The organism is Muricauda brasiliensis, assembly GCF_003057865.1.
Classification (GTDB): domain Bacteria; phylum Bacteroidota; class Bacteroidia; order Flavobacteriales; family Flavobacteriaceae; genus Flagellimonas; species Flagellimonas chongwuensis.
Map to the genome: position 1 here is coordinate 1 of NZ_QBTW01000006.1, position 56,752 is coordinate 56,752.

59 protein-coding genes (1 of these 59 cut by a window edge) are annotated in these 56,752 nt (G+C 41.8%); 27 read left to right on the forward strand and 32 right to left on the reverse strand.

Translation table 11 applies throughout. The annotated features are described in order from the left end of the window. Positions 1-327 (reverse strand): fasciclin domain-containing protein (locus DCK90_RS04375; RefSeq protein ID WP_199912647.1); only part of this gene is annotated, 327 nt, incomplete at its 3' end. A 204-nt stretch (positions 328-531) separates the two neighbouring features. Here DCK90_RS04375 and mnmA point away from each other — a divergent pair. The 3 genes from mnmA to DCK90_RS04390 are packed head-to-tail and all read left to right on the forward strand — an operon-like array spanning position 532 to position 3,238. Further along, positions 532-1,722: a tRNA 2-thiouridine(34) synthase MnmA gene (gene mnmA / locus DCK90_RS04380; protein ID WP_108244977.1), complete on the forward strand. Its 1,191-nt coding sequence runs from the start codon at positions 532-534 to the stop codon at positions 1,720-1,722. Positions 1,723-1,775: 53 nt separating this feature from the next. Further along, entirely contained in the window at positions 1,776-2,717 is a 942-nt protein-coding gene (locus DCK90_RS04385) for an NAD(P)H-dependent flavin oxidoreductase (protein WP_108244978.1), read from the forward strand. A gap of 47 nt (positions 2,718-2,764) precedes the next feature. Beyond that, entirely contained in the window at positions 2,765-3,238 is a 474-nt protein-coding gene (locus DCK90_RS04390) for a hypothetical protein (protein ID WP_176621418.1), read from the forward strand. On the opposite strand, the gene DCK90_RS04395 is transcribed toward DCK90_RS04390, so the two are convergent. The 6 genes from DCK90_RS04395 to DCK90_RS04420 are packed head-to-tail and all read right to left on the reverse strand — an operon-like array spanning position 3,231 to position 9,325. After that, positions 3,231-4,562: a DUF58 domain-containing protein gene (locus tag DCK90_RS04395; RefSeq protein WP_108244979.1), complete on the reverse strand. Its 1,332-nt coding sequence runs from the start codon at positions 4,560-4,562 to the stop codon at positions 3,231-3,233. The two genes, DCK90_RS04390 and DCK90_RS04395, sit on opposite strands and share 8 nt — an antisense overlap. Positions 4,563-4,564: 2 nt before the next feature. Further along, positions 4,565-5,548, reverse strand: a complete 984-nt coding sequence (locus tag DCK90_RS04400) for an AAA family ATPase (RefSeq protein ID WP_108244980.1) — start codon at positions 5,546-5,548, stop codon at positions 4,565-4,567. Beyond that, positions 5,538-6,755 (reverse strand): DUF4350 domain-containing protein, encoded by a 1,218-nt coding sequence (locus DCK90_RS04405; RefSeq protein ID WP_108244981.1) that lies wholly within the window; start codon positions 6,753-6,755, stop codon positions 5,538-5,540. The genes DCK90_RS04400 and DCK90_RS04405 overlap by 11 nt, the downstream gene beginning before the upstream one ends. Beyond that, positions 6,748-7,479 (reverse strand): DUF4129 domain-containing protein, encoded by a 732-nt coding sequence (locus tag DCK90_RS04410; RefSeq protein WP_108244982.1) that lies wholly within the window; start codon positions 7,477-7,479, stop codon positions 6,748-6,750. Before DCK90_RS04410 ends, DCK90_RS04405 begins: the two co-directional genes overlap by 8 nt. Then, complete coding sequence (locus DCK90_RS04415; RefSeq protein WP_108244983.1) at positions 7,480-8,370, reverse strand: hypothetical protein; 891 nt, start codon at positions 8,368-8,370, stop codon at positions 7,480-7,482. It lies immediately after the preceding gene. Next, positions 8,354-9,325, reverse strand: a complete 972-nt coding sequence (locus DCK90_RS04420; protein ID WP_108244984.1) for a stage II sporulation protein M — start codon at positions 9,323-9,325, stop codon at positions 8,354-8,356. The genes DCK90_RS04415 and DCK90_RS04420 overlap by 17 nt, the downstream gene beginning before the upstream one ends. A 33-nt stretch (positions 9,326-9,358) precedes the next feature. Between DCK90_RS04420 and DCK90_RS04425 the strand changes: the two genes are divergently transcribed. The 4 genes from DCK90_RS04425 to DCK90_RS04440 all read left to right on the forward strand — a co-directional run bounded on the left by DCK90_RS04425 (position 9,359) and on the right by DCK90_RS04440 (position 14,695). Next, positions 9,359-10,075, forward strand: coding sequence for an RDD family protein (locus DCK90_RS04425; RefSeq protein WP_108244985.1), 717 nt, complete (start codon positions 9,359-9,361; stop codon positions 10,073-10,075). Positions 10,076-10,077: 2 nt separating this feature from the next. Then, on the forward strand, positions 10,078-10,692 hold the full coding sequence (locus tag DCK90_RS04430) for a trimeric intracellular cation channel family protein (protein WP_108244986.1): 615 nt from the start codon (positions 10,078-10,080) through the stop codon (positions 10,690-10,692). 192 nt (positions 10,693-10,884) lie between these two features. Beyond that, positions 10,885-12,030: a hypothetical protein gene (locus DCK90_RS04435; RefSeq protein WP_108244987.1), complete on the forward strand. Its 1,146-nt coding sequence runs from the start codon at positions 10,885-10,887 to the stop codon at positions 12,028-12,030. Positions 12,031-12,043: 13 nt separating this feature from the next. Then, on the forward strand, positions 12,044-14,695 hold the full coding sequence (locus DCK90_RS04440; RefSeq protein WP_108244988.1) for a TonB-dependent receptor: 2,652 nt from the start codon (positions 12,044-12,046) through the stop codon (positions 14,693-14,695). Positions 14,696-14,845: 150 nt separating this feature from the next. On the opposite strand, the gene DCK90_RS04445 is transcribed toward DCK90_RS04440, so the two are convergent. Next, a complete protein-coding gene (locus DCK90_RS04445) occupies positions 14,846-15,568 on the reverse strand; it encodes a dienelactone hydrolase family protein (protein ID WP_108244989.1) in 723 nt (240 codons plus the stop codon). Positions 15,569-15,622: 54 nt separating this feature from the next. Further along, on the reverse strand, positions 15,623-16,339 hold the full coding sequence (locus DCK90_RS04450; RefSeq protein ID WP_108244990.1) for a peptidylprolyl isomerase: 717 nt from the start codon (positions 16,337-16,339) through the stop codon (positions 15,623-15,625). A gap of 4 nt (positions 16,340-16,343) precedes the next feature. On the opposite strand from DCK90_RS04450, the gene DCK90_RS04455 reads away from it, so the two are divergent. Both DCK90_RS04455 and DCK90_RS04460 read left to right on the forward strand, forming a co-directional pair. Continuing rightward, the gene (locus DCK90_RS04455; protein ID WP_108244991.1) at positions 16,344-16,985 is read left to right on the forward strand and encodes an NUDIX hydrolase; all 642 of its coding nucleotides are present in this window, start codon (positions 16,344-16,346) and stop codon (positions 16,983-16,985) included. A 41-nt stretch (positions 16,986-17,026) separates the two neighbouring features. Then, positions 17,027-17,848, forward strand: a complete 822-nt coding sequence (locus DCK90_RS04460) for a lysophospholipid acyltransferase family protein (RefSeq protein WP_108244992.1) — start codon at positions 17,027-17,029, stop codon at positions 17,846-17,848. Here the strand turns inward: DCK90_RS04460 and DCK90_RS04465 are convergent. The 3 genes from DCK90_RS04465 to DCK90_RS04475 all read right to left on the reverse strand — a co-directional run bounded on the left by DCK90_RS04465 (position 17,845) and on the right by DCK90_RS04475 (position 20,488). Then, positions 17,845-18,489, reverse strand: coding sequence for a hypothetical protein (locus DCK90_RS04465; RefSeq protein ID WP_108244993.1), 645 nt, complete (start codon positions 18,487-18,489; stop codon positions 17,845-17,847). The genes DCK90_RS04460 and DCK90_RS04465 overlap by 4 nt on opposite strands. Positions 18,490-18,491: 2 nt before the next feature. Beyond that, positions 18,492-18,986 carry an RNA polymerase sigma factor gene (locus DCK90_RS04470; RefSeq protein ID WP_108244994.1) on the reverse strand — a complete coding sequence of 165 codons (495 nt, stop codon included), beginning with the start codon at positions 18,984-18,986 and terminating at the stop codon, positions 18,492-18,494. A 74-nt stretch (positions 18,987-19,060) separates the two neighbouring features. Beyond that, a complete protein-coding gene (locus DCK90_RS04475) occupies positions 19,061-20,488 on the reverse strand; it encodes an amidohydrolase (RefSeq protein WP_108245109.1) in 1,428 nt (475 codons plus the stop codon). A gap of 101 nt (positions 20,489-20,589) precedes the next feature. Between DCK90_RS04475 and DCK90_RS04480 the strand changes: the two genes are divergently transcribed. After that, on the forward strand, positions 20,590-21,897 hold the full coding sequence (locus DCK90_RS04480; RefSeq protein ID WP_108244995.1) for an NAD(P)/FAD-dependent oxidoreductase: 1,308 nt from the start codon (positions 20,590-20,592) through the stop codon (positions 21,895-21,897). On the opposite strand, the gene xerD is transcribed toward DCK90_RS04480, so the two are convergent. Next, on the reverse strand, positions 21,894-22,799 hold the full coding sequence (gene xerD, locus DCK90_RS04485; RefSeq protein ID WP_108244996.1) for a site-specific tyrosine recombinase XerD: 906 nt from the start codon (positions 22,797-22,799) through the stop codon (positions 21,894-21,896). The genes DCK90_RS04480 and xerD overlap by 4 nt on opposite strands. 228 nt (positions 22,800-23,027) lie before the next feature. Here xerD and DCK90_RS04490 point away from each other — a divergent pair, with 228 nt between their 5' ends. From DCK90_RS04490 to aroQ, 3 genes are all read left to right on the forward strand, one after another. Then, the gene (locus DCK90_RS04490) at positions 23,028-23,552 is read left to right on the forward strand and encodes a hypothetical protein (RefSeq protein ID WP_108244997.1); all 525 of its coding nucleotides are present in this window, start codon (positions 23,028-23,030) and stop codon (positions 23,550-23,552) included. A 71-nt stretch (positions 23,553-23,623) separates the two neighbouring features. Further along, entirely contained in the window at positions 23,624-24,085 is a 462-nt protein-coding gene (locus tag DCK90_RS04495; RefSeq protein ID WP_159075759.1) for a hypothetical protein, read from the forward strand. Between the two features lie 68 nt (positions 24,086-24,153). Continuing rightward, complete coding sequence (gene aroQ, locus DCK90_RS04500; protein WP_108244999.1) at positions 24,154-24,570, forward strand: type II 3-dehydroquinate dehydratase; 417 nt, start codon at positions 24,154-24,156, stop codon at positions 24,568-24,570. On the opposite strand, the gene DCK90_RS04505 is transcribed toward aroQ, so the two are convergent. The 6 genes from DCK90_RS04505 to DCK90_RS04530 form a co-directional block, all read right to left on the reverse strand. Further along, on the reverse strand, positions 24,562-24,843 hold the full coding sequence (locus tag DCK90_RS04505) for a DUF3817 domain-containing protein (RefSeq protein WP_108245000.1): 282 nt from the start codon (positions 24,841-24,843) through the stop codon (positions 24,562-24,564). The two genes, aroQ and DCK90_RS04505, sit on opposite strands and share 9 nt — an antisense overlap. Positions 24,844-24,846: 3 nt before the next feature. Next, complete coding sequence (lpdA, locus tag DCK90_RS04510; RefSeq protein WP_108245001.1) at positions 24,847-26,238, reverse strand: dihydrolipoyl dehydrogenase; 1,392 nt, start codon at positions 26,236-26,238, stop codon at positions 24,847-24,849. A 119-nt stretch (positions 26,239-26,357) separates the two neighbouring features. Next, positions 26,358-26,894, reverse strand: a complete 537-nt coding sequence (locus tag DCK90_RS04515; protein ID WP_108245002.1) for a DUF1572 family protein — start codon at positions 26,892-26,894, stop codon at positions 26,358-26,360. Beyond that, a complete protein-coding gene (msrB, locus tag DCK90_RS04520; protein ID WP_108245003.1) occupies positions 26,895-27,299 on the reverse strand; it encodes a peptide-methionine (R)-S-oxide reductase MsrB in 405 nt (134 codons plus the stop codon). A gap of 15 nt (positions 27,300-27,314) precedes the next feature. After that, entirely contained in the window at positions 27,315-27,806 is a 492-nt protein-coding gene (gene msrB, locus DCK90_RS04525; protein WP_108245110.1) for a peptide-methionine (R)-S-oxide reductase MsrB, read from the reverse strand. 111 nt (positions 27,807-27,917) lie between these two features. Further along, positions 27,918-28,496: a collagen-like triple helix repeat-containing protein gene (locus tag DCK90_RS04530; protein WP_108245111.1), complete on the reverse strand. Its 579-nt coding sequence runs from the start codon at positions 28,494-28,496 to the stop codon at positions 27,918-27,920. Positions 28,497-28,655: 159 nt separating this feature from the next. Between DCK90_RS04530 and glgB the strand changes: the two genes are divergently transcribed. The 4 genes from glgB (at position 28,656) to DCK90_RS04550 (ending at position 35,340) form a co-directional block, all read left to right on the forward strand. Further along, positions 28,656-30,551: a 1,4-alpha-glucan branching protein GlgB gene (gene glgB / locus DCK90_RS04535; RefSeq protein ID WP_108245004.1), complete on the forward strand. Its 1,896-nt coding sequence runs from the start codon at positions 28,656-28,658 to the stop codon at positions 30,549-30,551. A gap of 96 nt (positions 30,552-30,647) precedes the next feature. After that, positions 30,648-33,047 (forward strand): glycoside hydrolase family 31 protein, encoded by a 2,400-nt coding sequence (locus DCK90_RS04540; RefSeq protein ID WP_108245005.1) that lies wholly within the window; start codon positions 30,648-30,650, stop codon positions 33,045-33,047. A gap of 39 nt (positions 33,048-33,086) precedes the next feature. Further along, positions 33,087-33,896 carry a M48 family metallopeptidase gene (locus DCK90_RS04545; RefSeq protein WP_108245006.1) on the forward strand — a complete coding sequence of 270 codons (810 nt, stop codon included), beginning with the start codon at positions 33,087-33,089 and terminating at the stop codon, positions 33,894-33,896. A gap of 112 nt (positions 33,897-34,008) precedes the next feature. Next, positions 34,009-35,340 (forward strand): MFS transporter, encoded by a 1,332-nt coding sequence (locus DCK90_RS04550; protein ID WP_108245007.1) that lies wholly within the window; start codon positions 34,009-34,011, stop codon positions 35,338-35,340. Positions 35,341-35,404: 64 nt separating this feature from the next. Here the strand turns inward: DCK90_RS04550 and DCK90_RS04555 are convergent, their stop codons facing one another. The 4 genes from DCK90_RS04555 to DCK90_RS04570 are packed head-to-tail and all read right to left on the reverse strand — an operon-like array spanning position 35,405 to position 38,364. Continuing rightward, on the reverse strand, positions 35,405-36,130 hold the full coding sequence (locus tag DCK90_RS04555; RefSeq protein WP_108245008.1) for a head GIN domain-containing protein: 726 nt from the start codon (positions 36,128-36,130) through the stop codon (positions 35,405-35,407). 35 nt (positions 36,131-36,165) lie between these two features. Further along, the gene (locus DCK90_RS04560; protein WP_108245009.1) at positions 36,166-37,263 is read right to left on the reverse strand and encodes a DUF4097 family beta strand repeat-containing protein; all 1,098 of its coding nucleotides are present in this window, start codon (positions 37,261-37,263) and stop codon (positions 36,166-36,168) included. Then, positions 37,244-37,804, reverse strand: a complete 561-nt coding sequence (locus DCK90_RS04565; protein WP_108245010.1) for a hypothetical protein — start codon at positions 37,802-37,804, stop codon at positions 37,244-37,246. Before DCK90_RS04565 ends, DCK90_RS04560 begins: the two co-directional genes overlap by 20 nt. 2 nt (positions 37,805-37,806) lie before the next feature. After that, positions 37,807-38,364 carry an RNA polymerase sigma factor gene (locus DCK90_RS04570; protein WP_108245011.1) on the reverse strand — a complete coding sequence of 186 codons (558 nt, stop codon included), beginning with the start codon at positions 38,362-38,364 and terminating at the stop codon, positions 37,807-37,809. Between the two features lie 217 nt (positions 38,365-38,581). On the opposite strand from DCK90_RS04570, the gene lon reads away from it, so the two are divergent. Together lon and cmk are read left to right on the forward strand one after the other, a co-directional pair. Then, on the forward strand, positions 38,582-41,032 hold the full coding sequence (gene lon, locus DCK90_RS04575) for an endopeptidase La (protein WP_108245012.1): 2,451 nt from the start codon (positions 38,582-38,584) through the stop codon (positions 41,030-41,032). Between the two features lie 49 nt (positions 41,033-41,081). Continuing rightward, entirely contained in the window at positions 41,082-41,780 is a 699-nt protein-coding gene (gene cmk / locus DCK90_RS04580; protein ID WP_108245013.1) for a (d)CMP kinase, read from the forward strand. A 163-nt stretch (positions 41,781-41,943) separates the two neighbouring features. Here cmk and DCK90_RS04585 read toward each other — a convergent pair whose 3' ends face one another. From DCK90_RS04585 to DCK90_RS04620, 8 genes are all read right to left on the reverse strand, one after another. After that, positions 41,944-42,402 (reverse strand): energy transducer TonB, encoded by a 459-nt coding sequence (locus DCK90_RS04585; protein WP_108245014.1) that lies wholly within the window; start codon positions 42,400-42,402, stop codon positions 41,944-41,946. A 249-nt stretch (positions 42,403-42,651) separates the two neighbouring features. Next, positions 42,652-43,134, reverse strand: coding sequence for an SRPBCC family protein (locus DCK90_RS04590; RefSeq protein ID WP_108245015.1), 483 nt, complete (start codon positions 43,132-43,134; stop codon positions 42,652-42,654). Beyond that, positions 43,131-43,451, reverse strand: coding sequence for an ArsR/SmtB family transcription factor (locus DCK90_RS04595; RefSeq protein ID WP_108245016.1), 321 nt, complete (start codon positions 43,449-43,451; stop codon positions 43,131-43,133). The genes DCK90_RS04590 and DCK90_RS04595 overlap by 4 nt, the downstream gene beginning before the upstream one ends. Before the next feature lie 131 nt (positions 43,452-43,582). Then, positions 43,583-43,942 carry a bleomycin resistance protein gene (locus tag DCK90_RS04600; protein ID WP_108245017.1) on the reverse strand — a complete coding sequence of 120 codons (360 nt, stop codon included), beginning with the start codon at positions 43,940-43,942 and terminating at the stop codon, positions 43,583-43,585. Between the two features lie 87 nt (positions 43,943-44,029). Beyond that, the gene (locus tag DCK90_RS04605) at positions 44,030-45,235 is read right to left on the reverse strand and encodes a serine hydrolase domain-containing protein (protein ID WP_108245018.1); all 1,206 of its coding nucleotides are present in this window, start codon (positions 45,233-45,235) and stop codon (positions 44,030-44,032) included. 101 nt (positions 45,236-45,336) lie between these two features. Then, positions 45,337-46,986: a hypothetical protein gene (locus DCK90_RS04610; protein ID WP_108245019.1), complete on the reverse strand. Its 1,650-nt coding sequence runs from the start codon at positions 46,984-46,986 to the stop codon at positions 45,337-45,339. A gap of 55 nt (positions 46,987-47,041) precedes the next feature. Next, the gene (locus DCK90_RS04615) at positions 47,042-47,533 is read right to left on the reverse strand and encodes a hypothetical protein (RefSeq protein WP_108245020.1); all 492 of its coding nucleotides are present in this window, start codon (positions 47,531-47,533) and stop codon (positions 47,042-47,044) included. A 250-nt stretch (positions 47,534-47,783) separates the two neighbouring features. Then, positions 47,784-48,164: a LysM peptidoglycan-binding domain-containing protein gene (locus DCK90_RS04620; protein ID WP_108245021.1), complete on the reverse strand. Its 381-nt coding sequence runs from the start codon at positions 48,162-48,164 to the stop codon at positions 47,784-47,786. Positions 48,165-48,425: 261 nt separating this feature from the next. Between DCK90_RS04620 and rpsA the strand changes: the two genes are divergently transcribed. The 8 genes from rpsA to ppk1 all read left to right on the forward strand — a co-directional run bounded on the left by rpsA (position 48,426) and on the right by ppk1 (position 56,380). Next, positions 48,426-50,261, forward strand: coding sequence for a 30S ribosomal protein S1 (rpsA, locus tag DCK90_RS04625; RefSeq protein ID WP_108245022.1), 1,836 nt, complete (start codon positions 48,426-48,428; stop codon positions 50,259-50,261). A 115-nt stretch (positions 50,262-50,376) separates the two neighbouring features. Further along, positions 50,377-50,913 (forward strand): bifunctional pyr operon transcriptional regulator/uracil phosphoribosyltransferase PyrR, encoded by a 537-nt coding sequence (pyrR, locus tag DCK90_RS04630; protein ID WP_108245023.1) that lies wholly within the window; start codon positions 50,377-50,379, stop codon positions 50,911-50,913. A 6-nt stretch (positions 50,914-50,919) separates the two neighbouring features. Then, a complete protein-coding gene (locus DCK90_RS04635; protein ID WP_108245024.1) occupies positions 50,920-51,846 on the forward strand; it encodes an aspartate carbamoyltransferase catalytic subunit in 927 nt (308 codons plus the stop codon). A 2-nt stretch (positions 51,847-51,848) separates the two neighbouring features. Then, a complete protein-coding gene (locus DCK90_RS04640) occupies positions 51,849-52,181 on the forward strand; it encodes a ribonuclease Z (protein ID WP_108245025.1) in 333 nt (110 codons plus the stop codon). Further along, positions 52,178-53,089, forward strand: coding sequence for a ribonuclease Z (locus DCK90_RS04645; RefSeq protein WP_108245026.1), 912 nt, complete (start codon positions 52,178-52,180; stop codon positions 53,087-53,089). The genes DCK90_RS04640 and DCK90_RS04645 overlap by 4 nt, the downstream gene beginning before the upstream one ends. A gap of 66 nt (positions 53,090-53,155) precedes the next feature. After that, positions 53,156-53,803 (forward strand): pyridoxamine 5'-phosphate oxidase, encoded by a 648-nt coding sequence (pdxH, locus tag DCK90_RS04650; protein ID WP_108245027.1) that lies wholly within the window; start codon positions 53,156-53,158, stop codon positions 53,801-53,803. Positions 53,804-53,815: 12 nt separating this feature from the next. Beyond that, positions 53,816-54,304, forward strand: a complete 489-nt coding sequence (locus DCK90_RS04655) for a SixA phosphatase family protein (protein WP_108245028.1) — start codon at positions 53,816-53,818, stop codon at positions 54,302-54,304. Further along, the gene (ppk1, locus tag DCK90_RS04660; RefSeq protein WP_108245029.1) at positions 54,305-56,380 is read left to right on the forward strand and encodes a polyphosphate kinase 1; all 2,076 of its coding nucleotides are present in this window, start codon (positions 54,305-54,307) and stop codon (positions 56,378-56,380) included. Positions 56,381-56,397: 17 nt separating this feature from the next. Here the strand turns inward: ppk1 and miaE are convergent, their stop codons facing one another. Further along, positions 56,398-56,752, reverse strand: the 3' portion of a protein-coding gene (gene miaE / locus DCK90_RS04665) for a tRNA-(ms[2]io[6]A)-hydroxylase (RefSeq protein WP_108245030.1). The gene runs 227 nt beyond the window's last position; 355 of the gene's 582 nt are visible here — the last part of the coding sequence; its start codon lies off the right edge, out of view — the gene reads right to left on this strand; its stop codon occupies positions 56,398-56,400.

Below are 56,752 nucleotides of genomic sequence, written 5' to 3' on the forward strand. Positions count from 1 at the left end.
AAGCAATACGTTGGTCAAAACGTCAACAGGGATGTCATCCAAAGCTGCGCCATCGAGGAATGTCTCGAATGCTTCGTCCGTGGGAGCAAATACGGTAAATGGTCCTTCACCGCTAAGAGCTGTGATCAAATCGTTGTTGGCACTTTCATCTGCCTTTTGAAGCGCAGCAACCAAAGTACTTAATTCAGAAGTTGCTTGGGCTGCCTCTACAATATTGGCATCCTCTTCCATTGGTGGTGTTGGGCCGTTGTCGTCATTGGAGCAAGAGGTCACACCAATAAATAAGAGCAATAATGTCAGTCGGCTTAAGTGTTTTAGAGTTTTCATGTTGTTTAAAGATGTTTGTTTAACAATTTAAAAATAACATTAAACAAAATAAAAACAACAATGTTTAACATTTTCACTAAAAACTTTAACAAAAATTATGGTCTTGACATTGTGTGGGTTATAATTACCGTTTATACGCTTTAAGACAGATTTACAATTTTTAATGAATGTCAATTTGTATTTTTGTAGCCTTAATCAAATGCAATGAAAAAGGTTGTTGTTGGACTTTCGGGAGGAGTGGATTCGAGCGTGGCCGCTTACTTGCTCAAAGAACAGGGATATGATGTGATTGGTCTTTTCATGAAGAATTGGCATGATGATTCCGTTACCATATCCGAAGAATGTCCTTGGCTAGAAGACAGTAACGATGCTTTGATAGTTGCTGAAAAGTTGGGCATTCCTTTTCAGACTGTGGATTTGAGTGTAGAGTACAAAGAGCGTATAGTGGATTACATGTTCAATGAATATGAAAGAGGAAGGACTCCCAATCCGGACGTGCTGTGCAATCGTGAGATAAAATTTGATGTTTTCATGAAAATAGCACTGCAATTGGGTGCGGATTATGTAGCAACCGGTCATTACTGTAGAAAGGGAACCATCCAAAATGAAGATGGAACTGAAACCTACCAGTTGTTGTCTGGTAAGGACCCCAATAAGGACCAGAGCTATTTCCTTTGTCAATTATCGCAAGAACAATTATCCAAAACCTTATTCCCGATTGGAGAATTATTAAAGCCGGAAGTACGAAAGATTGCAGCTGAAAATAATTTGATCACTGCAGATAAAAAAGATTCGCAGGGTTTGTGTTTTATAGGAAAAGTACATTTGCCAGAGTTTCTTCAACAAAAATTAAAGCCCAAAAAAGGGGTTATCGTAGAAGTTCCAAGTAATGCAACACAGTTTTCCGCAGTGGTTCCCGATTTTCAAAGTGAAAGAGAGAAACTTACCTTTCGTGCGGAGAAACCAGTTTACAACGAATCGGATGGAAAGGTTGTTGGAGAGCATCAAGGCGCGCACTATTTTACCATTGGCCAGCGAAAAGGCCTAAATGTTGGCGGAACAAAGGAACCATTGTTCGTTATCGATACCGATGTGGACAAGAACATTATCTATACCGGTCAGGGAAAAGCACACCCTGGTCTGCTTAGAAATACATTGTTCATTAAAGAGGACGAACTCCATTGGGTACGCCCTGATTTAGCCTTGAAGGTAGATGAAACCATTGAGGTGATGGCACGTATTCGGTACCGACAGCCCTTGCAACCCGCAACCCTTTATAAAGTAGAGAATGGTCTGTTCGTTGATTTCAAGGACAAGCAATCCGCTATAACCGAAGGTCAGTTTGCGGCTTGGTACCTTGATGACGAACTGGTAGGCTCTGGGGTAATATCCTAAAGGAATTCCTTATTTATTTTCATTATTTTGGTGGAAACTAGAATCAAATTTCCATGCAGAATAAAATCACACGACTTTTCGGAATCGAACACCCCATCATTCAAGCAGGTATGGTATGGGCCAGTGGTTGGCGTTTGGCTTCAGCGGTTTCCAATGCAGGTGGATTGGGATTGTTGGGTGCGGGCAGTATGTATCCCGAGGTGCTGGAGGAGCATATCATCAAATGTAAAAAAGCAACCAGTAAGCCTTTTGGGGTGAATGTCCCCATGTTATATCCCGACATTGAAAAACTGATGGATATTATTGTAAAGCACGAGGTGAAGATAGTGTTCACTTCAGCTGGAAATCCTAAAACCTGGACTTCATTTCTTCAAGAAAAGGGAATCACCGTTGTACATGTTGTCAGTAGCGTAAAGTTTGCTTTAAAAGCCCAGGAAGCTGGAGTGGATGCTGTTGTGGCAGAAGGTTTTGAAGCTGGGGGTCATAACGGTCGTGACGAAACTACGACCATGGTATTGATTCCATCCGTAAAGGAAAAAATTAATATCCCATTGATTGCCGCGGGTGGTATTGCTACGGGAAGAGCCATGTTGGCGGCCATGGTACTGGGTGCGGATGGTGTTCAGGTAGGAAGTAGGTTTGTAGCCTCACCAGAAGCATCTTCCCATGAACTGTTCAAAAAATGGGTAGTGGATGCCAAAGAGGGCGATACCCAGCTAACACTAAAGGAGCTTGCACCCGTTCGATTGCTCAAAAACAAATTCTTCGACGACATTCAAAAGGCTTATGCTAGCGGAGCGACAAAAGAAGAATTGATTAAACTATTGGGAAGAGCAAGGGCAAAAAAAGGCATGTTCGAAGGTGATATGGAAGAAGGTGAACTGGAAATCGGACAAGTTTCCGGTTTGATTCATAACATAACTCCGGCAGCAGAAATTGTTCGTGAATTGATGGAAGAGTATCATCGGGCAAAAACTGAAATGCAAGAGTATTAGGTGGTTAGCAAAATTTTGAGAAACTTTTAATATATTTAGCCTGCGCAATGAGAACACTTATCCCCACACTACTCTTTCTTTTGCTCGCTTATAATTGCCATGCGCAAATAGGGCGGGACAAAGTGCTTCATTTTGTTGGCGGGAGTCTTTTTGGTCTTGCCGGGGCAGGAATTGCAAAGCATGCAACCGAGGGGAACCGGGTTTGGACCTTCGTTGGTGCCGTTACAGGAAGCGCCATAGCGGGTGTGGCAAAAGAAGCGATTGATGCCGGACAGCAGGACAATGGATGGGACAATGAAGACTTGGCAGCTACCATTCTAGGCGGTATTACTGTAGGTATCGCAATAGATTTATTTTCCAAGAAAGATAGCAACGGACGTTTGCGAGGTCGATATTCGACATTTAATTTTAACAAGAAACAATACCCAGCCCTACGAACATCAAAATTGGTGGTTTTGGATGGCGTGCCTCCATCCTTAAATACTTTGGGACTTTCCAACTACGAGCTTACCGCTAAATAATTCCCCTAGCTTTTATCTCCAAATATTTATTAATCGTATTTACCGTCAGTTCCTCAGGTTTGGTCAAGATGGTCTGTATACCATACTTTTGGAGTTCTTTTTGCATGAGTCTTTTCTCCAATGAAAACTTTTCGGCAATCGTCTTATGGTAAATGGATTGTAAATCCTCGGCATCGGTTGCAATCAAGGATTCCAATTCTGTGTTTTCAAAGAAAATGACGACCAAAACGTGTTTTTTTGCCATCGCCAAAATAAAGGGCAATTGTCGTTTTAAGCCCGAGATATGCTCAAAATTGGTGTAGAGTAGCAAGAGGCTGCGCTGGTTTATTTTTCGTTTTACATGGGCATAGAGCAATCCAAAATCCGAATCCGAATAGTCTGTGGATATATTGTACAGACTCTCCATTATGGTGTTCAAGTGCGTTATTTTTTGAACAGCAGGAACAAAAGTCTCTATCTTTTTGGAGAAGGTAAGCAATCCCGTTTTGTCATTTCTTTTTAGGGCGACATTGGAAAATGCCAATGCCGAATTGATGGCGTAATCCAATAAGCTCAATTCGTTAAAGGGCATTTTCATCACTCTTCCCGTATCAATAATCGAGTAAATAGGTTGGGACTTTTCATCTTGATATTGGTTTACCATTAATTGGCTCCTTTTTGCCGTGGCCTTCCAATTGATGGTTCGAACATCATCCCCCTTAATATATTCCTTGATCTGCTCAAACTCTTGGGTATGCCCGATACGTCTTATTTTTTTGAGTCCAAACTCTGTTAACCGATTGCTTGTGGCCAAAAAATCGTACTGTTGCATCTGAATGATGGACGGGTAAACGGGCACCATTTGGTCCTTTTGAAAGGTATATTTTCTTTTGATGATACGAATTGGCGAAGAGGCAAAAACAATCAGGTTGCCAAAAACGTATTCTCCACGCTCAACGGGACGAACCGAGTATTCAAAAAAATGGGGCTCTCCTTTTTGTAAATGGGTCCTATGTTCAAAATCCCTTTTTTGGAATTGTACGGGTAATTCATCGATTATAAATGCTTCCGTTCTAAATGGATATTTGGAGGTAAAGTGTACGGATAATATATTTTCATCGCTATTGGATAGTTTTTGTGGCGGATTTCGGTGTGCCTGAATGCCATTCTTTGTTGCATACATTAAATAGAGGTCCAAAAAGAAAAGCGCCAATAATACATAAACCAATAACCAAGCGATGGGGTACAGATTCGGTACCCAATAGGAAATTACAAAGCATGCGGAGAGCACGGCGATATACCTAAAGAAACTATTGTGTATGTACAGTGACCGGAGGAATGCCATACTTAACGCGGAATTTCAACGGATTCCATGATCATGGTAACCACACTTTCGGTGGTCATGCCTTCCATTTCCCGCTCAGGTGTTAAAATGACCCTGTGGTTCAGTACCGGTACCAAGGCTTTTTTTACATCTTCGGGAATTACAAAATCCCTTCCGGAAATCGCAGCAAAAGCTTTGGCCGCTGTCAACGTTGCTATGGATGCCCTTGGCGATGCACCTAAATATAAATGCGGGTGATTTCGGGTCTGTGTGATGATGTTTGCGATATAATCCAGTATTTTTTGTTCCACCACCACTTCATGAATATTCTTTTTGAACTCTGCCAGTTTTTTTGGGGTCAGTACCGCTTTTATTTGATCTTGTGGTTTTTCACCTTTCCGTTCGTGATGGTTCTGTAGAATGATCACCTCTTCCTCGACAGAGGGGTAATCCACCTTAATTTTAAACAGGAAACGATCCAATTGAGCTTCCGGCAGGGCGTAAGTGCCTTCTTGCTCAATGGGATTTTGGGTGGCCAAGACCATAAATGGCTCTCCCATTTTGTAAGTGGTGCCGTCCACGGTGGCTTGTCTTTCTTCCATGGTCTCAAAAAGTGCGGACTGTGTTTTGGCAGGAGCTCGGTTGATTTCATCAATCAAGATGATATTGGAAAATATGGGTCCTTTTTTAAATTCAAACTCGGTTGTTTTGGAATTGAAGACGGAAGTACCCAAAATATCACTTGGCATAAGGTCCGGGGTAAATTGGATACGGTTGAACTCCGTTTTCAATGTTTTGGCGAAGAGTTTGGCAGTCACCGTTTTTGCAATCCCGGGTACGCCTTCTATCAAGGCATGCCCATCGGCCAAAATGGAAATGATCAAAAGTTCTATAAAACCTTTTTGCCCCACGATTATAGTGGATAGTTCTTTTTTTACCTGTTCTACAGTGTCCCTTAATTCTTCTAAGGGAACCCTGCTATCAAAGTTCAAATCATTATTTTCCATCAACGTTTGCTTTAAATGCTTCTATTTTTTTATTGAGATTTTTCAGTTCTTCTTCGGTGACCTGTTGTTTTGCCCTGAGTTTGATAATCATTCCTATTAAATTTTTCACCTCCTCTAATGTTGAGTTGCTTCGTAGGGCCACATTCCTCAAAAATGTTTCGCTGTCCAAATCTTGCGTTGTAACATGCAATTTGGATCTGAGATACTCCAAAAAGTAATCAATTTTATGTTTGGTGATCAGCGGCAGTTCCTTTTTTTCGAAATACATATCGGCAATGGTACGGGTAAATGCCAAGGTCTGATTTTTTACAGGAGGTACAACCGGAATGGCACGTTGTTTTCGCTTTCCTTCAAAAATAATGTAAATAATTGCCCCGATAAGAATGAGGTAGTAGGCCCATTTAAATTCTTCGGTATTCAGGAACAAGTACATGGGTGAAGTATAAAATGATTTGCCGGATTTATGGAAATTATCCATGTAAATGGTTCGGTTACGGTCCAAATAGGACAACAGTCCCGACGTGTATTCATTATTATCCTCCTTCAACATAAAGTAGTTGGTGAAAGCTTTTGGGAAGCTGGACAATATAATTTCTCCATCGCCAAAGGGTTGCTTTATAGTATTTACATGTTTTGTCAAGGCCCCTGTACTATCCGCACTGGTATAAACTTGACCGAGAACCGTCGTCCGAAGGGTATCTAACTTGTCGAAGCTCGGCATATAATAGTCCTTGGTGAATTTCACTTTTTTATTTTTGAATGCTGGATTGACCAATTCAAAATAAAAAATGGGCTCCAATTGGCCGTCATTGTAAACAAAGCGCTGTCCTAAATTTAGGGTGTCCAATAATTTTGTCTCAAAAGAACTTGAGGCTACAAACAATTGGTTGCCCTGTTCTACCCATTGCAAGATTGTATTGAGCTCAGCTTCTTCAAAAGAAACGTTTTCGTTCACAAAAAAATAGGTGCCTTTGATGGAGTCGGTACGGCTCAGGAATTCAAAAGGTGGTTTCTGGATTTGCTGGACTGCATCTGGAAAATGCTTTTCCATTACATCGTTCAGTACATAAGTCCCATAAGGTATTTTGTGGTGGGATACATAAGACGGAAACCAGTTGATTTTTTTTGGCTTGTTGTATTCCAAGGCAAACATAGCCGCCAAGGTCAAAATACCTATTGATATGTATATCCATCCTTTTCTAGACATCTGCTATCGATTTTTTTAAGGATGAAAATACAAGTTCGGCCTTTTGGTAGCGCTCAAGGTTCAGCTCAAATTCCCCGTACCAAACGTAATCGTACAGTAGGGTGGCTTTTACGAAATCATTTTTAAAGGGACTATCGGATATCTCGGCCATGTAGTCATCGTTCGTCTTCTGTTGTTGCCAATCTATCAATTCCCGTTCCGACAGCAATTGAAGGATGTAGAGATAGTAATATCGAATGGCCAGTCTATAGTTTTCATCGGCCAGTGCCTTTTTTATCAGTTCCTGAATGTCCTCGTTCTTAATAATGTGTTCTTCCTCGGAGAGGGTCACCACATTTGGATTTTTCTTGTTCTTGCCCATGCCCAGAATACTGGATTTTACAAAAAACCGAATCACCAGATACAGAAACAATGCAAGTAACAGATAGGGCAATATTTTTAAAAAAACAGCCAAGTAGCCCTCTGCATTGCCCACACCAAAAATCCATTCGAAAAAACGCCGTAGAATGTTGTAGAACCAGTTGACGATATCCGTCCACCAACCGTTTTCGGTTTTTACTTCTTCGTAGTTGAAGTCGCTATCATTTCTGTAAGAGTCCAGTTCTTCCGAACTCAGCTCGATAGGTTGTAGGTCCGATTCATCATACTTGACCACGGAATCGTTCTGGGCAAAAATGATTGTCCACGATAACAGTAGGTATGATAAAATCAGTTTTTTGAGCATTTATTCCTCCGAGGATTTTCCGAGACTTTCAATACGTTCAAAAGTACCGGTAAAATTTTTCTTCTCGTTAAGATTGAAGAAAATCAACGAGGTGGCCACTAAAAAGATAATGTTCATCAGAAACTGCACCAATGTGCTCAAAATGTTCAGTATCAAATAAATGGGGTCGTTGAAAACATTGAAGTTCTCGGCATCCATCTCACCCGAGAAAACGCCCATTTTTATCCAGCTGTATATGATGGTCGGTAAACTAAACGCATACGAAGCTACGGCCACAATAATATAGATAACAAATAAAGTGGCGAAGGTAATCCACCAATTTTCTTTGATCAAGGTGAAACTGTATTGGTAAGATTCCATAGTATCCTTTTTAAGAAAAACCAGAATGGCAAAGGAAACCGATAAGGGAACAGCCAAATAAATGCCAGGGATTAAACAGAACATTGCTCCGATAAATACGGACAATCCCACAATAATGCCCAGGCCTATCAAAGACCAAAAGGAACCGTAAACACCACTTCGTATTTCATCATAATTTGTAGAACCCCTATGGGAAATGTATGATTTTATATAATGTAACACAGTGCCCTGAGCCAATACGTATGCAGCTATCGAGCTCAAGAGCAGAGCAACCACGGCCAAAACCATAATCAATGGGGAATATGTGGAAACGGTGGTGTTTCCAATGGCGGTAAGATTAAAGATATCGCCAATGGTGTACATATAGAACCCCATAGAAACCAGCATGACCACTATATATGGACCTACGATTTTTAGGATGGTTCCCAAAAAGGGTTTGAACTCGTTTCGGATAAAAACAAAAGAATCGGAGAGGATTTCTCCCAATTCGCGCTGTTTTTTAAACTCGATATAGTTATTCGGTGTCTGCATGTGTGGTTTTTCTATGGATTTGGTATGGATAAATGATATAATAAAAAACGATTAGGGATAGCGAGGTCAGAATGATAAAAATGGCAAGCCAGTCGGGCATTTCGGTATGTCTTGTAACAAAACCCTCCAAAAAGCCGGCAATGATAAAAAAAGGGACCGTGCTCACCATTATTTTTAGTCCGTTTTTGACTCCTCTTTTAAAAGATTCCAAACGGGTGTACGTACCTGGGAATAGAATACCATTGGCCAGTACCAGCCCTGCACAACCAGCGATGATGATTACCGAAATCTCTATAGTGCCATGAATCCAGATGGTCCTTGCGGATTCCCATAGCAGCCCTTTTTCATAAAAAAAGTACTGAAAACTACCCAGCATAATACCGTTCTGCAACATGATATAAAGTGTTCCCACACCCAAAAAAATACCAAAAGCAAAGGCATAAATGGCCACTTTGATATTGTTTATGGTGATGCCCAAAAACATATTAAAGGCACCTTGCTCTTTATATACCGCCATTGGGTCGCCTTTTTCAATATTTTCCAAGGTCATATTAACATAACCATTGCCCAAAATGGAACGGACGAAGTCACCTTCATTGGCCGAGGAGAAGGCTCCCACGATAACAAAAAAGGAGAACACTAGAAAGGAAATCAATAATTCGCGGTGATGGTCTTTGAACATGGTAGGGAACTCCGTTTTCCAAAAATGGACAATACGGTTTCTTGATTCCCGTTTGGTCTTATATATTTTTTGGTGCGCTTGGGAGGCAAGCGTGTTCAAGTAAATTTGGGTGTTGCTGCCAGGATAGAAGGTCTTTGCGTAACTTAGGTGGTCGGTAATCTCAATGTACAGATCCGAAAGCTCATCTGGATGAAGTTGGCCCTTATTGATCAGGGCATTTTCAAAAGCGGCCCATTTATCCTTATTTTGCCTTACAAAAGCGGCCTCGCGCATTCAATTAATGGTTTGTAGTAAAGAAACTAAAATATGGAACAATTTCAAATAGAAACGGCCCAAAATATAACCATCAATCAAAATACATCCCATCTCGGTGAACGTATGTTGGCTTACATCATTGATACCTTTATCATTGTGGTCTACACTATTTTGATGTTTGTTTTTTTGGCCTCCCTAGAGATTGATATGGGGGATCAATGGGCGTTCTATCTGATTCTTTCCCTACCGGCATTTTTATATTATCTGCTTTTTGAGACCCTGATGGATGGGAAAACCATTGGCAAGGGAGCCATGAACCTTCGTGTGGTGAAGCTGGACGGGTCCAAGCCCAACTTCGGAAACTATTTTGTGCGATGGGCACTACGGATCATTGATGTGGGAATTACATCAGGAGGTGCAGCCGTTCTTACCATTTTGATTCGGGGCAAAGGACAACGAATCGGTGACATTGCTGCCGGCACCACGGTTATCAGTGAAAAAAAGCACGTATCCTTAAAAGATACCTTGCTTAGGGAATTGCCAGAAGATTACAAACCTACCTTTCCACAGGTTACTGTTTTTAAGGACCAGGAAATGCGAACCATTAAGGAGTTGTACGACAAGGCAAGGCTCAATGGAAACCATAACGTAATTGTTTCTTTGGATAAGCGTATCAAGGAAGTATTGGGAGTGCAGACCGCATTAAAACCCATAGAGTTTGTGGATGTGATCATTAATGACTACAACTATTACACCCAAAAAATGTAGGCATGCTATACCAGACCATTGATATTTTGGGCACTATTGCCTTTGCCATTTCTGGGGTCTTGGTGGCCATGGAAAAACGATTGGATTTGTTCGGTGTGCTCATTATTGCCTTTGTAACCGCTATCGGAGGCGGTACGTTACGAGATCTATTGATAGGAAACACACCAGTAGGTTGGATGCATGACCTTACTTATGTGGTCACCATTTTTATTTCGGTAGTTTTTGCCATCGTATTTGTGAACAAACTCAAATATCTTAGAAAATCTTTGTTCCTGTTCGATACGATAGGAATAGGACTTTATACCATGGTAGGGGTGGAGAAGGGTCTTGAAGCCGAGCTTTTACCTGTTATCTGCGTATTTTTAGGCACGATGACAGCTTGTTTTGGAGGAGTAATACGCGATATTCTATGTAATGAGATTCCCGTCATCTTCCATAAAGAAATCTATGCAACGGCATGTATATTGGGTGCCTTGAGCTACTTTTTGATCATACAGTTCCCGGTCAAGGATGAATATGCCTATATCGCAGCTATTTTAGTGGTGATCTTGCTGAGGTTATTGGCCGTTCGCTTTAAGATAACTCTTCCCAGTATCTACGGTAAACAAATGCCGTAACCTATCTCCTAAGTTTTTTACAACTGTGGTTAGTTGTTGTTTAGCACAATTAACCTATCGTTAATAAATTTTACTTTTTCGTTAGTCGAAACCGCTCGGCCTTACATCTACATTGCCTGCAATCATAAAAATTAACCTTTCGGGAGGTTGTTTGTCATCTTCAATTTCCCCAAACCAATCATTCAATCAGGTATGAGAACATCGCAATCATTAACTTTTACAATTTTGGGATTGATTTCCTTTTTTGGAGTCTATCGGGCAAATGCACAAGGGTGTGTGGCCATCAGACATTTTTCCTCATGTGTGGGAAATACTTTGGAAAACAATCTTTTGGGGCCGGGGGATATCCAAATAGGAAGTAACTACCGGTATTTTAAATCTTTCCGTCATTTTAGGGGAACCCACGAGGAACCCGACCGTGTTTCCAACGAAACTGAGGTAATCAACCATTCACATTCATGGGATTTCTTTTTGACCTACGGGATTTCGGACAGATGGTACGCCAGCATCACCATTCCAACAGTAATCAACACACGTTCTTCACTCTACGAGCATGGTCGTGATGAGCGAAATACGACCTTTTCCCGTGGCTTGGCCGATATAAGGGCAGGAGTCGGTTATTGGCTCTTCGACCTTGAAAAGCACCAGAACGGGAACGTGGCATTGGGATTGGGATTGAAAATTCCAACGGGAAGTTATAATGCTTCTGACATTTTTTACAATGTTGGTCCGGAGGGCGGACCTGAGGTCAGACCGGTGGACCAGAGTATTCAGCCAGGAGACGGAGGTTTTGGAATTACGGTAGATTTTCAGTTTTACCAAAAAATTGCAGAACGCTTTTTTGCCTACGGAGGTGGTTTTTATTTGATCAATCCAAGGGAGGTAAATGGAACGAGGACCTTTAGGGAAACTTTGAGCCCAATTCTCCAAAATGAGGCGATCATGGCCGTTCCGGACCAGTTTTCCGTTAGGGCAGGGGTAAGCCATAGTTTGAGCAATACCATTTCTGCTTCATTGGGGGCTCGGTACGAAGGTGTACCGGTTAAAGACCTGATTGGAGGGAATGAAGGATTTAGAAGGCCGGGAAATGTACTTTCCATAGATCCAGGAATCGCCTTTATGAAAAACAACTTTTCCTTGAACCTCAATGTGCCCTTTGCAGTAAGAAGGGAGCGTCCGCAGAGTGTTACAGATTTGCAGACAGAACAAGCGACGGGAGAACCTCGAATGGGGGATGCCGCATTTGCTGATTATTTGATCAATGTAGGTGTATCCTACCGGTTTACAAACAATAAGGTCAAGGTGAACCCGGAACTTATGAATGAATTCAATAATTAAGCTGTCAACATAAATGCACTTTACAATTGCCCAACAAATAAAAAAGTTATCATTTATATGTATTTTACTCTTTGGTCTTCTGGGAAGGAGTCAGGAAAATCTCATAGGAAAGGTGGTCGATGCCACAGATGGACAGCCTTTGGTCGGAGCACAAATAGTACTGAATTCAAGCCAAAAAGGAACCTTGACTGATGATTATGGAAACTTCCAGATCGATAGTTCCCCCGATGACAGTTCCGTTATTGTGAGGTATTTGGGATACGAAGCGCTGGAGGTTCCCATATCGAGTGGCGATAATTTGGGCACCATAGCATTGAAGAGGTCCAATACCACATTGAGCGAAGTAATTGTAAGTGCATCACCCAAAAATTTTAAAAGTGAATTTAAAGGGAGCAATTTTAGAATCAATCCTATTTCATTAAAAAATAGTAATCCGTTGAGTACCGAGGAAGTACTCCGGACGATTCCCGGTGTTAATATTGTTGGGGACATGGGATTATCCAACCGACCTAACATAAGTATTCGGGGTTCGTGGGGCAGGCGCTCCAAAAAGGTGCTTTTGATGGAAGACGGTACACCGGCGGCACCGGCACCGTACATAGCTCCCGGTGCCTACTATAACCCGGTGAGCGATCGTATCACCTCTATAGAAGTATATAAAGGGGCGGATTTGCTACGGTACGGCCCCAACAATATGTACGGCGCCGTCAACTATATTACCGCACTACCACCTCAAAAGCCAACTTTACGGCTTAAGTTGACAGGAGGTCAGCGTAATTATACCTCCGGCCTGTTTTCATACGGAGGAACTTGGAACGATTTAGGTGGTTTGGTGGAAGGTGTTTACAAGAAGTTTGATGGGTTTACCGATAACTCTTCAGTGGAGATCTTGAACCTGAATGCAAAGATATTCGCCAAACTGTCCGACAGTCAATCACTTTATTTTAAGGTGAGTGGACAGTTCGAGGACAATCAGGCTTCTTTAAGTTCCCAAACACCGTTCACATTTGAAGCTGACCCGACACAAAATCCGTTGGATGCGGACCAATTTACCATGAGGCGCTATGGTGTGGATATTATCCACAAATGGCTGCCCAATGATGATTTGAGTTTCACTACAAAAGTGTACGCCTCGGATTTTGAACGGGATTGGTGGAGACAGGTGACTGCGAAGGTCAGGGCATCGGAAGTCCAAGATTATTTAGGCGATGAAATTTTTACTGATAGATATGGATATTTATCAGGAAGGACCTTTGATGATGAAGACTATGTTATTGTTGGTCGAGTGACCAATGGGCAGGAAAGTACTACGGACAGTAGATGGATCTATCGTGTTTCCGGAATCAAGGAAACGGTCAACGCCGCATGGGAAGCTTTTGGTGCTCCGAGTGCTTTCGAAGGTAGCATCAATCTGCACCGTGAAACCTTTAAGGATGTTTTCCTGGAAGCGGACAACTCCAGATGGGCCAGATATGGAACCGTCACCAAAGATTTGTGGTACAGGTTGTGGTCGGCCAATGGCTATATCCGCAATGAGTTCAATTTTGGAAAAGTTGAGGTAACGCCCATTCTTCGTTTTGAACATGTGGATATGTTTCGGCAAGACCTCTTGGCCTTGGCCCAGCAGCCTGATTTGGAAAGCACGTTAGAAGGCAGGGAACCCAATGTATACAATCAATTTTTGCCAGGAATCACGATAAGTTATGATTATGGTAACAGTGAATTTTATGGTAGTGTGTATCAGGGAATGATAGCTCCTTCCAAAGTATTCGGGTTTTTGGTGGAACAGGATGGTGTGGTGACCAACCCGTTGGCGGGACAGAGCATCAATATTGACCCAGAGTTAAGTTGGAACAAGGAAATTGGTTGGCGAGGCGGCTTGTTGGATAATTTTATCCAGGGGCAATTGACCTATTTTCACAATGCGAGCAGAAATTTTTATGCAGGGGGGCGTAACGAAGTATTTACCGAGTTGGGCGAAATAAATGTTCAAGGAGTGGAAATGGCCATCAATGCCAAACTTTTGAACACCAATGGCCATCAATTGCACTTTTTGGGCAATGTTACCTACATGAAATCCAAAGTTAAATCGGGCAAGTTGGAGGATAGGGACCTATTTGCACAGGTGATACATGGTACCGCTACACAAAATGAGTATGTGTCCATGGTAAATTCCAATAGAAATGCCTACCAGGTATACGTGGACAATGGGGGAGGTGAAACCTTGCTGACTGACCAAACCATTGATGCATCCCAATTTGACAATATTACAAGAAGTGTTGTTACCTATGGCGATGAGGGGCTTTCGGATACCGAGGCACCTTATACGCCCCGTATCAATATGAGTTTGGGACTCAATTACGATTGGAACCAGTTATCGAGCGGGTTTAATGTGCATCATGTGGGCAAGCAATACACGGAGTTCCACAATTTTGAAAATGAATCTGCCGATGGGGCTATTGGTCAGCTGCCTTCTTACACAACCATTGATGCATTCGTGAACTACGATTTGACAATTGGTAAAAAAATCGATGCCACCATTTTTGTGAATGGTAAGAACATTACCGATAAGATATATAGGGCCTCGCGTTTGAACAGGGCGACCTCTGGGGTTTTCGGAGGAGGTTTCCGTCAGATTATATTTGGGATCAACATGAAGATTTAAAATGCTGATATAGGCACCAATTTCAGTGAAAAAATTCCTTTTTGTACCCAGGTATGTGGTTGATTTATTTACGGTTCGGGATGATAGTATCCCGAACCGTTTTTTTATACAGTAAAATACCGGCTTAATGCTTTGTTTTCTTTTTAATCATCAATCTGCGAAGACTTCTTGGAAAAAGTTGGTCATTCTTGTCCAAGAACGATCAGCGGCCAGTGGGCTGTACATCATTCCATCATCCGGGGCATTGGCATTGGGGTTGGTAAAGGCATGTCCTGTTCCGCCAAAAACATCCATTTCCCATACGGCATTTCTATCGGTCATTTCATACCCTAAGGAAACAACATCCTTGGGAAATGCCATGGGGTCTTCCCAACCGTGAAGCACCAATACTTTTGCTTTAATATCCTCCTCTTCCTGTTCCAATCCGTTTGGGTCCAAGAGTCCGTGAAAGGAAACGGCACCCTTGAAGTCAGTTCCGGAACGGGCAAGGTCCAAGGCACATTTACCTCCAAAACAGAATCCGATGATGCCCACTTTTTTTGGGTCGGCCAAATCATGATCCTTAATACTGTTGAATGCCAGCATTATTCGGTCGAGCAACTTTTGACGGTCGGTGGCCACTTCGTTCATAAGTTCTTCCGCTTCGGTGTTGTCTTTTGCTCTTTTTCCCTCGCCGTAAACGTCTATGGCAAACGCTAGATAACCGAGTTTGGCAAGTTCGATGGCCTTATCCGTTTCAAATTGCGATTGACCCGCCCATGTATGGGCCACCAAAACCACAGGTCGTTTTCCCGGAATGCTGTCATCATGGGCAACAATTCCCGAATAGGATTGCCCATCATCTGCATAGCTAAAATTGTTAGTTTGAATCATGCTGAGTTTAGTTATGTATTGAGAGCCATTAAATTATATTATTTTTTGATTCCTTTACAAAACTTCGGCCTTTAGTATGTATATATTTTGCCATGGCCAATCACCGTCCCCAACGCGCACATTATTTATGGCATCCACTACATCCATACCTTCAATTACGCGACCAAATGGGGTATACGAACCGTCCAAATGATAAGATCCTGGGTCTTTCACCACAATAAAGAACTCATAAGGGGAGGCCAATTTATGGGGATTGTCCCTTTCGCTGCTGGGCATGGATATGGTGCCCCTGTGGTGTTTATGTCCCTTGTTGCCATCAGGGGGCAGCAGATATCGCCCAATATCACCTCGTTTACGGGCCGTTTTTCGGTCGTCGGAATTTCCTCCTTGAATTATAAAGTCTTTGACCACCCTATGAAATTGGGTGCTGTCAAAATATTTTTGTCTTGCCAAAAAAATAAAATTGGCTTTATGATAAGGAACATTATCATAAAGTTGCACGGTAAAACTTCCCATGGTAGTGGTTATCTTCACCTTGTCCTTTTTTAGTTTTTTGGAATAATCAAAAAAGAATTCGATGGCATTTTCTTCGGTAAGTTTAAAGGATTCTTCCTCTCCTTCCTCGATTGCGGTGGAATCCAATTCGGTTTTTGGAACGGTGTCCGTGTTTGCAATATTTTCCTGAACTTTGTCCTTCTCCTTTTTAGGGGATTCTCCGCAGGAAACCAATAATAGAAATAATATACTTGTAGCTAAAGCCGATTGTCTCAACAGTATGGATTTTAATGAATTTTACGAACTAGCTTTAAAATTAAAAAATCTTCCACTTCCCGGAGAGGATTCCCATAATAAAATGTCACCGCAGATGCGAATCCAGTGGCTAAAGAACAATAAGGTGCAGGATGCCAACCCCAAGAGAGCAGGTGTAATGGCATTGTTTTATCCGGACGTTGAACAGCAAACCCGATTGCTTTTGATTCTAAGGAAAGTATATCAAGGGGTTCATTCTAACCAAATTGGGTTTCCCGGAGGGAAAGTGGAAAGAATAGATAAAAATTTAATGGAAACCGCTCTACGTGAAACCCATGAAGAGGTAGGTGTGCCACCAGGCGAAGTTGAGGTAATCAAGGAACTGAGCGAAGTCTATATTCCGCCAAGTAATTTTTTGGTTAGACCTTATATCGGACTTTATCCCAATCCTCGACCATTTGTGAAAGAAGATTTTGAAGTAGAAAGCATTGTAGAGGTTTATCTCAAAGATTTTATGGACGATTCCAACCATATTAACGAGGTTTTGACAACTTCTTATGCAAAAAATATAGATGTACCAGCCTTTAAACTAAACGGTTACACGGTGTGGGGCGCTACGGCAATGGTATTGAGCGAGATCAAAGAGCTTTTGCGTCAAGTGCTTTAAGTGCTATTTTGTAAATTTGCCGTCAACAATCAACACATTACATGGGTCTGTTCAAAAAAAATCCCTTTGGTCATATTTTGTTCTTAAAACGATGGCTGATTCGTATTGCGGGCATGATGACGCACCAACGCTACAAAGGATTTAATACTTTAGAGATTGAAGGTTCACAGATAATCCGTGACCTTCCAGAGAGCAATGTCCTCTTTGTAAGCAACCATCAAACCTATTTTGCCGATGTGGTGGCCATGTTCCATGTCTTCAATGCCAGTCTAAAAGGGCGGGACGATAATATCAAAAACTTGGGCTATTTGTGGAATCCGAAACTGAACATTTACTACGTGGCCGCCAAAGAAACAATGGGAAAGAGTCTGCTGACCAAGGTTTTGGCCTATGCTGGTTCCATAAGTATTGAAAGGACCTGGAGGGCAGATGGCCAGAATGTGAACAGACAGGTGAAGTTCAGTGATATTTCCAATATTGGAAAGGCATTGGACGATGGCTGGGTAATTACCTTCCCGCAAGGAACGACCACCCCTTGGAAGCCCTTGCGAAAGGGCACGGCGCACATCATCAAAAAATACAAACCTGTTGTTGTTCCCGTTGTTATCGACGGTTTTCGACGTTCTTTTGATAAAAAAGGCCTTCGTGTGAAGAAGAAAGGAATCCTTCAATCCATGCAAATCAAGGAACCTTTGGATATTGATTACGATAACGAATCCATTGATGCCATTTTGGAGAAATTGGAGTATGCCATTGAGCAACACCCATCGTTCCTAAAAGTTATTCCTCAAAAAGAACTTCTTGCCTATGAGGAGGAAAACCAAAAAAGACGATACAGTTACAAAGGTAAAATTGATGATTAGACCTCGAGTCTTTTGAGCTCGTTGTAGTTTTTTCTTAGTTTTTTGAGAAGGATGCCGTACAGGAGTTTGTAGAACAACCAAATAATCACCAGCACGGCAGTTGTCACTCCGATCGATGTGATGATCAACAATGCCCAAAACTCCGTACTGTCCCCATCTTGGGCAGCTGCATTGACCAATTCCTGTCCTTCCGGTGTGTACAGCAGAACCCCATAGGCGTAAATTATTGCGCTAATGGTGAAGATAATTAGGTTGAACCATACATATTGGGTCACTGTCCGTTTAACTTTTAGTATGGTTCGCATCAAATTTTTGGAGGAATCGGTAAAGGAGATTTTTTTATAATTGGTATAGAATTTATAGATAAAGTAAAGGATGATGGCGTAGTTGATGACATTAAGGGCCATAACTACCTTGTAAATATGCATTTCCTTAAGCTCTTGCATGGTATCGGGGCCATTAAAAATAATATTGATACCTGCCCAGAAAACAAATTCTATGATACTGATATAAAAAATCCATTTTACTATGGACGATGACTTTTTTTTGGTCATCGGGTATATTTGCTCATAGGACAGTTTGGGGAGGTTTGCTTCCCGCTTCTGCCAATCCTTCTTCAAGAGCTCCAGTTCATCCAGCATAATCACGGATTTAATATTGTTCTTAATTTGTTTTTCACCCTACTCATCTTCACTCTTGCATTTACTTCGGAAATTCCCAAAGTTTCGGCTATTTCAGAATAATCCTTGTCTTCCAGATAAAGAAAGACCAAGGCCTTATCAATGTCGCCAAGTTGTTTTACCGCGTCGTACATCAACTTTAATTGTCGTTCCTCGGTATCATCATAATCGGTGGCCTTGATCTTATAGAGGACCGAATCAAAATCCTGGGTCTTTACCCTTTTTTTGGATTTTCTGTACAATGTTATGGCTGTATTCAATGCAACGCGGTACATCCATGTGCTAAACTTGGCATCTCCCCGAAACTTTGGGTATGCTTTCCACAACTGTATAGTGATTTCTTGGAACAGGTCGTTATGCGAATCCTTGTCGTTGGTATATAGACTACACACCTTATGGACAATGTTCTGATTGTCCTCAAGTTCCGTCACAAATTGATGTTCCAGTTCTTTGTTCACTAAACGGTTGGTAAAGTTTGCTTTATCTATTGGTATCGATAAAACAACTTTTGTTACAATGATTGGGTAAAAATTTATTTACGGTAATCCAATGCAGGTTGTCTGTTGCCCAACATGGGAACATATTTAAAGTCCTTGCCACGTCTTTCTTCCAATTCTTTTTTTGCAGCCTCAATGGTTTTTGGACTTTCAAAAATATCCATGGCCGTAAGTGCCAATGTTTTTGCAGCGACCATCATTCCTTTGGAACCAATGCTCATACCGCCAGCGGCAACTGCTTGCCAGCTATGTGCGGGAGTTCCGGGAACCCAGGTCGCAGTACCTAGACCAGCTGTGGGAACAGTATAGCTCACATCACCGACATCGGTGGAACCGTAGGCTTGAGCGGTCTCTTTGTAGGGTTGCACAATCTGTGCGGTGGATATGTCCGGAGCGCCCTTGCCCAAGGTCTCGGATATTTTTTCGGCAAACGCCTTTTCTTCATCATTATAGGTGACACCTCCAACTTTTACCAAATTGTCGTACATGATCTTTTGAACGGTAAGGTTGGGCAAAAGTTCGTGAGTTCCACCGATCATCTCATACTCCATGGTGGTCCCGGTTCCCAATGCGGCGCCTTCAGCGGCTTTTACCATACGGTCAAAGATATCCACAACGACCTCCCTGGTGTTATGTCTTGCATAATAGTACACCTCTGCAAAATCGGGGACTACGTTAGGCGCTTTTCCACCATTTGTGATAACATAATGTATCCTTGCATCCTCTGGGACGTGCTCTCTCATCATGTTCACCATGGCGTTCATGGCCTCCACGCCATCAAGGGCGGAACGACCTTTTTCTGGAGCTCCTGCGGCGTGGGCAGAAATTCCATGAAACCTGAACTTAGCCGATTTATTGGCCAAGGCAGCACCGGCGCTTGCAGCATTTCCGGAACCTGGGTGCCAGTGAAGTGCAACATCTACATCGTTAAAAACTCCCTCCCGGACCATATAAACTTTTCCTGAACCACCTTCTTCAGCAGGGCATCCATAAAATCGAATGGTTCCTTTGATGTTGTTATTTTCCATCCATTCCTTTACCGAAATTGCAGCGGCCGTGGATGCTGTACCAAAAAGGTGATGTCCACAAGCGTGTCCAGCTGCACCGCCAGCAGATTTTTTCTCGGGAACGGCTTCCTGTGAAAGGCCTGGAAGTGCATCGTACTCACCCAAAATGGCAATTACTGGGGAACCCGAACCATATTCGGCCTTAAAAGCCGTTGGAATACCGGCAATACCTTTATCAATACTAAAACCGGCATCGGAAAGAGTTTCTTCCAAAAGCGCGGAGCTTTGTTCCTCTAGATAACCCATTTCAGCAAGACCCCATATTTCGTGGGCGATTTCACTGTATTTTTCAGATTTGGATTCGAGGTCTTTAATGACATTGTCCTTCTTTTTTTGGGCATGGATGCCCATGGTGCACAATAGCAGAAACGCACCCATTGGGAGAAATTTTCTCATTAGTTGTAGTTTTTTTGAGTTAGGCTCTAAAGATAGGAAAAAACCATACTTAACCTCCATTGCACTGCTCTGGATTGATTAAATTTGCTGGTATGTCGAGCATGAACATTCCTCAATCCAGCAATCCAAGAGTCGTGATAGTAGGCGGCGGTTTTGGAGGCATTGCACTAGCCAAAAAATTAAGTAAAAAAGATGTCCAAGTAGTTCTGTTGGATAAGCATAACTACCATAATTTCCAACCCTTGTTATATCAAGTGTCTACGGGTGGTTTGGAGCCTGACTCCATTGCTTACCCAATAAGAAAGGTACTTCAAGGGTATCCAAATTTCTTTTTTCGATTGGCAAACGTACAAGAAGTGAAAACGGAAACGAAAAGGATCAGGACCAATATTGGTGAGATTTTTTATGATTATTTGGTCGTAGCCACCGGTTCTGAGACCAATTTTTTTGGAAACAAAGGAATCGAAACCAAGGGAATGGCGATGAAAACCATCCCACAATCTTTGAACTTACGTAGTTTGATTCTCGAGAATTTTGAACAAGCCCTGTTGACGGACGACCTCCACGAGCGGGATGCCCTGATGAATTTCGTAATTGTTGGAGGTGGACCAACTGGAGTGGAGCTTGCGGGAGCATTGGCCGAAATAAAAAAGGGAATCCTTCCCAAAGATTATCCAGATCTGGATACGCGTAGGGCACAGATAAATTTGGTGCAGAGCGGAGATAGGCTCTTACCTGCGATGAGTCAAAAGGCATCGGAAAAAGCGGAAAAATTTTTAGAAGAATTGGGTGTGAATGTTTGGAAGAGCATTCGCGTTACCGATTATGATGGCAAACGGGTAACTACAAACACCAAAACCATTTTTGAAGCAGAGACCTTGGTGTGGGCAGCTGGTGTAAGGGCCGTGGGATTGAAAGGTTTGGATGGAGAGGAGTTGCTAAGTAGGGGCAATAGGTTGCGGGTTAACGAGTTTCACCAAGTCATAGGTTTAGAAGCTGTTTTTGCAATCGGGGATGTGGCACAGATGGAGACAGAAAAATTTCCCGAAGGCCATCCCATGATGGCCCAACCAGCCATGCAACAAGGAAAGAGCTTGGGAGAGAATCTTGTTCGTATGATAGAGGAAAAGCCCATGAAGCCCTTTGTTTATAAGGATAAGGGCAGTATGGCCACCGTAGGGCGCAACAAAGCCGTAGTGGATTTACCAAAGTTCAGATTCCAAGGCGTGTTCGCTTGGTTTGTTTGGATGTTCGTTCACTTATATTTTCTTATCGGATTTAGGAATAGGCTAGTGGTATTCATCAATTGGGTGTATAATTATATCCGCTTTGACCGCGAGGCCCGTTTGATAATCCGACCCTTCAAAAAGCAAAACAAAGTAGAACGTCATAATTTGATGCGCGATTAGTTTTCCGATTTTCTAGGGTGGAACTCTTTCAATATGTTCGCCAGATGCGAGCGGTTGACATGCATATACACCTCGGTGGTCGTAATGCTCTCATGACCTAACATTTGCTGTATAGCCCTAAGGTCTGCTCCATTTTCCAACAGATGCGTTGCAAAAGAATGTCGAAAAGTGTGCGGACTGATATTCTTTTTAAGCCCAATTTCTTCAGCTAGCTGTTTCACAATGGTGAAAATCATGGCTCGGGTCAGTTGTTTGCCCCGACGATTTAGAAAAACAAAATCTTCATGTTCTTTTTGAATGGGCAAATGTATCCTGACTTCTTTCCAATAAATGTTGATGTATTTCTGGTTGATTTCACTGATAGGAACAAAACGCTGTTTGTTTCCTTTGCCCGTTACTTTAATGAAATCTTCATCAAAATAAAGGTCGGACAGTTTCAAGCTGATAAGTTCCGACACCCGTAGCCCACAACCGTACAAGGTTTCCAAGATGGCCCTGTTCCTTTCTCCTTCAGGTTTGGAAAGGTCAATGGCAGCTATTAATTGGTTTATTTCGTCTTCCGAAAGCGTGTCGGGCAACTTTCTTCCAATTTTAGGAGTTTCAATAAGGTCCATGGGGTTGTCTTCACGGTAATCTTCAAAAACCAAATAATTGAAAAAGCCTTTTAGCCCGGAAATAATGCGTGCCTGTGTTCTGGGGTTTACCTCTTTGGCAATTTCATAGATAAACTGTTGCACAACTTCTTTGTCTATTGCGATAGGTGTATCATCGATGCCTTGTTCATCAAGATAACCGGCAAGCTTTTTAAGGTCCATGGAATAGTTGGAGATGGAATTTGGAGAAAGTCCGCGCTCTATCTTCAAATAATTTTGGTAATCTTTTATTGCTTGCTGCCAGTTCATGAGCTCAAATATAGTGACATAATCACATCACCGTTGTCTAAAAACAGCCATCGGTCAATTCAAAAGGCCCTTTGGTCAATTGATAGGGTTTAAAAATAATTGGTTTCGATATTTTTCGCCTAAGATTGTATAGATAGAGTAAAATGAAAATTCATTTTGTAGGAAATTTATTTCAAGAAGACACTTTTTTTATGAAGCATACGTTTTCTTCTTAGTAAAATTTTAACAATGAAGAAAAAAACATTCGCATTGGTAATCATAGCAATGGTTGCCGTAAGTTTTTCGTCCATGGCACAACAAGTGGACCGAACAAGTTTTAAGGCCGGAGTGCATGCGGGACTTCCTGTTGGAGATGCCTCCGATTATTCAAGTTTTAGTCTTGGGGTCGACTTGGGCTATCATTGGGGAGTGTCCGAGCTTATAGATGCTGGGATTGCAACTGGATTTATTAACGCTTTTGGTGATACATCAACCATTGATATTGGACCAGTTGGCCAAGATGTGGATTTCCCGGATATCCAGTTTATCCCGGTGGCAGGAGCATTTAGGCTGTATCCCACTTACGAATTTAAGCTCGGTGCCGATGTAGGTTACGCGGTCGGCATTAATGAAGGAAATGATGGAGGGTTTTATGTTCGTCCAATGATTGGATACAATATATCCGGTAATACAGAACTTAATGTTTCGTACATCAATATTAGCAATGGCGGTAGTTTTTCCGTCGCTGCCTTGGGACTTCTATTTTTATTTTAAAAAAAGCAACTGTAAATAACCCCAAATCTTACAGTTTAAACCATGAATATTAACCACTAATTACACTTAAAATGAAAAAATTACTTTTAGTTATCGCATTTGTTATGTTGAGCCATTTTGCAGCAAAGGCACAGACCAGTTATAAGGGCGCTCTTGGTTTGGGCATAGATCTTTATGACGAGGCTACCTTTTTTGGGGCTACGGGAAAATATTTTTTCTCGGATAACCATGTGGGTCAAGCGGATTTGGGTTTTGAGGACAATGCGACCATGGCCACATTCCTATATTCCTATCATAAAGGATTTTATAGGGCACCGGGTCTGCGCTGGTATGCTGGAGTTGGACCAAGCATTATTTTTATAAAGGACTTTGACAATATTTTTGCTTTGCGTCCGCATTTGGGGCTTGATTTTAAGATTGACGGAGTGCCTTTTGTACTAAATTTTGATTGGCGTCCATCTGTCGTGTTGAGCGATGTTGGAGATAATGAGGTTGCAGCCTTTGGTTTTGGCCTCCAGTTTGCCATCAATTAAAACAATGCACCATATTATATGAAAGGCGGGTATTCCCGCCCTTTTCTTTTTATTGTATTTTTGATGGTATGAAACTAAAGATCATCAACGGACCCAACTTGAACCTTTTGGGAAAACGTGAGCCCGAAGTGTATGGGAGCATCACTTTTGAAGACTATTTCAAAACACTACAGCAAAAGTTTCCCGATGTGGAACTGGAATATTATCAATCCAACATTGAGGGTGAACTCATAGGAAAAATTCAAGAAGTAGGATTTGATTATGATGGCATTATTCTAAATGCGGCGGCCTATACGCACACTTCGGTTGGAATCGGGGATGCCGTAAAAGCAGTGGAAACCCCGGTAATCGAGGTACATATTTCCAATACGCACCAGCGCGAAGAATACCGTCATGTATCTTTTATTTCGCCAGGCGCCAAGGGAGTCATTCTTGGCTTTGGTCTACAAAGTTACGATTTGGCCATTCAGAGTTTCCTAGGCTAAATCTTTTAAGTATTTTTTGTCGGCATAAAAAGTGCCAAAGGGGAGAAGGGATGCTATAAAAAGGATGATAAACCTTTTGAGCTTCCATTTGCGTTCCCAACAAAAAACTATGGCCACTACTACATATAGAATAAACAATATTCCATGTGCCATACCAACAACTTGGTTCGGTTCAGGAATATCTGCCCAATGCTTCAACGGCATGGTCATTCCGAAAAGGAGTAGATAGGAAATACCTTCTAAAATAGCAGTGGCCCTAAAAATTTTAAGCATACCTTATAGGTGGATTACTTCATCATAAGCATCAGCAACAGCTTCCATAACCGCTTCGCTCATGGTTGGGTGAGGATGCACAGCTTTTAGCACTTCGTGACCTGTAGTTTCTAGTTTACGAGCAACAACGGCTTCAGCGATCATATCGGTAACACCAACGCCGATCATGTGACAACCTAGCCACTCACCATATTTGGCATCAAAAATTACTTTTACAAAACCATCTGGGGTTCCGGCCGCCTTGGCCTTACCACTTGCGGAGAAAGGAAATTTACCTATTTTAAGTTCGTATCCTTTTTCTTTGGCCGCTTTTTCGGTCAATCCAACAGAAGCTATTTCTGGAATACAGTAGGTACATCCAGGGATGTTCCCGTAATCCAAGGCTTCCACGTGCATTCCAGCCAATTTTTCAACACAAAGGATTCCTTCTGCAGAGGCAACGTGTGCCAATGCCTGTCCTGGAGTAACGTCTCCAATGGCAAAGTAGCCAGGGATATTGGTCTGATAGTAATCGTTCACCAAAATTTTATCTCTGTCCGTAGCGATTCCAACATCTTCCAATCCAATGTTTTCGATATTGGTTTTGATTCCCACGGCGGATAGCACGATATCGGCTTCCAAAACCTCTTCGCCTTTTTGAGTCTTAACGGTGGCTTTTACACCATCACCGGAGGTGTCAACTTTAGTGACTTCTGCAGAAGTCTTGATCTTTACCCCAGCTTTTTTGAAGCTGCGCTCCAATTGTTTGGAGATATCTTCGTCCTCAACGGGAACAATGTTCGGCATGTATTCCACAACGGTCACTTCTGTACCCATAGAGTGGTAGAAATAGGCGAACTCCATTCCAATGGCGCCACTTCCGACCACAATCATTTTCTTGGGTTGCTTTTCCAAGGACATGGCCTCGCGGTAACCGATTACCTTTTTTCCATCTTGTGGAAGGCTTGGCAACTCGCGGCTACGCGCTCCTGTCGCAATGATGATATGGTCTGCGGAATATTCAGAAGTTTCTCCGTTTTCCGCTTTTACTTCAACTTTTTTGCCTGGTTTTACCTTTCCAAATCCATTGATGACCTCGATTTTGTTCTTTTTCATCAAAAACTGGACACCTTTGCTCATTCCCTCGGCAACACCACGGCTTCTTTTAACAACGGCACCAAAATCGTGCTCGACATCCTTGGCGCTCAAACCGTAATCTTCGGCATGCTTTAAATATTCGAAAACCTGAGCAGATTTAAGAAGGGCCTTGGTCGGGATACAACCCCAGTTAAGACATACACCTCCCAAACTTTCTTTTTCTATAATGGCTGTTTTGAAACCTAATTGTGATGCCCTTATGGCGGTAACATATCCACCTGGACCACTTCCCAAAACAATTATATCGAACTTGCTCATTAGATTTTGATTTTAGTTGTTAGATTGAAAATATGCCATCGATTGGCAGGTGCAAAAGTACGGAAATCAATCCCCATTTCCCAAGGTGAAAAAAATCAAATGTCGGTTTGTTTGTGAAATCAGGCTTTGCCTGTACCAAACATCTTTTTGTTGAAGGCTTTAGACTCGCCTTTTGGGATGGATAATGACGTCCAATCCAAGCCTTTGATCATTCTTCCGATGAAGACAATTTGTCCTACATGGCTGGCGTAATGTGCCAGTTGACGGTTGATGGCCTCAACAATGCTATGCTCTTCATTCCTTATCTTGATCTTGTTTTCAAAATTAGAGCTGTTGATGCTGTCCAGGGCATCAAAAAGGCATTGCCATCCTTTTTCCCATGCAACGAGCATTTCCGCTTTTTCGGAATAGGGATTTTCGAACTCCAAATCCCGTTCCCGCCAGATTTTTTCACCATCTTCCGTTAAAAAATTGGTCCAACGGCTCAGCATATTCCCTACCATATGCTTTACAATAATGGCTATGGAATTATCGGAACCCGAGTATTTCCAATGAATGTCGGTATCAAGAATTTGAGCAAAGGTTTGGTCTCCCATGCTTTTGTAACGCTGGAACTCGAATCGAACGTTGCTCAAATAATTTTCTTGGAAATCCATTTATTCATTTGGGTCAAAATCAATGCTCACGGAGTTGATGCAGTAGCGTTTGCCGGTAGTTTCTTTGGGTCCATCGTTAAAAACATGGCCTAAATGGCTGCCACAATTGGCGCAAACCGTTTCTGTGCGGATCATGCCATGACTAGTATCGCGAATATATTCAATGGCGCCTTCGACCGCTTGGTCGAACGATGGCCAGCCACAACCACTTTCAAACTTGTGCTCGCTCTCGAACAATTTGGCGTTACAAGCTTTACAATGGTAATCGCCATTTTCAAAATGAAGATCAAACTTGCCAGTGTACGGACGTTCGGTTCCTTTTTGGCGTAGCACATAATATTCTTCTGCGGAAAGTTGTTGTTTCCACTCTTCGTTGGTCTTATCTACGCTATATTTTTTTTCCATTTTTTTTAGGGCAATTTATTGCTTTTCGGGAACAAAATCCAAGGCCACACCGTTAATGCAGTGTCTTTTTCCCGTAGTATTGCTGGGTCCGTCGTTAAAAACATGTCCTAAATGTCCTCCACAAACTGCGCAATGTTCCTCTGTGCGAGCCACTCCGATTTTATAATCGGTATCAAAAGCGACGTTTCCTTCGATTTCCCTATCAAAACTGGGCCATCCGGTTCCTGAATCAAATTTATGTTCACTTTTGAACAATGGGGTACCGCAGCCCGCACAAACGTAGGTGCCTTTTTCCTTGATGTCCAACAAATCACTTGAAAAGGCATTTTCTGTGGCTTCTTTTCGCAATACGTAATATTCCATTTCGGTAAGTTCCGCACGCCATTCGGCATCGGTTTTGTTGACCTTGAAAGCAGCTTCTTTACTATTTTCTTTTTTTTCTTCCTGTGATGTTCCCTTGCATCCGGCAAAGACGACAAGAGCTATCAATAGCAATCTTTTTCCCATGAATCTTTTTTTTAGTATTTGGACGTGATTTGATTCGATTCCTTTCAAAATAAACCAAAAAAAAGTCCCATTGTTGACCAATGAGACTTAAGATACTATTTTTTGTTGGGACTAGTTCAAATCCAATTTCATGACTTCTCCTTCATCTATTTGGAGTTTGGACATTACGCTATTGAGGTTCGCGGCATCAAAATCCGGAGATTCTGCAAACTCGCTGGGTACAAAAACTATTCGGAACAATTGATTGTCCGTAAAGTCAGTGCTAATGGTAGATAGGTCAAAATTTCCGTCGATAAAGAGTTCAACGTCCACAAATGTGTGAGCGAAAACGTATTGCATGGTACCTTCCGGCAAGAAATAATTTTGAGGCAGTTGTGTCCATGCATCGGCGGTGGAACCATCACTAAGGTCGATTAAACCGTCATGTCTGTAAACCAAAACGGCGTCCGATTCAAAAACTTCAAAGTCGGTGACATCGGAAAAAGTAATCAAGGCGGAAAAAAGATTGTCTTCGGCAAAATAATCGAAGTTTACGCCTTCTACCTCGACCACCTGTCCTTGGATACCGTCGGCGCCTGGCGCACCCGGAGCTCCATCAAGTCCATCGAAACCCGGAGGACCTTGGGGGCCTTCGCAAGCTGCAAAGACAAAAACGATTACTGCGCCTAAAATTGTACTAAATTTATTCATGATTTTGGATTTTGAATTTGTGTTCATTTAACTCTTGTTGTAAGGAAATCAAAAAGCGTTCCATTTTTAAAAAAATGTTGTTTCTAATATCAAACCTGTTGTCATAATCGTATTCTTACTTAAAGATGCTTATTATTGTATAGTACTAAACCCGCATATATGTCCAAGGTAGTTCCACACAGTTTTTTTACAGAGTTTGACATCAATCTTTTTAAGGGCGGCAAACATTTTCGGCTCTACAACAAGTTAGGTTCTCACCTAACAGAGGTCGATGGTGTCAAAGGTACGTACTTTGCCGTATGGGCGCCTTCAGCAAAATCGGTCAGTGTTGTGGGTGATTTTAATTATTGGAATGCAAACGAACATCAATTAAATGTGCGCTGGGACAGTAGTGGTATCTGGGAGGGATTTATTCCCGGAGTGGACAAGGGTACCAAGTACAAATACAAAATACACTCCAACAACAATGATATTTGGACGGAAAAAGCCGACCCGTTTGCTCGCTTTTGTGAACAACCACCAAATACAGCCTCCGTGGTATGGGAAGATAACCACAAATGGAAGGATAAGGATTGGATGGAGACCCGGGAAGAAAAGAATGCATTGGACAAGCCATATTCTGTTTATGAGGTGCATTTGGCATCTTGGAAGAAGAAAAATGGTTGGGAATCGCTCAGTTATTTGGAGATGGCGCAGCAGTTGGCGGATTATGTGGAGGAAATGGGTTTTACCCATGTGGAGTTTATGCCGGTCATGGAATATCCGTACGATCCTTCGTGGGGATATCAAATCACAGGATATTTTGCCCCGACCTCAAGGTTCGGGAAGCCTTCGGACTTCAAAGTTCTGGTTGATGCCCTTCATCAAAAGGGTATAGGTGTGATTTTGGATTGGGTGCCTTCCCATTTTCCGGAAGATGCACATGGTCTTGGTTTTTTTGATGGTTCGCATCTCTATGAACATCCGGATAGGAGGCGAGGGTACCATCCTGATTGGAAGAGCCTTATTTTTAACTATGGAAGAAACGAAGTTCGCGCGTTCTTGATAAGCAATGCTGTTTTTTGGCTAGATCAATACCATGTGGATGGTTTACGCGTCGATGCAGTTGCCTCCATGCTCTATTTGGACTATTCAAGGGAAGATAGCGAGTGGGAACCCAATATGTACGGAAACAATGAAAACTTGGAAGCCATGTCCTTTTTAAGGGAAATGAACCAAGAAGTATATGCCAGTTTTAAAGGTGTACAGACCATTGCAGAGGAATCCACGGCCTTTACCGGAGTTACCAAGCCAGTACATTACGGAGGGCTCGGTTTTGGGATGAAGTGGATGATGGGATGGATGCACGACACCCTTGAGTTCTTTAAAAAAGACCCGATACACCGTTCGTACGACCTGAACATGATCAGTTTTGGTCTTACTTATGCCTTTACCGAGAACTTTATGCTGCCATTTTCTCATGATGAGGTGGTATATGGCAAGCAATCCTTGCTCTATAGAATGCCGGGTGACGAGTGGCAACGTTTTGCCAACTTAAGGATGCTTTTCGGTTACATGTTCACACACCCAGGTGGCAATCTATTGTTTATGGGAGGGGAGTTCGGACAATCATCCGAATGGAACTTTCAAGAGAGCCTGCAATGGCATTTAACCCAATATGATTTTCATTCCGGCATACAAGAAGTGGTTAAGGATTTGAACAAGCTGTACAAAAACAGTCCAGCACTGTATCAAAAGCAGTTTAAACCAGATGGGTTTCAATGGATAGAGTACAATGATCAAGAGAACACGGTGATATCGTTTATGAGAAAGGGGAACGACCCCAAGGATGATTTGATCGTTGTTTGCAATTTTACCCCGGTTCCCCGCGAGAATTACCGATTGGGGGTGCCGAAGACTTCCACAATGAAACTGGTATTTAACAGTGATGATAAAAAGTACTCTGGTAGTGGCATGGGCAAGAAAACAGTGAAGCCCTCTAAAACACCATGGAACGGATACGAGCAGTCCGTTTTATTGAACCTGCCACCTTTGGGAGTGGTTGTTTACAAGTAAAAAAGCAACTAAAACGATATAGTTAATTGCTTTTCAAAACATATTTTTAATTATTCAGGCTTTTGTATTTCTTTTGTGAGCCTCAACTGATTACAGATGATAACCAACACGGAAATTGCAACTAGAGGGAATCAGTTCCCCAATCATATCGTAGACTTTAAACAAGAAAACGATAAAATATATTTTACTACCCAAAACGGTGTAATTCTTCAAGTTACTATTCTAAGGGATAGTGTGGTCCGATTCAGGTATGCTACCGAGTATGTTTTTGAACCCGACTTTTCTTATGCCATTAGTGAAGATGTCAACCTTGGGTACAATGAGTTGACTATCAAGGACGAGATACCGGAATATGTCATAACCACTTCCAAAATCAAGATTTACATCAATAAGGCGAACCTAAAAGTACAGATTGCTGATTTGGACAACGTGATTCTGGCCGAGGATGAGCTTGGCTTCCACTGGGAAGAGAACTTTGATTACGGTGGAAATGTGGTAAAAATGAGCAAGGTCTGTCATTCGGGCGAAAGTTATTATGGTATGGGCGATAAAGCATCACATACCAACCTAAAAGGAAAACGTATCAATAACTGGGTCACAGATTCCTATGCCTACGGCAAGGATCAAGAGCCGTTGTACAAGTCCATACCTTTCTATGTGGGACTTAAGGAAAGCAAGGCCTATGGTGTGTTTTTCGATAATTCCTTCAGTACTTATTTTGATTTTGCCGCAGAAAAACGGAACGTAACCAGTTTTTGGGCCGATGGAGGTGAAATGAACTACTATTTTTTCTACGGTCCTCAGATGAAAGAAGTCGTGGAGTCCTACACCGACCTAACCGGTGTGCCAGAACTCCCACCTTTATGGGCGCTAGGATTCCATCAATCCAAATGGAGCTATTTCCCAGAACAAAAGGTGAGGGATATTGCCTCTAAGTTCAGGGAATTGAACATTCCTTGTGATGCCATTTATCTGGATATCGATTATATGGAAGGGTTCCGTTGTTTTACTTGGAATAACCAGTACTTCCCAAATCCCAAAAAGATGATCGAGGAAATGGAGGAAGATGGCTTCAAGGTGATTACTATGATAGATCCCGGTATTAAAATTGACCGTGATTATTGGGTCTACCAACAAGCCATGGATAATGGTTTTTTCTGCCGTAGGGCCGATGGACCACATTTTAAAGGAAAAGTATGGCCAGGAGAATGTAAGTTTCCTGACTTTACGAATCCCGAAGTACGGGAATGGTGGGCTGGACTCTACAAGGAAATGATAGCCGAAATGGGGGTTAGTGGTGTTTGGAACGATATGAACGAACCCGCCGTGATGGAAGTTCCTACCAAAACTGCCAATCTGGATGTGCGTCACGATTATGATGGCCACCCCTGCAGCCACCGTAAGGCACATAATGTTTATGGAATGCAGATGGTCCGTGCCACCTACGAGGGCGTTAAAAAATTTATGTTCCCCAACAGGCCTTTTGTGTTGACAAGGGCAGCCTATTCCGGTACGCAACGCTATTGCGCTACTTGGACCGGTGATAATGTGGCCACTTGGGAACACTTGTGGATCGCGAACGTGCAAATGCAGCGTATGTGCATGAGTGGATACTCTTTTGTTGGCTCCGATATTGGTGGATTTGCCGAACAACCCAATGGCGAACTTTTTGCCCGTTGGATGCAGTTGGCCGTTTTTCATCCATTCTGTAGGGTACACTCCAGTGGAGATCACGGCGATCAGGAACCGTGGTCCTTCGGTGATGAAATTACCGATATCGTGAGGGAGTTTATTGAGTTGAGGTACCAATTGTTGCCTTATCTGTACACCATGTTCTACAACTACATCAAAGAAGGGTTCCCGATGCTTCAATCTTTGGTGTTTTACGATCAAGAGGACCATCAAACACATTTCCGTACGGACGAATTCATCTTTGGTAAGCAAATGTTGGTTTGCCCTGTTCAAGAACCGAATTCCCAAGGACGAAGAATGTATTTTCCGAAGGGAAACTGGTATAATTACTGGACCGATGAATTGACAGAAGGCGGTGTGGAACGCTGGGTTTCTGCTGAGATTCATCGAATTCCTCTATTTGTGAAAGAGGGAGCTATGATTCCAAAATACCCTGTTCAGCAGTACATCGGAGAAAAGGAAATTGAAAAATTGAACATCGATGTGTATTACAAAGCGGGTACGGAAAGATCCCAAGTATACGAAGACCAGCAAGATGGATATGATTATAAAAAAGGTAGGTATAGTCTAAGACGCTTCAAGTTGACGGGAAAGGAGAACGAATTGATTATTCAGCAATTCAAAGATGGGAACTTTATCACCTCCTATGATAATTTTAAAATGTCGTTCCACGGATTGCCCTTTACCATAGATACGGTTGAAGTCGACAACGAGGAAGTGGATTTGGACTCAATCAAATTAAATGGTAACAATTCCATAGAGGTTGGCAAGGATTTCACGGAACTCCATATTTTTGGAAAATAAAATTTCGTAAATTCAATTGCACAAAACACGTATTACCATATGAAAAAGATAATATTAACTGGATTGGTTCTTTTAGCTGTTGCTGCTTGCAAGACCAATCCTTTTACAGGAAAAAGCACATTGAACTTTTATCCGAACAGTCAAGTTTTCCCTACTGCGTTTGCTCAGTACGACCAATTTTTAGAATCCAATAAAGTGGTCAAGGGCACATCGGATGCACAAATGATCACCAAGGTAGGACAGCGTATAGCCTCCGCCGCTGAGCGTTGGCTGAATGCCAATGGATATCCAGGTTATCTGAAAGATTACAAATGGGAATATAATCTGGTACAGGACGAAACTGTAAATGCTTGGTGCATGCCTGGTGGAAAGATTGTTTTCTACACAGGAATATTGCCGATTACCCAAAATGAAACCGGTGTTGCCGTGGTCATGGGCCACGAAGTGGCACACGCTTTGGCCGATCACGGTGCTCAGCGTATGAGCGCAAGTACCATACAGCAACTCGGAGCTGTTGCCGGAAATGTAGCTATCCAGGACGAGAAGACACTCGGGTTGTTCAATCAAGCATACGGGGTTGGTTCCCAAATAGGGGTAATGCTTCCCTTTAGCCGTGGCCACGAAACCGAAGCGGATAGAATCGGGCTTCAAATTATGGCGATTGCGGGCTATGACCCTAGTGAGGCGGCAGAACTTTGGAAGCGAATGAAAGCTAACTCGGGAGGACAGGCGCCACCGGAGTTTTTGAGCACACACCCGTCCAACGATACAAGAATTAACAATTTGACTGCTTGGGCCCCGGCCGCAAAACAAGAGGCGCGAAAATTTGGGGTAACCTCCTTCGAATAGATTTATAAACAAGGAACTGTAAATGTCACTTCGAAACAGACGAAAGATCCAACCGACATCAAAAAGGGTTTTTCACAGGGATTCGAAGTGACATTTTTTTTGCAATAAAGTTATGGTACAGACATTGGCATTAAAGGGAAGTAAAAAACTGTTGAATGCGTGGGCATTTTATGATTGGGCCAATTCGGTTTACAGCTTGGTGATATCCTCGGCCATTTTTCCACTTTTTTATGGACTGTTGTTCAGAACCGCCGGTATTGAGCAAGTCACAATTTTTGGTGGCGAAATAGCAAGGGCCCCTTTGATCAGTTATGTGACATCCTTGGCCTTCGTGTTTATTGCCATAGTAACCCCCTTGATATCTGGCGTAGCCGATTATTTAGGGAACAAAAAGATTTTTCTAAAGTTCTTCTGTTATTTGGGGGCGGCCTCATGTATCGGCCTGTATTGGTTCTCTTTGGAGCATATTTATTTTGGATTGATCTGTTATTTCTTCGGACTTGTAGGTTTTTGGGTGAGCTTTGCCATCAACAATTCGTATTTGCCCGATATCGCTTTTCCGGAGCAACAGGATAGTATAAGTGCCAAGGGGTTTTCTTTGGGATATGTAGGAAGCGTCATTTTATTGGTTTTTAATCTATTTATGGTGATGGAGCCCGATTTCTTTGGCATAACGGACAGTGGTGGAGAAGTTGCCGAAATCAAGGCCATGAAGTATTCCTTTATCTCAGTAGGAATCTGGTGGATTCTTTTTAGCCAGTATACCTTTGCACATCTGCCCAAGGGATATAAAAGGGAAGGGGAGCGGAAGCATGTCATTTTAAATGGTTTTAAGGAATTAAGACAGGTATGGCACCAGCTTGGCGAGAACAGAAAATTGAAGCGATATCTAGGGGCATTTTTCACTTACAGTATGGCCGTACAGACCATTATGCTTATTGCAACCTATTTTGGCGAAGAGGAAATTGTTTGGGGGTCGGACGATGAGCGTACCATGGGATTGATAGTAAGTATTCTCTTGATACAAATTGTTGCCATTTTAGGGGCAACTGTTACCGCAAGGGCATCCAAAGCTTATGGAAATATACAGACACTTATCGTTATCAATGTAATTTGGGGATTGCTATGTGTGTACGCCTATTTTTTACAGACCCCAATGGATTTTTACATTGCAGCCGGTTTGGTAGGAATTGTTATGGGAGGCATTCAGGCACTTTCTCGAAGCACATATTCCAAGTTTTTGCCCGAGACTACAGATACCACTTCGTTTTTCAGTTTTTATGATGTCGCCGAAAAAATAGGCATCATCATAGGTACGCTTATGTACGGCATAGTGGCCCAACTTACGGGTAGCATGCGTAACAGTACCATCTTTTTGGGAATCTTCTTCTTGATAGGCATTTTTCTTCTCCTCAGGGTGAACAAGGTCAAAACACCGAATTAAAGGCATAAAAAAGCCCCGAGGGTTTCAGGGCTTTTTCAGTTTTTGATTGATGATAAACTCGAGTTTATACCTTGGTGATATCTCCAGAACCTGAAGATTTTGAATTTACTTTCTTGGGATTTCCTCTGTATTGAATGTCACCGGAGCCTGAAACCCTAGCTTCAAGCGATTGGTTCGCGGTAACCTTAATATCGGCCGACCCGGAGACCGTAGCTTTTACAAAATCAGCTTCCAAATCGAAAGCCTTGATATCGCCCGAACCTGAAACCGAAACCGTGAAATCCGTTGCCCTTCCGGATAGGTTGATATCTCCCGAGCCCGAAAGAGCGGCATCCATTTCTTCCGCCTCCACAGTAAGGGTAACATCACCAGAACCGGACATTGCGGTGCTGAACTGTCTTGCTTTAATAGTGGTTTTTCCAACCAAATCCCCGGAACCCGATAGGCTCACGGCATCAATGGACTCTATGGGCACAGTAACATAAATGCCACTTTTCCAGTTAGATGGTCTAAGGTTCATGCCTTTCTCTACCTTAATGGTCAATTTGCCATTTTTTACCTCGGTAACAATATGTTCCAATAAATTGGACTCTCCTTTTAACGTTAGTTCTCCCTCGCTACCGGATACCAGCTCTACATCGAACCAACCGGCCATGGCCACCTCGTCATAGTCACCAACGGAACGTTCAATGGTAACTACATCACCGTTCCCTTGTATTTTTCTTCCCCATTGCGCGCAAGAAACTGTAATCATTCCCATTGCAAGCGTAAGCGTGATAAATTTTTTCATGATCTTGTGTTTAATTTAAAGTTTTTGAATTGATGTTAATTTCTGTAAAATGATATTCCTCCGTAGTCACTGGTAATGCTCACCTTATTTCCAGAGTTTGGACTTCCGTAGTAACCACTATAATATTTTTCGGTGGATTTCTCTTTACTGATATTGATTTCGAAATCATCTTTACCGCTTACTCCAGCATATTCGGTGGTAATTTCGAAGTCGAAATTATAGCCCGAATCGTAACCTATTTTGATGCCCGTGTAATCGGTACGTATTTGTACATTTCCGGCATCAGGGGCCAATCTATCTATTTTGATGGAGCCGTAATCGCTGGTGATGGACACATTGCCGTGTACGTTCCCCAGTTTAACTCCGATATAATCTCCGTTGCCATCCACATTTTTCACGTTTCTTACATCAATAGAGCCATAGTCACTGGAATATTGGAGGTTATCCATTTCTTCCACAACACCGTTGGTATAATCGGCCTTAATAGTAAGGTTTCCTGCTTTATCGATGGTGAAACCGGAATAGTCAGCAATGATTTCAGCACTGTTTATGTACCCAAAAGTAGAACGTGAGGTGTAATCGAACCGTAGCTCATTATTGCGGCCGTGTAGCTCACCAATGTCCATTTTACCATAGTCACAACTAATTTTGGCATGACCATCAATCCTATCCAACATGATATTGCCATAGTCGTTACTAAGGTTGACGCTGTTTTTTACAGGAAGCTTTATGGTGTAGTTGACTTGTACACTCACACTTTTTCTTTTGCCCCAACTCCAATTCCAACCACTGTTCCTGTTACCAAAATCCGTGATGGCGGATACCATGCTGGCGCTATTGTCAAAATCTACATTGATTTCCTCCAAGCGTTCCCGTACGCGGTCTTCATCATTCCCATTGGTTTTAATGTGTACCTCGATCATCACTTTGTTTTGGTTCCAAGAGGTGATGTTCAGGTTTCCATAGCTATTGCTGACCTTCAAAAGGGCATCCGAATTAACGTTAAACTCCTTTTTTATAGTTTTTTCCTTGGTGTATTTGCCATTCAATTTATCGTTGTCCACGTGGGCACTAACAAATAGGGGAATAAAAGCCAAGGCGAAAAAGATGTGTTTAAATTGTAAAGCTCTCATCATTTTGTGTTTTTAAATTCTTAATATTTTCTATTTGGCTCAAAACTTCTTTTAAAAGGTCGATGCGTGTTTGGAAATTGGTGATCATTGCGCTCAAGATGATCTTGCTGTCACCGCCATCGACCAAATCTTGCTCTAGGGTTTGGTAGTCTTTGTCCAGCTTGGCCAATTGTGCCAAGGTGTCATCCACCAATTGAGCTGTTTCCGGTGTTTTCTCCTCCTTCATTTCCTCTACCTGTTCCTCTATCAAATTCGCAAAATAGAACTCGGTTTGGGATACCTCCGGTGCTATTTCCACTACCTGTTGTTTAATGCTTGGCTGAGGCCCAAAGGCTTGGTAACCAATTAGTGCGACCAAGGCAATGGAAGCTGCAATGGACAACGGTTTCCACCACGATGTTTTCTTTTTATGTAGGGCAATGGTGCCTTGGCCCTGGTTCAATTTTTCCAAAAACCGCTCTTGGTGCCCGCCTTGGGGCTCCTCTACATCAAACTCGCCGTGGAGTCTCTCGAACAGATGATCTAAATTATCCTTCTTCATAACTAAACATTTACGGTCAACTTTTTTCTAAGGCTATCTTTGGCCCTCGAAATCATGGTTCTACAATTAGCGTAGCTTATATTCATTATTTCGCTTATTTCTTCGTAATCGTACCCTTCAATTAAATGTAAGGTCAAAGAAACTCTGTAATTGTCTTTCAAACTTTTCATGGTTTCCATCACTTTTTGAGCCTTCAGTTCTGTGTAACCATTTTGATCCGAAGCAACTCCATCATTATCTTCGACCTTGTACATTACATCATCCAAATCGTCAGCACGTTTTTTCTGCTGCTTTTTGTAATGATAGATGCTGTTATTGATCACGATCCGCTTTAACCAAGCTCCAAAGGCGACGTCTCCTTTAAAGGTGTGCAGTTTGGTGAATGCACTCAGGAACGATTCCTGCATTACATCCTCGGCCTCCGCAGTATGCTTTACAATCCTAAAAGCGGTGTTGTACATCGCCTTGTAGTACCGATTGTAAATTTCTAGCTGCGCGCTTTGTTTGCCCTGCATGCACAACTGGAGCAGTGTGTCAATATGTTCATTTTGTTGGCTCAAAAAATGATTGGTTTGTCTTATAGATGAGCCAATTTACCATTTGTTACACTTTTTTCTTAAAATTTGATTTTTAATGGCACAGGAATTGCCAACTATAGGGTGATAATGAGCTTAGGAGTCGCTATAAACATTGATTTTAAGGGATTTGACCTAGCTTAAATGACGAATAAAAATGTGGGTCGATTGTCTTTTATGACAAAATGACCGAAAAGTTGATATGGGAGAGATGAAAATAACCAAATTTGACAATATAGATCTACAGGGGCTCGATGAGGATGCGGAATTGATACCGTTGTTGACCCCGGAAGACGAAGAGCAGATGAACAAGGAGCGCTTGCCGGAAACCTTACCGGTATTGCCTCTTAGGAATACAGTGTTATTTCCGGGCGTAGTGATTCCGATTACGGCCGGCAGGGATAAGTCCATCAATTTGATCAAGGACGCCAATAACGGTTCCAAGACTATAGGCGTTGTGTCCCAAAAGGATGAATCTGTGGAGAACCCGGGACCGGAGGACATCAATACCGTCGGGACAGTAGCCCGTATTTTACGGGTGCTTCAAATGCCGGATGGTAACACTACGGTCATCATTCAAGGTAAAAAGAGGTTCAAAATCGATGCGGTACTTACCGAAAAGCCGTATTTAACGGCCCAAGTGAGCGAAGCAGCAGAGGAGCGTCCCGATGAAAAAGGAAGTGAATTTGAGGCTATCATCGATTCAATAAAGGAATTGGCGTTCAAAATTATCAAGGACAACCCAAATATTCCCAGTGAGGCCACTTTTGCCATCAAGAATATTCAGAGCAATTCGTTCTTGATCAATTTTGTTTCTTCCAACCTTAATCTGGATGTGAAGGACAAGCAGCAGCTTTTGGAAATTGCCAATCTACAGGAAAGGGCATTGGCCACATTGAAATATATGAACATGGAGCTTCAAAAATTGGAGCTTCGCAACGATATACAGAGCAAGGTCCGTAGTGATATGGACCAACAACAGCGCGAATATTTCCTTCACCAACAAATGAAGACCATCCAAGAGGAGCTTGGTGGATTGTCGTATGAGGAAGAGGTGGATGAAATGGCGGAAAAGGCCAAGAAGAAAAAGTGGAGCAAAAAAGTGCAAGAACATTTTGAGAAGGAACTCTCCAAAATGCAGCGCATGAACCCACAGGTGGCCGAGTATTCCATTCAGCGGAACTATTTGGACCTTTTGTTGGATTTACCATGGAACGAGTTCTCCAAGGACAAGTTCGACCTGAAAAGGGCCCAAAAGATTTTGGACAGAGACCATTACGGATTGGAAGATGTAAAACGCCGGATTATCGAATATTTAGCGGTGTTGAAGCTGCGTAACGATATGAAGTCGCCAATACTTTGCCTGTACGGACCTCCAGGGGTGGGTAAAACCTCTTTGGGAAAATCTGTAGCAGAGGCATTGGGCCGCGAGTACGTGCGTATGTCGTTGGGCGGTCTTCGTGATGAGGCTGAAATCCGTGGTCACAGAAAAACCTATATTGGCGCCATGCCCGGTAGGATTATCCAAAGCTTGAAGAAAGCGGGAACATCCAACCCTGTATTTATTCTGGACGAAATCGATAAGTTGGCAAGCAGTCATCAAGGCGACCCGTCTTCTGCCATGTTGGAGGTTTTGGACCCCGAGCAGAACAGCGAGTTCCACGATAATTTCTTGGAAATGGGCTACGACCTGTCAAAAGTCATGTTCATTGCCACGGCGAACAACCTTTCTACTATACAGCCTGCGTTGCGCGACCGTATGGAAATCATAAACGTAACAGGCTACACCATCGAGGAGAAGGTGGAGATTGCCAAACGTCACTTGTTGCCCAAACAGTTGGAGGAGCACGGATTGGCTAAAAAGGATTTGAAAATCGGCAAGCGCCAATTGGAGAAAATCGTTGAGGGCTATACCCGTGAATCCGGAGTGCGTAGCTTGGAAAAACAGATTGCCAAAGTGGTGCGTTATGCAGCCAAATCCATTGCGATGGAGGAGGAGTACAATGTAACCTTGTCCAACGAGGATGTCGAAAAAATCCTTGGACCTGCCCGTTTGGAGCGCGACAAATACGAAAACAACGATGTTGCCGGGGTGGTAACGGGATTGGCCTGGACCAGTGTTGGCGGTGATATCCTGTTCATAGAATCCATTCTTTCCAAAGGAAAGGGAGCCATGAACATTACGGGTAACTTGGGTAAAGTGATGAAGGAATCCGCCACGATTGCCATGGAATACATCAAATCCAATGCTGATGCGTATGGTATCGATTCGGGTGTTTTTGATAAGTACAATGTACATATCCACGTGCCCGAAGGAGCCACTCCTAAGGATGGTCCCAGTGCAGGTATTACCATGTTAACGTCCTTAATTTCATTGTTCACCCAACGTAAGGTGAAGAAGAGTTTGGCCATGACCGGCGAGATTACCCTTCGCGGCAAGGTATTGCCAGTTGGAGGAATCAAAGAAAAAATCTTGGCGGCCAAAAGGGCAAAAATCAAGGAAATCATTTTGTGCGCCGATAATAAAAAGGATATCGAGGAAATCAAGGAGGATTATCTAAAAGGCCTGACGTTCCATTACGTAACCGATATGAGCGAGGTGATTGATTTGGCCATTACCAAACAAAAAGTGAAGAACGCCAAGGAACTTTAGATGATACTTGTCATGTAATCATCATGATATTTCTGCCTATTTTTGGCGTATGGGAAAAATTACGATAGCAATTGATGGATATTCCTCAACGGGAAAAAGTACCATCGCCAAACGATTGGCCGCTGCCTTGGGCTATATTTATGTGGATACAGGTGCCATGTACCGTGCCGTTACTCTTTTTGCATTGAACCATGGGTTCGTGAACGAGAAAGGTGAACTCGATTCCGCTGCTTTGATAGATAAACTTCCTGAGGTCAATCTTAAATTTGTTCCCAACACGGAAACCGGTCGTTCCGATATGTTTTTAAACGATGAAAATGTGGAACAGGAAATCCGTTCCATGCGAGTGTCCGGTTTTGTGAGCCCAGTAGCTGCCATTAAGGAAGTTCGGGAAAAATTGGTGAAGATTCAACAGGAGATGGGCAAGGACAAGGGTATTGTGATGGATGGCCGTGATATTGGTACCGTGGTCTTCCCCGATGCCGAATTAAAATTGTTTATGACGGCTTCCCCCGAAACTCGTGCCGCCCGACGCTACAAAGAACTATTGGAAAAAGGGGAGGAGGTTACCTATGCCGAAGTATTGAAAAATGTTGAGGAACGAGACCGAATCGACTCCACCCGGACCATTTCACCGCTCACCAAGGCCAAGGATGCCATTGAGTTTGATAACAGCGATATGGGACTGGAAGAACAGTTTGAGCGTATCCATGAGTTTGCCAAACGGGTGATTGCGAAGGATGCTTGAGAATTGGGTGGAATTTTAGAGTTGTACATATCGTTTTGAATAAACGCATAGCTACTCCGTCTGTGGTATTGCGAATAAACGAAAGGTACATCTACTGACTGTACAGCCCCGGCCAGAGCGGGATTGAAGCCGACTTGCGCTTATGTGTTGTATTGCTTAGTATTTAATTCAATTTTAAGTTGATTGGAATCGTGTACCTGAGATTTATATACTCTCCATTTAACTTCGCTGGAATCCAACGATCCAACGTCTTAACAACTCGAATAGCTTCATCGTTAAAAATTTCACTTGGAGATTTCACTATCTCTACATTTTCAATCCACCCTTTCGTGGTAATTGAAAATTCAACATATATTTTTCCTTCAATTCCTTTTTCCCTCGCCTCGTCGGGATATGCAAAGTTTTGACCAATGTGATTTAAAATTCCATTCACTCCGTCCGGATACATGGGAGACTTATCAAATTTCTCCCAAAAATAATCTGGGTTACGTTCAATTTCACTTTGTGAAATCACTTCTTTATAGTTTTGATTGTTGATAAATGATTGGGAAGGCCATTTTGAATTAAGAATTCCGCACGAACTGATAAGGATTATAGAAATTAAAAGTAAAATCTTTCTCATTGATTTCTTCGGTTTATAGTAAGTGCAACGACCTGTAAGTCAAGCTAATATTTTCTGGTTAACATTCCATCTTCAATTGACGAATCAACCTTCTGGGTTTATGGATGCCTGTTTTGAATTGATATGGAAACCCCTTCAAACAAAAAAAACGCCCAAAGGCGTTCTTTAATGTCAGGAGAAATAAAAATAGGATTGACCCATACGGTCGGGAAAGTGGTTGATAGCATTTCCAAAAGATTATGGGTTGGTTTAGAGGACAGCTTCCAATTGCTGTAGCGCAGCGGTAAAACCTTCTTTGAAACCCATTTCAATCATTTGTTCCAAACGTTCCAAGGAATCGTTCACGATAACAATATTTACGGTTGTTTTACCATTCTGTTCGCTAAAGCTCAAATCCCAATCTGAGCCTGGCAGGTCAGGATTTGCGTCTTTATCTGCAAAAGCGTTCAGATAGGTAAAATTGGATTTAGGTGTTATGGATTTGTACTTTTGAATGGCCCAATGTTCTTGACCTTCGGGTCCCACCATGGCATAGAACCGCATACCGCCTTCGCGAAAATCCATCTGTTTAGTTTTAGACTTGAATGGTTTTGGGGCCCACCATTGGTCCAGTAGTTCTTTTTTGGTAAAAGCATCCCAGACCAAGGATAGGTCTGCTGCAAATTCTTTGTCCACAAATACTGTTTTGGTTTTCTTGTCTACCTTAAAATCAAAGAGCAAATTGTTTTTCATTTTTTATCCTTTTTTAGATTTGATAATACATTGTCAAGTTGATCGAATCGGGATTCCCATATTTGTCGATATTGTTCGATCCATGCATCTACCTCCTTCAGTTTCTCTATTTTGAGCGAATAATGTATTTCCCTTCCCTGCTGTTCTTGTTTTACCAGGTCGCATTCTGATAGTATTTTCAGATGCTTGGAAATAGATTGGCGTGAGGTATTGAAATTTTCCGCAATGGCATTGGGTGTCATGGCCTGTACCGCAATAAGTGCGATAATTGCCCTTCGTTTGGGGTCTGCAATGGCCTGAAACACATCTCTTCTCATAATCTTAAAACGAAACTGATTGGTTGCAAATATATGCAACTATTTGGTTTCACAAAATTATTTTACAACTTATTCTTTATAAAAGTGAATTTTTGGTTTGTTCTTGAGGTAATGTATTAGTGTGCGGCCCCTTACTGATGGTGTTGTCCAAAAGTCAACAAATTGTTGTCCGGATCCGAAAGTGAAAACTCTTTCTGCCCCCACGGTTTTACTTCTAATTTTCCGTTCGGGTGTATTTTGGTATTGTTTGCCAGCAAGGATTGATAAAGCTCATCGATGTTGTTTGTACGTATATAAACTTGGCCGTAGTTTTCCTTAGGATCAAGGTTACGGAACTCAAAAAAATGGATTTGCACCTGATCTTTCTCCAACATTAAATAACCATCATAATCGGCGTTTCCAAATATGTTGAAGCCTAGTTGATTGCAATAGAAATCACGTGTCGTTTTTTTATTGCGCATGGGAAGTTTTGGATTAATGTGGGTGAGCATGGACTATTGTTTTGTGATGGACAACTAAGAAAAGATCGTGCTTTTTAGCCGTTAATCCAACAAAAAGGTGTTTCCATGAAATCTTTTTCATTCACGCATCCACATTGCAGGCCAATTATATTCCTTAGAAATGGTTCGTACTATTTCGTGGATCAAAGGGAAACCATTGTCGGAGTTAGTCATAATTACCGCTCCACGACCCTTGTTGGCGAAGGATACTGCATAGCAAACAAATCCTGCATTTCCTCCTGTGTGCCTAAAACGGAAAGCGTCCCCATCTCCATCTATCCCAATTCCGATGCCACCTGCTCCGGGTACCCTGGTCATCATTGTCCTTGCTGATTCTTGACTTAATAAACTATGATCTTCTCCACGATATGATTTTCCTAGTGCTAGCATAAACAAGGCTAAATCGGTTGGATTGGTCCAAAGTCCGGCCGCTGCCTTTTCGGGGTAGATATGATAGCCGCCGTCCACAACTTTTCCATTTTCCTTGTAACCATTTGCGGTTAAACTATCCAACTTTTCTGGAAGTGGATAAGCAAAGGAACTGTTCTTCATTCCAGTTGGATCAAGAATCAAAGTGTTTAGCAGTTGGGGAAACGCTTCTCCGGTTACATCCTCCATCAACATTTGCAATACTTCCATTCCACCGCCCGAATATAATTCGGACTCCCCGGGTTTTTGGACAACACGCACCGGTTCTGAATTGGTTATGTCACTTCCTTGTACTATTTCCAATAGTGTAGGGATCGAATCTTTTTTGTTGTAGCCTTGAAACCCGGATGTGCTTAAACCAGAAGTATGGCTCATAATTCTACGGGCTGTTACTTTTTCTATTTTGGTAAATTGATTATCGGGAACTTGCCACCTTTTTAATTTTGAGTTTACATTTTCATTGAGGGAAAACTTGTTTTTTTCAATCAATTTAAATGCCGCAACACTGGCAACTGGTTTGGAAATCGAAGCTGCTTGAAAGAGCGTGCTTTCGTTTACATCTTTCCCTGTTTCCTTATTTTTTTTACCATAGCCTTTTGACCAAAGGATTCCATTGTTGTCAAAAACCGTGATACTGACCCCAGGTACATTTAAGGCTTCCATTCTTGATTCAAGGGTAGTGGCTATGGAATCATTTTTGCCATTTTCGTCTATTTTGTAAATGTTGTTTTCAATCCTTGATTGTATCGAGAGTTCTTTCCCTATTGTGGAATCGACAATTTTATTTTTCTTATTGGAATTGCACGCTAATGTCAAAAGGGAAATTACAATGAAGCCAAAATTAATTCTACGCATTATCTGAAGGTTTTAAGAGATTGATTGATTCAAAGACGGCATTTTTTCTTGAGTGTTGCAAACTCTAATGGAAACCGATAGATAAAGCGATATCCAACAATTTAAAAACGATTAGGCAGAGGTAAGGAACTTTGCTCGTTCAAAAAAGCTAGCAGCGTGTGTTCATCTAGATAGTGGGATAGTTTTAGGTGCTTATTGCATGCAAAGACTCGATCCCAATACCAGGGTAAATCCAAATCCATTTTGCTAAAATCCAAGTCGTTTCTACTTGATAGCAAATTCCAGGAAACATATTTAGGGAATTTTTGTAACAATTCAATACTTATCTCTTTGGATTGAGTCAAAACAGTCCAATCGATTGAATCTGCAAATGCTTCGAGAATGTCAAACTCTAAATCTGTCCGGCGGGAGAATGACCACCAGTCAATATCATCTTTATATTTTTTCAAAAACGCTATGGATACAGTAAAAGCTACGTTGCCTGCCAACCTGGAAATTTCGTATTTGGAGCAATAAGGAAGAAACAGACCCTTGTATTTATCCCATGGAAAGTTCATGTTTTCTACAAGGCTTCCTAGGTTATTTTTTAGTTTTTCCTGATGTTTTTCTATGAAATCGTCTGTCCAAAGGTTTTTCGAATACTCACAAATAAGTTCCCAGTCAATGGTCGCAATGTTATCCTCTTTTTCTTTCTGAAGCAGTAAAGAAAAAAAGTCCACAGACCAATTGTTACCTTTCGCAAAATAGGTCCAGTAGACCCGTTCGCCTTCCTCACCCACCAAATCAATGGTGTCGTATTCCAGATCTCGATTCCATTCTTCTTCCATTTTTAAAAAGAATGCTTCTACTGACAATTTCATTTTTTGATAAAATTCAGGGGTCCAGAGCAATTGTTCACTATTGATTGCCCCACTAAAAGTACCCTCCCAACTACCAAAATCTATGTTTGGATATGCCCATTGAACCTTATCAGGATATTTTGTTGCCAGTTCAGGTAAAAAATCAATTTTGTCTTCATTTGAAATGGAGTTCCAGTTAATGTGATCTTTAAAGGCATCAATTATTTCCATTGTCCAAGGAATATCATAGCTCATCCAGTTCCAATCCCATTTGTCTTCAAACTGTTTCATGAATTCCAAATTCCAGGGCAGGCCTCCATTCCAACTAAGTCGCTTCCAGTCTAACCTATTTTTATGTTTTTCAATAAATTCAACGGTCCAAGGAAACCCTTCCACACCACTAAAGAGATCCCAATGCATGTTTTCGATTTTTTCAATAGCTTCAGGGGCCCAGGTTTCGGCATCATCTGCCCATTTAACATATCTGAAATATTTGTACATTCCTAAATCTGTATATGGACTTAGACTTGTTTTCAAATATTGTCTGGCATTTTTATTCCATTCAGGTAAACACAGTGCTAGTAATTCGGGTTCCTGAAAGATTTGTTCCTGACCAATAAAATCATCCCAAGTCCATTTTTTGCTGTGTATAAATTTTCGTATTAATTCGGGAGACCATGGCAGTGAAGTATTAAAATTCAAGAACCGCCCCTCTTTCCATAACAATCGGTTTTGATACTTTTCAAGTAAGGTGATGTTCCAGTCTATCAAGTGGTTGTCACTGATTCCTTCCCAATCCCATATCGATTGGTATTTTTTCAATAACTCTTCTGATAACGGATAACATTGAGAGATGGCCTTTATGGCGTTCTCTTTTTTGTTTAGTAACTGATTTGTGGTTAGATGTTTCATCAATTTCAATAGAAAAGGCACTTGGATTTATAATTCATAACGGCCCGCCTGAAGCTTAGCCATTGTTTGCTTGCGTTTTTTTTAATTTTTTAGCGTCTTTAAATTTTGTTTTCCAACATTTTTCTAATTCGATGTCTTTAAATTTTATGATTGTGTAGGAACTGTCAAAGCAAATGATTTCAATCTCAGAGTCAGGGAGTAAAAACTTATCAGGTTTAGTCCATATTTCACTGTTCATGTCAGCATATGGAATTTGGTCGTGGTTCAGTTTCTCAATCTTGTTCTTTGTTCCACAGAATACTCCCCAGATGAATTGGATTTTTCGGTTTTCTAAAATGGTCAAGAGTTCCTGTCCACTAAAGTGAATTATTTCAGATTCATGGTCGAGCTTTTCTACCAAACCTTTGTCATTGTAGTCAAGCAGAGTAAATTCTTGGTTTGTTAAAATCCAATTCAGTGATTTCAATTCTTCCTTGAATGGTTCTGTGATTTTACTCAAGTCCGTGTGAAATTCAAGTTGTTTTGTATCGTCAAGGATTAGTGTCATTTTAAATGCAAGCTAACTAGCGGGTTAAATATGAAATAAGCTAGAATTTAATATGAAGAAAAGCAGATTATTAATAATAATCCAGGGGTAATTGATAGATTTAGGTTTTGGGTTGACAGAACACCTTTCCCAATTGACCTGTTAAATACCTAAAACCAAAAAGGCGCCCAAAAGGACGCCTTGTGTATTGTCAGTTCGAGCGCAGTCGAGAACCTAATTACATCTCGACTGCGCTCGATGTGACAGTTACTTACAAATTCGGAATCTTCAGCACTTGGTCTGGATGAATAACATCAGGATTCTTTAATTGATCGGTGTTCGATTCGAATATTTTATTGTATTTCATCGGGTCTCCGTAGTAATGTTTGGAAATCTTGCTCAAAGATTCACCACTTTTAACCGTGTGGTAAGCATATACGGATTCATCCTCTACCGTAATGTTTGCCTTAATATCCGATGGACTTTCTCCACCAATTTCTTTGATTTTGTCCCACAACAAGTTTTTTTCATACTGGGTCTTGGTCATTCCCTTTATTTTTAAAACGTTGCCTTCAACATTTACATCACCGTTTTTCACTTCCAATTTCTCACCTAGGTCCAATACAGGCTGGTACTTTGCTTTTACACTCATAAGGGTACTTTTTTACAGTTAATAATTAGAACTTTCAAGATAGTCAATCTGTCTTTATTTTGCCATTAAATAATTGTAATACTTTTTTTGCGGAAACCTTGCTAGTATGCTTTGTATATCAATAATTTAATTGTATTTTTGCACCCCTTTTGGCAAGGAGGCAAGAGAAAAAAGGGAATCTAGAAAATCATTTTAAAACCACTTCCGCGGTAATTGTTCAACTCTTGTAAAACGTGGAATACAAATTTTAATCAGCAAAGCATGGCTGAAGAAAAACAAAACGTTGAGGTAGAAGAAACTGCCGCAGCACCAGTAAAAGAAGAAACACAACCCCAACAAGATCCAAAGGAATTTCTTGAAAATTTTGATTGGGACAAGTACGAAGAAGGAATCGAGCGTGTTGACGACAACAAGCTTAAGGAATTTGAAACACTTGTAGAGGAAAACTTTGTGGACACTGCCGATGAGGAAGTAGTGGAAGGAGAAGTTGTTCACATGACAGACCGTGAGGCTATCATTGACATCAATGCCAAGTCCGAAGGTGTAATTTCCTTGAATGAGTTCCGATACAATCCAGACCTAAAAGTTGGAGATAAAGTTGAGGTACTTATTGATATCCGTGAAGACAAGACCGGTCAATTGGTATTGTCCCACAGAAAAGCAAGAACTATTAAAGCCTGGGAGCGTGTTAACAATGCTCACGACAAAGAAGAAATCGTTACAGGTTTCGTTAAATGTCGTACCAAAGGTGGTATGATTGTTGACGTATTCGGCATCGAGGCATTCTTGCCAGGTTCTCAAATCGATGTGAAGCCTATCCGTGATTACGATCAGTACGTAGGTAAGACCATGGAGTTCAAAGTAGTGAAGATCAACCACGAGTTCAAGAACGTAGTGGTATCGCACAAAGCTTTGATCGAAGCGGACATCGAAGAGCAGAAAAAAGAAATCATCGGCCAGTTGGAAAAAGGTCAAGTATTGGAAGGTGTTGTCAAGAACATTACATCTTACGGGGTATTTATCGACCTTGGTGGTGTGGATGGATTGGTACACATTACCGACCTTTCTTGGAGTCGAATCAACCACCCGAACGAGGTTGTGGACCTAGATCAGAAATTGAACGTTGTTATCCTTGATTTTGATGATAACAAGTCAAGAATCCAGTTAGGTCTCAAGCAATTGGAGAAACACCCATGGGATGCCCTAGGTGATGAAATCAAAGTAGGTGACAAAGTAAAAGGTAAAGTAGTTGTAATCGCTGATTACGGTGCATTTATCGAAGTTGCCGAAGGTGTTGAAGGATTGATCCACGTTTCAGAGATGTCTTGGAGCACTCACCTTAGATCTGCTCAGGATTTCGTAAACGTAGGTGACGAGGTTGAAGCAGTTGTATTGACCTTGGATAGAGAAGATCGTAAAATGTCACTGGGTATCAAGCAATTGACTCCTGACCCATGGACCGATATTACTTCTAAATATCCTGTTGGATCACGTCACAAAGGAATCGTTAGAAACTTTACCAACTTTGGTGTATTCGTAGAGTTGGAAGAAGGAATCGATGGTTTGATCTATATCTCCGATCTTTCTTGGACCAAGAAAATCAAGCACCCATCCGAATTTGTTACCGTAGGTGATACTTTGGAAGTAGAGGTATTGGAATTGGATGTGGAAGGACGCAAATTGAGCCTTGGTCACAAGCAGACCACAGAAAACCCATGGGACAAATATTCCGATGAGTTTGCTGAAGGTACAATTCACACAGCTGCAATCGCAGAGGTTGTTGATAAAGGAGCTACTATCAACTTCAACGAGGACATCGTTGGGTTTGTTCCACAACGTCACATGGAAAAAGAAGACGGCAAAAAACTTCAAAAAGGAGAGGAAGCTGAATTCAAGATCATCGAGTTCAACAAAGATTTCAAGAGAGTTGTGGCCAGCCACACTGCAATCTTTAGAGAGCAAGAGGACAGAAATGTGAAGGCTGCTGCCAAGAAAAGAGCCACGTCTAGCGACGAAGCTGCTCCAACACTTGGAGATGCCAACTCACAGTTGCAAGCATTGAAAGACAAAATGGAAGCTGATTCCAAGAAAAAGTAATCAGACTTTTCAATGATACGAAGCCCCGCTGGAAACAGTCGGGGCTTTTTTATGTCCCGAAAATTTTAAAGAATTGCTTACTTTTGTATTCAACCGAGTTGGTCGCACATAGCATATGAGTCAAAAAGTTCTGCTTACTTCAAAGGAAATCAACATCATACTGCACCGGTTGGCCTGTCAGCTTATGGAAAATCATTTGGATTTCAAGGACACCGCTTTGATTGGTATTCAACCTAGAGGTGTTTTTTTGGCAGAAAGATTGGTGAAGATTCTCAAAAAGGAATACAAGATCAAACATATTGATCTTGGTTTCTTGGACATCACATTTTTTAGGGACGATTTTGGAAGGGGGGAAATCCTCAAGGCCAATTCCACACAAATGAACTTTTTGGTGGAAGATAAAAAAGTGGTGTTTATTGATGATGTTCTTTATACAGGAAGAAGTATCAGGTCCGCCCTTACGGCCATTCAATCCTTTGGAAGACCGAGCAATATTGAACTTTTGACATTGATTGATAGACGTTTTAGTAGGCATTTGCCCATCCAGCCCACCTACAGAGGTAGACAGGTGGATGCCATTAACGAAGAAAAGGTCAAGGTAATGTGGGAAGAGAACGACGGTGAAGATAAAGTATATTTAGTAAGCAAATAAAACGTAATGAGCGAGTTAAGTGTAAATCACTTGTTGGGAATCAAGTATCTGAACAAAAAGGATATATCGCTCATTTTTGAAACGGCAGACCACTTTAAGGAGGTCATCAACCGTTCCATTAAAAAAGTGCCCACCCTTCGGGATATTACCATAGCCAATATCTTTTTTGAGAACAGCACCCGTACCAAGCTCTCTTTTGAACTCGCGGAAAAACGGCTTTCTGCCGATGTGGTGAACTTTTCGGCAGGGCAATCCTCAGTAAAAAAAGGGGAGACCCTTATCGATACCGTAAACAATATCCTGTCCATGAAAGTGGACATGGTGGTGATGCGCCACCCCAATCCAGGTGCGGGGATTTTTTTGTCACAGCACGTAAAGGCATCTATTGTAAATGCAGGAGACGGTGCCCACGAGCACCCAACACAGGCATTGCTGGACTCTTTTTCCATTAGGGAGAAGTTAGGTGATGTAGGCGGAAAGAACGTGGTGATTGTTGGGGATATTCTACATTCCCGAGTAGCACTGTCCAATATTTTCGCACTGAAATTACAGGGAGCCAATGTGAAGGTTTGTGGCCCAAAGACCCTAATTCCTAAACATATCGAATCCTTGGGGGTTGGAGTGGAGACCAATTTGAGAAAAGCTTTGGAATGGTGCGACGTGGCCAATATGTTACGCGTACAGAACGAAAGAATGGATATCAGTTATTTTCCTTCCACACGCGAGTACACCCAGCAATTTGGGGTCAATAAAGAGCTTTTGAACAGTCTTAACAAGCAAATCGTAATCATGCACCCGGGCCCTATAAATCGAGGTGTAGAAATTACCAGTGATGTGGCCGATTCGGACCAATCCATTATATTGCATCAGGTAGAAAATGGAGTGGCGGTCAGAATGGCCGTACTGTATCTTCTGGCATCAAAAATTAAGTAAAGATGATTATCGACAAGGACGGAACAACGACCATTGTTTTCCAAGAAAAGACCACTTTGAGCGGTTTTTTGGAAAATCTCAATAAAGCATACCCCAAACTTAAACACGACAATATCGTCATCAATCTTTTTTCTTTTGATAAATTGAGCGTCGACAACATCTTGGAGTTTTTGGACCTTTCCAATATCCATAAAGCTGGCGGTCAATCCTTTGTGTTGGTGACCGATAAACTGAGTTATGACGAAGTTCCCGAAGAAATAAGCGTTGTACCTACCATTCAAGAAGCCAAGGACCTTATCGAAATGGAGGAAATAGAACGCGACCTTGGTATATGAAACTTACCGTACTAGGTTGCTATGCCGCTACACCACGCACATTTACCAATCCGACTTCGCAGGTACTCGAGATAAAAAACCACCTTTTTTTAATTGATTGTGGTGAGGGTACGCAAGTGCAGCTCAGAAAGTACAAGGTCAAGTTTTCCAGAATCAACCATATATTTATATCGCATCTACATGGAGACCACTTTTTTGGTTTGCCTGGACTGATTTCAACTTTTAGGCTGCTGGGCAGAGATAAGGAACTTCATATTTATGGACCAAAAGGAATTAAACAGGCCATCACATTATTTTTAAAATTAGGCGATTCTTGGACCAATTACCCTTTGATATTCCACGAACTGGAAACAAGCGAATCAGAGCTCGTTTTTGAAGATGATAAGGTTACCGTTCGAACCGTTCCTTTGATTCATAGAGTATATACCAATGGCTACTTTTTTGAGGAAAAGGAAGCTCCCCGAACATTGGATATTGAGGCGGCCCGAAAATTTGGTGTGGATAGGAGCCAGTTCAACAATATTAAAAAAGGTGTGGATGGTGTTGACGATGTAGGAAGAACCATTCCCAATAAAAAACTCACATTGGCTCCGCCAGCACCCAAAAGCTATGCGTTTTGTAGCGATACCATGTACAACGAAAATATCTTACCTATTATACGGGATGTCACCGTACTGTACCATGAATCAACTTTTTTGGATTCAGAGGAACATCTGTGCCAGAAAACAAAGCACTCTACAGCCAAACAGGCCGCGCTGATTGCCCAAAAGGCGAATGCAAAACTTTTGATACTCGGGCACTATTCAACACGCTACAAATCCATTGAACTGTTCAAAAAAGAGGCCGAAGAAGTATTTCCAGTTGTGGAATTGGCAGATGATGGTAAGGTGTTCGATTTTGATGTCTGAAAAAATTCCGAAACTTTTACAAATCCGTTACTTTGAGGTGACCCTATTTTTGCCGAACTTCACATTATGCAAAAAGACCTTGGAGATTACAGGAAATCTTATGAAAAAAGTGAATTAACCGAAGCATCGGTGAAGGAAAATCCCATGGAACAATTTCAGAAATGGTTCTATGAGACTGAAGCTTCCGATGGAGTGGATGAGCCAAATGCCATGACAGTTTCCACCATTGGTCTGGATGGCTTCCCAAAAAGCAGGGTGGTTTTGATGAAAAAGTTCACTTTTGAAGGTTTTATCTTTTATACCAATTACCATAGTGAAAAAGGTAGGGCCATTGAAGCAAACCCATCTGTTTGCCTATCCTTTTTTTGGCCCAATATGGAACGGCAAGTCATCATAAAGGGCAAGGCCGAAAAAATTGCACCAAACCTTTCGGACGGTTATTTTGAATCTCGACCGCATGGCAGCCAATTGGGTGCGGTGGTTTCAGATCAAAGCGAGGTGGTCCCGTCCCGCGAATATTTAGAGGGTAAGTTGAATAAACTTGAAAAAAAATACTATGGCAAAGAAGTACCTAGACCTGAATATTGGGGAGGGTATCTCGTAAGACCCATTTCCATCGAGTTTTGGCAGGGTCGCCCCAATAGGTTGCATGATAGAATTAGATATTCCCTACAAGAAGATTTTGATTGGAAAATAGAACGATTGGCACCATAAAAACCCACGACGATGAAACAAATTATATTGATGAGGCACGGAAAGTCCTCCTGGGATTACGATGTCTCCGATAAGGACCGTCCTTTGAAGGAAAGAGGCATTAATGACGCCCACATGGTAGCCAAGACCTTTGGATTACATGCACCTTCGATTGATTTTATATATTCGAGTCCCGCCAACAGGGCCTTGCACACCAGCATGATTTTTGTTAGAAACTTGGAATTTGATCTATCAAAATTCAACGTCACCAACAAGCTTTACGATTTTTCGGGTAACAGCGTAGAGCAGTTTGTGAAAAAGCTTGACAATAGTTTGGCCACCGTTGCTATATTCGGACACAATTATGCCTTTACCTCACTTGCAAATACTTGGGGAGATCAGTATATTGAGAACGTTCCCACTGCAGGACTTGTCCATATTACATTTGGTGTGGACGATTGGTCAAAAATATCAAAAGGGACCACTAAACAAATGGTCTTTCCAAAACACTTGAAGAAATAAATGATTAAAACAAAGAACGAGTATATAAATAGGGAAATCAGTTGGTTACATTTTAATGCTAGGGTGTTGCAAGAGAGCAAGGACCCTCGGGTCCCACTGATTGACCGACTTCGCTTTTTAGGGATTTTCAGTAATAACCTGGACGAGTTTTTCAAAGTAAGGTACGCAACGGTAAAGCGAATCGTGGACGCCGGAAAAACAGGTAAAAGCGTTTTGGGTGGTGAAAGAGCAAAAGATCTTTTAGAGGAAATCACCAAAATTGTAATCAACCAGCAGACACGTAGCCTTGAGATTTTTAAACAGATAGATAAGGAATTACGGGAAAAAAATATTTTTATCATTAGGGAAACCGAGGTAAATGAAAGTCAGGCCGAGTTTATTCGGGACTACTTCTTCAAAAAGGTGAACCAGGAATTGATGACCATCATACTGAACGACCTTACGGAGTTTCCTCTTCTAAAGGACACAGCAGCCTATTTGGCCGTTAAAGTGGTGATGAAAAACGGAACTGCGAGAAAAAAGCACAACCGATATGCGTTGATCGAGATTCCTAAGGGAATCGACCGTTTTGTTGTATTGCCCAAAGAAGGGGATAAGGACTATGTGATCATGTTGGATGATTTGATTCGTTTTTGTTTAGACAGTGTGTTTACCATGTTCGATTTTGAATCCATTTCCGCCCACATGATCAAAATAACAAGGGATGCTGAGTTGGATATCGATAACGATTTGAGCAAGAGTTTTATCGAGAAAATCTCTTCCAGTGTGGAGCACAGAAAAATAAGTGATCCCGTACGTTTTGTCTACGATAAAAGCATTGATAAGGACACGTTGCAGTTCCTAAAGGAAAAAATGGATATCATGGGCACGGATAGTGTGATTCCCGGCGGCCGTTACCATAACAGAAGAGATTACATGGGTTTCCCTAGCTTGGGGAGACATGACCTAATGTATGATAAAATTGAGCCACTTCCAGTGAAAGGACTCAGCATGAAAGGTAGTTTGTTGGATATGATTGCCCACAAAGATTATATGATCTATGCGCCTTATCATACGTTTAGTTATGTGACCAAGTTTTTACGTGAAGCTGCTTTGGACCCAAAAGTTCGTAGAATACAGATTACAATTTATCGATTGGCAAGCGACAGCCAGATTGCGTCCGCTTTGGTAAATGCCGTAAAGAATGGTAAGCAGGTTACCGTACAGATTGAGTTGCAAGCTCGCTTTGATGAACAGAACAACATTGAGTATGCCAATTACCTGCAAGATGAAGGCGTAAACCTAATTTTTGGCGTGCCCGGTCTCAAAGTGCATAGTAAAATTTGTTTGGTGGAACGGGAAGAAGATGAAGGTATCAAGCGTTATGGATTTATCAGCACCGGTAACTTTAACGAGTCAACGGCGAAAATCTATACCGACTATACCTTGTTTACCGCACATCAAGGCATTCTTAAGGACATGAGCAAGGTGTTTGGATTTTTTGAGACCAACTATAAAATCAACAAGTATAAGCATCTGATTGTTTCCCCGCATTATACAAAGTCGACCTTTACCAAGTTGATAGATAAGGAAATCGCATTGGCCAAGGCCGGAAAAGAGGCTTATATCAAAATAAAGATGAACAGCCTTACCTCCTACAAAATGGTGGATAAGTTGTATGAGGCCAGTAGGGCAGGAGTAAAAATAAAAATGATTGTACGGGGTATTTGCTGTTTGATTCCCGGAGTTGAAGGCATGAGCGAAAATATTGAGGCCATAAGTATAGTGGATAAGTTCTTGGAACACCCAAGACTGTTCATTTTTGGTAATGATGGTGACCCAAAAATCTATATTTCATCAGCGGATTGGATGACGCGTAATCTCGATTTTAGGGTAGAGGTAGGCTGTCCCATTTACGACCCAGATATTAGGCAAGAACTGCTCGATACGTTTGAGATATCGTGGAAAGATAATTCCAAAGCAAGGATATTTTCCGAAAAGCAAGACAACGCATATAGGAAAAGGTTGAAAGGACAACCTGAATTACGATCTCAATTTGAAATGTATGATTATTATAAGAAGAAATTGGAAAATTAGATGGACTATGACTCGGCTTAACCGTGCATGGTTTCCTTTTTGCCAAGATCCCTCATAAGTTGGGCCTCATATTCCAAAAGGTCATCCCACTTTTTGTCCACTTCGGTCTTATTTCCATATTTCCGTGCAAATTTTAGGAACATGGTATAGTGGTTGGCTTCACTTACCATTAGGTTTCGGTAAAACTCGGACAGTTCTTCATCGTCTATTTCTTCGGAAAGCAACCTAAAGCGTTCGCAGCTTCGGGCCTCAATCAATGCGGCATATAAAAGTTTGTGCACCAAGTGTGTGTCCCGGCTTCCACCTTTAGGGAAAAACTTCATCAGCTGTATTACATATTCATCCTTGCGTTCGCGGCCCAAGACCCATCCA

What these genes read in the sequence shown, in the direction of transcription:
- DCK90_RS04595 (WP_108245016.1), bottom strand. Translation starts at nt 43,451, where the DNA reads ATGAGAAGAGATGTGTTTCAGGCCATTGCAGACCCCAAACGAAGGGCA.
- DCK90_RS04545 (WP_108245006.1), top strand. Translation starts at nt 33,087, where the DNA reads ATGAAAAAGATAATATTAACTGGATTGGTTCTTTTAGCTGTTGCTGCT.
- DCK90_RS04400 (WP_108244980.1), bottom strand. Translation starts at nt 5,548, where the DNA reads ATGGAAAATAATGATTTGAACTTTGATAGCAGGGTTCCCTTAGAAGAA.
- DCK90_RS04640 (WP_108245025.1), top strand. Translation starts at nt 51,849, where the DNA reads ATGATTATCGACAAGGACGGAACAACGACCATTGTTTTCCAAGAAAAG.
- DCK90_RS04610 (WP_108245019.1), bottom strand. Translation starts at nt 46,986, where the DNA reads ATGAAACATCTAACCACAAATCAGTTACTAAACAAAAAAGAGAACGCC.
- DCK90_RS04430 (WP_108244986.1), top strand. Translation starts at nt 10,078, where the DNA reads ATGCTATACCAGACCATTGATATTTTGGGCACTATTGCCTTTGCCATT.
- DCK90_RS04560 (WP_108245009.1), bottom strand. Translation starts at nt 37,263, where the DNA reads ATGAGAGCTTTACAATTTAAACACATCTTTTTCGCCTTGGCTTTTATT.
- pyrR (WP_108245023.1), top strand. Translation starts at nt 50,377, where the DNA reads ATGAGTCAAAAAGTTCTGCTTACTTCAAAGGAAATCAACATCATACTG.
- DCK90_RS04435 (WP_108244987.1), top strand. Translation starts at nt 10,885, where the DNA reads ATGAGAACATCGCAATCATTAACTTTTACAATTTTGGGATTGATTTCC.
- DCK90_RS04585 (WP_108245014.1), bottom strand. Translation starts at nt 42,402, where the DNA reads ATGAGAAAGATTTTACTTTTAATTTCTATAATCCTTATCAGTTCGTGC.
- DCK90_RS04395 (WP_108244979.1), bottom strand. Translation starts at nt 4,562, where the DNA reads ATGGCATTCCTCCGGTCACTGTACATACACAATAGTTTCTTTAGGTAT.
- lon (WP_108245012.1), top strand. Translation starts at nt 38,582, where the DNA reads ATGGGAGAGATGAAAATAACCAAATTTGACAATATAGATCTACAGGGG.
- DCK90_RS04635 (WP_108245024.1), top strand. Translation starts at nt 50,920, where the DNA reads ATGAGCGAGTTAAGTGTAAATCACTTGTTGGGAATCAAGTATCTGAAC.
- DCK90_RS04440 (WP_108244988.1), top strand. Translation starts at nt 12,044, where the DNA reads ATGCACTTTACAATTGCCCAACAAATAAAAAAGTTATCATTTATATGT.
- pdxH (WP_108245027.1), top strand. Translation starts at nt 53,156, where the DNA reads ATGCAAAAAGACCTTGGAGATTACAGGAAATCTTATGAAAAAAGTGAA.
- DCK90_RS04590 (WP_108245015.1), bottom strand. Translation starts at nt 43,134, where the DNA reads ATGAAAAACAATTTGCTCTTTGATTTTAAGGTAGACAAGAAAACCAAA.
- DCK90_RS04505 (WP_108245000.1), bottom strand. Translation starts at nt 24,843, where the DNA reads ATGCTTAAAATTTTTAGGGCCACTGCTATTTTAGAAGGTATTTCCTAT.
- xerD (WP_108244996.1), bottom strand. Translation starts at nt 22,799, where the DNA reads ATGAACTGGCAGCAAGCAATAAAAGATTACCAAAATTATTTGAAGATA.
- msrB (WP_108245110.1), bottom strand. Translation starts at nt 27,806, where the DNA reads ATGGGAAAAAGATTGCTATTGATAGCTCTTGTCGTCTTTGCCGGATGC.
- DCK90_RS04490 (WP_108244997.1), top strand. Translation starts at nt 23,028, where the DNA reads ATGAAGAAAAAAACATTCGCATTGGTAATCATAGCAATGGTTGCCGTA.
- DCK90_RS04550 (WP_108245007.1), top strand. Translation starts at nt 34,009, where the DNA reads ATGGTACAGACATTGGCATTAAAGGGAAGTAAAAAACTGTTGAATGCG.
- DCK90_RS04530 (WP_108245111.1), bottom strand. Translation starts at nt 28,496, where the DNA reads ATGAATAAATTTAGTACAATTTTAGGCGCAGTAATCGTTTTTGTCTTT.
- mnmA (WP_108244977.1), top strand. Translation starts at nt 532, where the DNA reads ATGAAAAAGGTTGTTGTTGGACTTTCGGGAGGAGTGGATTCGAGCGTG.
- msrB (WP_108245003.1), bottom strand. Translation starts at nt 27,299, where the DNA reads ATGGAAAAAAAATATAGCGTAGATAAGACCAACGAAGAGTGGAAACAA.
- DCK90_RS04605 (WP_108245018.1), bottom strand. Translation starts at nt 45,235, where the DNA reads ATGCGTAGAATTAATTTTGGCTTCATTGTAATTTCCCTTTTGACATTA.
- DCK90_RS04465 (WP_108244993.1), bottom strand. Translation starts at nt 18,489, where the DNA reads ATGCTGGATGAACTGGAGCTCTTGAAGAAGGATTGGCAGAAGCGGGAA.
- DCK90_RS04600 (WP_108245017.1), bottom strand. Translation starts at nt 43,942, where the DNA reads ATGCTCACCCACATTAATCCAAAACTTCCCATGCGCAATAAAAAAACG.
- cmk (WP_108245013.1), top strand. Translation starts at nt 41,082, where the DNA reads ATGGGAAAAATTACGATAGCAATTGATGGATATTCCTCAACGGGAAAA.
- DCK90_RS04460 (WP_108244992.1), top strand. Translation starts at nt 17,027, where the DNA reads ATGGGTCTGTTCAAAAAAAATCCCTTTGGTCATATTTTGTTCTTAAAA.
- DCK90_RS04415 (WP_108244983.1), bottom strand. Translation starts at nt 8,370, where the DNA reads ATGCAGACACCGAATAACTATATCGAGTTTAAAAAACAGCGCGAATTG.
- DCK90_RS04540 (WP_108245005.1), top strand. Translation starts at nt 30,648, where the DNA reads ATGATAACCAACACGGAAATTGCAACTAGAGGGAATCAGTTCCCCAAT.
- DCK90_RS04420 (WP_108244984.1), bottom strand. Translation starts at nt 9,325, where the DNA reads ATGCGCGAGGCCGCTTTTGTAAGGCAAAATAAGGATAAATGGGCCGCT.
- glgB (WP_108245004.1), top strand. Translation starts at nt 28,656, where the DNA reads ATGTCCAAGGTAGTTCCACACAGTTTTTTTACAGAGTTTGACATCAAT.
- DCK90_RS04405 (WP_108244981.1), bottom strand. Translation starts at nt 6,755, where the DNA reads ATGTCTAGAAAAGGATGGATATACATATCAATAGGTATTTTGACCTTG.
- DCK90_RS04385 (WP_108244978.1), top strand. Translation starts at nt 1,776, where the DNA reads ATGCAGAATAAAATCACACGACTTTTCGGAATCGAACACCCCATCATT.
- DCK90_RS04620 (WP_108245021.1), bottom strand. Translation starts at nt 48,164, where the DNA reads ATGAGTGTAAAAGCAAAGTACCAGCCTGTATTGGACCTAGGTGAGAAA.
- DCK90_RS04390 (WP_176621418.1), top strand. Translation starts at nt 2,765, where the DNA reads ATGAGAACACTTATCCCCACACTACTCTTTCTTTTGCTCGCTTATAAT.
- DCK90_RS04555 (WP_108245008.1), bottom strand. Translation starts at nt 36,130, where the DNA reads ATGAAAAAATTTATCACGCTTACGCTTGCAATGGGAATGATTACAGTT.
- DCK90_RS04495 (WP_159075759.1), top strand. Translation starts at nt 23,624, where the DNA reads ATGAAAAAATTACTTTTAGTTATCGCATTTGTTATGTTGAGCCATTTT.
- rpsA (WP_108245022.1), top strand. Translation starts at nt 48,426, where the DNA reads ATGGCTGAAGAAAAACAAAACGTTGAGGTAGAAGAAACTGCCGCAGCA.
- DCK90_RS04645 (WP_108245026.1), top strand. Translation starts at nt 52,178, where the DNA reads ATGAAACTTACCGTACTAGGTTGCTATGCCGCTACACCACGCACATTT.
- DCK90_RS04615 (WP_108245020.1), bottom strand. Translation starts at nt 47,533, where the DNA reads ATGACACTAATCCTTGACGATACAAAACAACTTGAATTTCACACGGAC.
- DCK90_RS04445 (WP_108244989.1), bottom strand. Translation starts at nt 15,568, where the DNA reads ATGATTCAAACTAACAATTTTAGCTATGCAGATGATGGGCAATCCTAT.
- DCK90_RS04480 (WP_108244995.1), top strand. Translation starts at nt 20,590, where the DNA reads ATGAACATTCCTCAATCCAGCAATCCAAGAGTCGTGATAGTAGGCGGC.
- DCK90_RS04425 (WP_108244985.1), top strand. Translation starts at nt 9,359, where the DNA reads ATGGAACAATTTCAAATAGAAACGGCCCAAAATATAACCATCAATCAA.
- DCK90_RS04455 (WP_108244991.1), top strand. Translation starts at nt 16,344, where the DNA reads ATGGATTTTAATGAATTTTACGAACTAGCTTTAAAATTAAAAAATCTT.
- lpdA (WP_108245001.1), bottom strand. Translation starts at nt 26,238, where the DNA reads ATGAGCAAGTTCGATATAATTGTTTTGGGAAGTGGTCCAGGTGGATAT.
- ppk1 (WP_108245029.1), top strand. Translation starts at nt 54,305, where the DNA reads ATGATTAAAACAAAGAACGAGTATATAAATAGGGAAATCAGTTGGTTA.
- DCK90_RS04475 (WP_108245109.1), bottom strand. Translation starts at nt 20,488, where the DNA reads ATGAGAAAATTTCTCCCAATGGGTGCGTTTCTGCTATTGTGCACCATG.
- DCK90_RS04565 (WP_108245010.1), bottom strand. Translation starts at nt 37,804, where the DNA reads ATGAAGAAGGATAATTTAGATCATCTGTTCGAGAGACTCCACGGCGAG.
- DCK90_RS04515 (WP_108245002.1), bottom strand. Translation starts at nt 26,894, where the DNA reads ATGGATTTCCAAGAAAATTATTTGAGCAACGTTCGATTCGAGTTCCAG.
- DCK90_RS04655 (WP_108245028.1), top strand. Translation starts at nt 53,816, where the DNA reads ATGAAACAAATTATATTGATGAGGCACGGAAAGTCCTCCTGGGATTAC.
- DCK90_RS04410 (WP_108244982.1), bottom strand. Translation starts at nt 7,479, where the DNA reads ATGCTCAAAAAACTGATTTTATCATACCTACTGTTATCGTGGACAATC.
- aroQ (WP_108244999.1), top strand. Translation starts at nt 24,154, where the DNA reads ATGAAACTAAAGATCATCAACGGACCCAACTTGAACCTTTTGGGAAAA.